38 protein-coding genes and 1 pseudogene are annotated in these 42577 nt (G+C 60.5%); 38 read left to right on the top strand and 1 reads right to left on the bottom strand.

Annotated elements, in window-relative coordinates; translation table 11 throughout:
- Window positions 1-117: 117 nt before the first annotated feature.
- Window positions 118-1713, bottom strand: coding sequence for a beta (1-6) glucans synthase (locus ACQKP4_RS17430; protein ID WP_427634898.1), 1596 nt, complete (start codon window positions 1711-1713; stop codon window positions 118-120).
- Between the two features lie 299 nt (window positions 1714-2012).
- Between ACQKP4_RS17430 and ACQKP4_RS17425 the strand changes: the two genes are divergently transcribed.
- The 38 genes and pseudogenes from ACQKP4_RS17425 to ACQKP4_RS17240 form a co-directional block, all read left to right on the top strand.
- Window positions 2013-2864, top strand: coding sequence for a glycine betaine ABC transporter substrate-binding protein (locus ACQKP4_RS17425; protein WP_427634897.1), 852 nt, complete (start codon window positions 2013-2015; stop codon window positions 2862-2864).
- 294 nt (window positions 2865-3158) lie between these two features.
- Window positions 3159-3470 carry a DUF485 domain-containing protein gene (locus ACQKP4_RS17420; RefSeq protein ID WP_131061562.1) on the top strand — a complete coding sequence of 104 codons (312 nt, stop codon included), beginning with the start codon at window positions 3159-3161 and terminating at the stop codon, window positions 3468-3470.
- A complete protein-coding gene (locus ACQKP4_RS17415; RefSeq protein WP_427634896.1) occupies window positions 3467-5125 on the top strand; it encodes a cation acetate symporter in 1659 nt (552 codons plus the stop codon). Before ACQKP4_RS17420 ends, ACQKP4_RS17415 begins: the two co-directional genes overlap by 4 nt.
- A 1493-nt stretch (window positions 5126-6618) precedes the next feature.
- Window positions 6619-7392, top strand: a complete 774-nt coding sequence (rfbF, locus tag ACQKP4_RS17410; RefSeq protein WP_427634895.1) for a glucose-1-phosphate cytidylyltransferase — start codon at window positions 6619-6621, stop codon at window positions 7390-7392.
- Complete coding sequence (gene rfbG / locus ACQKP4_RS17405) at window positions 7374-8456, top strand: CDP-glucose 4,6-dehydratase (protein ID WP_427634894.1); 1083 nt, start codon at window positions 7374-7376, stop codon at window positions 8454-8456. The genes rfbF and rfbG overlap by 19 nt, the downstream gene beginning before the upstream one ends.
- Window positions 8453-9013, top strand: coding sequence for a dTDP-4-dehydrorhamnose 3,5-epimerase family protein (locus ACQKP4_RS17400; protein ID WP_427634893.1), 561 nt, complete (start codon window positions 8453-8455; stop codon window positions 9011-9013). Before rfbG ends, ACQKP4_RS17400 begins: the two co-directional genes overlap by 4 nt.
- Window positions 9010-10236 (top strand): methyltransferase domain-containing protein, encoded by a 1227-nt coding sequence (locus ACQKP4_RS17395; RefSeq protein WP_427634892.1) that lies wholly within the window; start codon window positions 9010-9012, stop codon window positions 10234-10236. Before ACQKP4_RS17400 ends, ACQKP4_RS17395 begins: the two co-directional genes overlap by 4 nt.
- Window positions 10233-11090, top strand: coding sequence for an NAD-dependent epimerase/dehydratase family protein (locus ACQKP4_RS17390; protein ID WP_427634891.1), 858 nt, complete (start codon window positions 10233-10235; stop codon window positions 11088-11090). The genes ACQKP4_RS17395 and ACQKP4_RS17390 overlap by 4 nt, the downstream gene beginning before the upstream one ends.
- The gene (locus tag ACQKP4_RS17385; RefSeq protein WP_427634890.1) at window positions 11080-12150 is read left to right on the top strand and encodes a class I SAM-dependent methyltransferase; all 1071 of its coding nucleotides are present in this window, start codon (window positions 11080-11082) and stop codon (window positions 12148-12150) included. The genes ACQKP4_RS17390 and ACQKP4_RS17385 overlap by 11 nt, the downstream gene beginning before the upstream one ends.
- Before the next feature lie 17 nt (window positions 12151-12167).
- Window positions 12168-12905 (top strand): cephalosporin hydroxylase family protein, encoded by a 738-nt coding sequence (locus ACQKP4_RS17380; RefSeq protein ID WP_427634889.1) that lies wholly within the window; start codon window positions 12168-12170, stop codon window positions 12903-12905.
- A 51-nt stretch (window positions 12906-12956) separates the two neighbouring features.
- On the top strand, window positions 12957-15890 hold the full coding sequence (locus ACQKP4_RS17375; RefSeq protein WP_427634888.1) for a TIGR00180 family glycosyltransferase: 2934 nt from the start codon (window positions 12957-12959) through the stop codon (window positions 15888-15890).
- A gap of 103 nt (window positions 15891-15993) precedes the next feature.
- Entirely contained in the window at window positions 15994-17163 is a 1170-nt protein-coding gene (pseC, locus tag ACQKP4_RS17370; RefSeq protein ID WP_427634887.1) for a UDP-4-amino-4,6-dideoxy-N-acetyl-beta-L-altrosamine transaminase, read from the top strand.
- A gap of 37 nt (window positions 17164-17200) precedes the next feature.
- Window positions 17201-17896 carry a pseudaminic acid cytidylyltransferase gene (pseF, locus tag ACQKP4_RS17365; protein WP_427634886.1) on the top strand — a complete coding sequence of 232 codons (696 nt, stop codon included), beginning with the start codon at window positions 17201-17203 and terminating at the stop codon, window positions 17894-17896.
- Entirely contained in the window at window positions 17893-19398 is a 1506-nt protein-coding gene (pseG, locus tag ACQKP4_RS17360; protein ID WP_427634885.1) for a UDP-2,4-diacetamido-2,4,6-trideoxy-beta-L-altropyranose hydrolase, read from the top strand. The genes pseF and pseG overlap by 4 nt, the downstream gene beginning before the upstream one ends.
- Window positions 19391-20443: a pseudaminic acid synthase gene (pseI, locus tag ACQKP4_RS17355; RefSeq protein WP_427634884.1), complete on the top strand. Its 1053-nt coding sequence runs from the start codon at window positions 19391-19393 to the stop codon at window positions 20441-20443. Before pseG ends, pseI begins: the two co-directional genes overlap by 8 nt.
- Window positions 20444-20671: 228 nt before the next feature.
- On the top strand, window positions 20672-21598 hold the full coding sequence (locus ACQKP4_RS17350) for a ketoacyl-ACP synthase III (RefSeq protein WP_427634883.1): 927 nt from the start codon (window positions 20672-20674) through the stop codon (window positions 21596-21598).
- A 96-nt stretch (window positions 21599-21694) separates the two neighbouring features.
- Window positions 21695-22987, top strand: a complete 1293-nt coding sequence (locus ACQKP4_RS17345; protein ID WP_427634882.1) for a motility associated factor glycosyltransferase family protein — start codon at window positions 21695-21697, stop codon at window positions 22985-22987.
- Entirely contained in the window at window positions 22984-23253 is a 270-nt protein-coding gene (locus ACQKP4_RS17340; protein ID WP_427634881.1) for a hypothetical protein, read from the top strand. Before ACQKP4_RS17345 ends, ACQKP4_RS17340 begins: the two co-directional genes overlap by 4 nt.
- Window positions 23254-23506: 253 nt before the next feature.
- Complete coding sequence (locus tag ACQKP4_RS17335) at window positions 23507-24358, top strand: flagellin domain-containing protein (RefSeq protein ID WP_427634880.1); 852 nt, start codon at window positions 23507-23509, stop codon at window positions 24356-24358.
- Window positions 24359-24432: 74 nt separating this feature from the next.
- Complete coding sequence (locus ACQKP4_RS17330) at window positions 24433-24798, top strand: flagellar protein FlaG (RefSeq protein WP_427634879.1); 366 nt, start codon at window positions 24433-24435, stop codon at window positions 24796-24798.
- An 82-nt stretch (window positions 24799-24880) separates the two neighbouring features.
- Complete coding sequence (gene fliD / locus ACQKP4_RS17325; protein WP_427634878.1) at window positions 24881-26284, top strand: flagellar filament capping protein FliD; 1404 nt, start codon at window positions 24881-24883, stop codon at window positions 26282-26284.
- A gap of 128 nt (window positions 26285-26412) precedes the next feature.
- Entirely contained in the window at window positions 26413-26808 is a 396-nt protein-coding gene (gene fliS / locus ACQKP4_RS17320; protein ID WP_427634877.1) for a flagellar export chaperone FliS, read from the top strand.
- 10 nt (window positions 26809-26818) lie between these two features.
- A complete protein-coding gene (locus ACQKP4_RS17315; RefSeq protein ID WP_046032823.1) occupies window positions 26819-27115 on the top strand; it encodes a hypothetical protein in 297 nt (98 codons plus the stop codon).
- Between the two features lie 172 nt (window positions 27116-27287).
- Window positions 27288-28763, top strand: coding sequence for a sigma-54 dependent transcriptional regulator (locus ACQKP4_RS17310; RefSeq protein WP_427634876.1), 1476 nt, complete (start codon window positions 27288-27290; stop codon window positions 28761-28763).
- Window positions 28764-28891: 128 nt separating this feature from the next.
- Complete coding sequence (locus ACQKP4_RS17305; RefSeq protein WP_427634900.1) at window positions 28892-30097, top strand: sensor histidine kinase; 1206 nt, start codon at window positions 28892-28894, stop codon at window positions 30095-30097.
- Window positions 30098-30102: 5 nt separating this feature from the next.
- Window positions 30103-31488, top strand: a complete 1386-nt coding sequence (gene fleR, locus ACQKP4_RS17300) for a sigma-54-dependent response regulator transcription factor FleR (protein ID WP_427634875.1) — start codon at window positions 30103-30105, stop codon at window positions 31486-31488.
- Window positions 31489-31765: 277 nt separating this feature from the next.
- Window positions 31766-32095: a flagellar hook-basal body complex protein FliE gene (gene fliE, locus ACQKP4_RS17295; RefSeq protein ID WP_010456962.1), complete on the top strand. Its 330-nt coding sequence runs from the start codon at window positions 31766-31768 to the stop codon at window positions 32093-32095.
- Between the two features lie 14 nt (window positions 32096-32109).
- Complete coding sequence (gene fliF / locus ACQKP4_RS17290; RefSeq protein WP_427634874.1) at window positions 32110-33897, top strand: flagellar basal-body MS-ring/collar protein FliF; 1788 nt, start codon at window positions 32110-32112, stop codon at window positions 33895-33897.
- Window positions 33890-34909 (top strand): flagellar motor switch protein FliG, encoded by a 1020-nt coding sequence (gene fliG, locus ACQKP4_RS17285; protein ID WP_427634873.1) that lies wholly within the window; start codon window positions 33890-33892, stop codon window positions 34907-34909. The genes fliF and fliG overlap by 8 nt, the downstream gene beginning before the upstream one ends.
- A gap of 7 nt (window positions 34910-34916) precedes the next feature.
- Window positions 34917-35729 carry a flagellar assembly protein FliH gene (fliH, locus tag ACQKP4_RS17280; RefSeq protein ID WP_427634872.1) on the top strand — a complete coding sequence of 271 codons (813 nt, stop codon included), beginning with the start codon at window positions 34917-34919 and terminating at the stop codon, window positions 35727-35729.
- Complete coding sequence (gene fliI / locus ACQKP4_RS17275; RefSeq protein WP_427634871.1) at window positions 35719-37077, top strand: flagellar protein export ATPase FliI; 1359 nt, start codon at window positions 35719-35721, stop codon at window positions 37075-37077. Before fliH ends, fliI begins: the two co-directional genes overlap by 11 nt.
- 6 nt (window positions 37078-37083) lie before the next feature.
- Window positions 37084-37533: a flagellar export protein FliJ gene (fliJ, locus tag ACQKP4_RS17270; RefSeq protein WP_427634870.1), complete on the top strand. Its 450-nt coding sequence runs from the start codon at window positions 37084-37086 to the stop codon at window positions 37531-37533.
- A 128-nt stretch (window positions 37534-37661) separates the two neighbouring features.
- Window positions 37662-37967, top strand: coding sequence for an STAS domain-containing protein (locus tag ACQKP4_RS17265; protein WP_427634869.1), 306 nt, complete (start codon window positions 37662-37664; stop codon window positions 37965-37967).
- A 5-nt stretch (window positions 37968-37972) separates the two neighbouring features.
- Window positions 37973-39676 (top strand): ATP-binding SpoIIE family protein phosphatase, encoded by a 1704-nt coding sequence (locus ACQKP4_RS17260; RefSeq protein ID WP_427634899.1) that lies wholly within the window; start codon window positions 37973-37975, stop codon window positions 39674-39676.
- Window positions 39677-39706: 30 nt separating this feature from the next.
- Window positions 39707-40054 (top strand): Hpt domain-containing protein, encoded by a 348-nt coding sequence (locus ACQKP4_RS17255; protein ID WP_427634868.1) that lies wholly within the window; start codon window positions 39707-39709, stop codon window positions 40052-40054.
- Window positions 40055-40159: 105 nt separating this feature from the next.
- On the top strand, window positions 40160-41548 hold the full coding sequence (locus ACQKP4_RS17250) for a flagellar hook-length control protein FliK (RefSeq protein ID WP_427634867.1): 1389 nt from the start codon (window positions 40160-40162) through the stop codon (window positions 41546-41548).
- A gap of 210 nt (window positions 41549-41758) precedes the next feature.
- Window positions 41759-42259, top strand: a complete 501-nt coding sequence (fliL, locus tag ACQKP4_RS17245; RefSeq protein ID WP_427634866.1) for a flagellar basal body-associated protein FliL — start codon at window positions 41759-41761, stop codon at window positions 42257-42259.
- 9 nt (window positions 42260-42268) lie between these two features.
- Window positions 42269-42577 (top strand): annotated as a pseudogene (locus tag ACQKP4_RS17240) (hypothetical protein); the annotation flags it as partial.

Genomic DNA, 42577 nt, shown 5'->3' with positions numbered 1-42577 from the left:
GTGCTTCAAGCACCGCGGACTCACAGCTTGCCATCCACCCCTCTCACCCCAAAGTTTATCCCCTGCCCAAGACACAAGCGGGCTTGCTCGCGAAGAGGCCAGCCGCCGCGCCGAAGCCTAGGCCTTGCGAACCCGCAAACTGCGCCACAACGCTGCAACCATCAACACACTCACCAGCGCCCAGCCCCAGGCCTGCTGGTTCTGCAAACCTTCACGGAATAGTTGCGGCGCGATGCCGGCGCCGATGATGAAGGTCAGCAGCGCGATCTCGCGACGCGGCACACTCACCGGCCGGCACAGGTACACCAGCGCCGGCAGCAGGAACGCGACGCTCGGGAAGCTGCGATAACGCGGGTCAAACACCAGCTCCAGCATCATTACCGCCGCCGCGAACCCCGTCGTCGCGACCAGCCAGCCCGCCCGCCGCTCCAGCGCATTGAACGCCCGCTCACGCCATCCCGTGCGAGCGCTCAACGTCAACGCGGCATGCGCCAGCACCAGCAGATTCAACACGGTCAGCAAACCGACCCACAGCCATTCACTGGCAAAACGCGTGGTGACGCGCGCCAGATCACCCCAGGCGCCAATCGAGCAAGCGGCCAGCGCCCCCAGCAGCGGCAGAATCAACGCCGCCCGCGTCGTGCGCACTCGCCCGCCAAGCAGCAGCGTGCCGACAAAGATCAAGCCGCCCACCGCCAGCCATTGCGACCAATACGGCACGTTCGATACCGGACCGGCCAATACGCCCTTGTCCTGACGATCGGCATCGAACAACCCCCAGTAACCACCCACTGCACCTTCGCTCGCGCGTTTCCATGGCTGGTCGAACGCTTCGATCAGGTTGTAATGCCAACCCTGCTGTTCGGCCATGAGGACAAAGCCGCGAATGAACTTGGCCTCATTGACCCGACTCGGCAGGGCGGTTTCGCGCTGACGGCCTTCGCTCGGCCAGCCGGTTTCGCCGATCATCACGTCCTTGGGCGCGAATTTGTTGCCGAACACCTGGCGCACCTCGGCGACGTGTTGCAGTGCGGCGTCGATGTTCGACGGATCGTCTTCCCAGTACGGCAGCAAATGGATAGTCAGGAAATCCACGGCCGGGGCGACTTCCGGGTGCTTGAGCCAGAACTCCCAGACGTCGGCGTAGGTGACCGGCTGTTTGACCTGGCTTTTAACCTTGTTAATAAGCTTCGCCAGTTGCGCGCCGGTGATTTCCTTGCGCAGCAGGGCTTCGTTGCCGACGATCACCGAGGTGACCACGTCCGGGTTGGCGTTGGCCGACGCGATCAGCAGGTCGACTTCTTTATCGGTGTCGACCGGATTGCTGTTGACCCAGGCGCCGATCATCAGCTTAAGACCATGCTTGCGCGCCAGATCGGGCAGGGCTTCGAGGCCGGTCATCGAGTACGTGCGGATGCATTCGAAGTTTTTCGCCAGCAGCGCGAGGTCGGCGTCCATGCGCTCGGGGCGCAACTTGAACGGGACGTCGAACGGCGACTGGTCTTTATCGAACGGGGTATAGGAAGCGCATTGCAGCTTGTGCGTCGCGCTGGCGACGTCCGGCAGGATCACCGGTTTGCCCAATCCGTACCAGAAGCCGCCGAGGGCAAACAGACCCAGCAGGCAAGCAAAGAAATAAGGCAAAAAAGGAAAGCGAGAGGTCGCGGGCATGGTCAGGCCGTCTGGGAGCAAAGCCGCGCATGTTACCTGCATTTATCCCGCGCTTGGTGGCTTGCGGTGTTTTGACATGCAATGTTCGGGCGGATTGGCCGGCGGGTTTGAGGTATGCGTGGTTAATGGCGATCTGATGTCGTTTCTCGATGCTTTGAGGTCGCTGACAGCACAGGTCGTTGAGGGCGCGAGGTTGATTATCGAGGCGTCAGTGTTCTCATTAGTAAACCGCGCTGATGATTGAGCGAGCTTGCGGTGGGCGTGATGGGGCGCTGTGCACCATAACAAAACGTTGAAGCGACTCGACACCCGTCGAGCGCAGCACTTTCGGGGAAGTAACGATGAAGATGCGACGACTTTTAGGCGCAGGTGCCGCTCTGGTGCTTGCGATCGGCTCGACCATGGCCAGCGCCGAGAGCAAAACCCTGAGCATCGGTTACGTTGACGGTTGGTCCGACAGCGTCGCGACCACGCATGTGGCCGCCGAAGTGATCAAGCAGAAACTGGGTTATGACGTAAAACTGCAAGCCGTCGCGACCGGGATCATGTGGCAGGGTGTGGCCACCGGCAAACTCGACGCCATGCTCTCCGCCTGGCTGCCAGTGACTCACGGTGAATATTGGGCGAAGAACAAGGATCAGGTCGTCGATTACGGCCCGAACTTCAAGGATGCGAAAATCGGCCTGATCGTGCCGGAGTACGTCAAAGCCAAGTCCATCGAAGACCTGAAAACCGACGACAGCTTCAAAGGTCGTATCGTCGGCATCGACGCCGGTTCAGGCGTGATGCTCAAAACCGATCAGGCAATCAAGGATTACGGCCTGACCAACTACACCCTCAAAGCCAGTTCCGGCGCCGGCATGATTGCCGAGCTGACCCGTGCCGAGAAGAAAAACGAATCCATCGCGGTCACCGGTTGGGTGCCGCACTGGATGTTCGCCAAGTGGAAACTGCGTTTCCTGGACGACCCGAAAGGCGTTTATGGCGCGGCTGAAACCGTGAACAACATCGGCAGCAAAGAACTGGCAACCAAAGCACCGGAAGTGGCCAAGTTCCTGAAGAACTTCCAGTGGGCGTCGAAAGACGAAATCGGCGAAGTCATGCTGGCCATCCAGGACGGTGCCAAGCCTGACGCCGCGGCGAAGGATTGGGTTGCCAAGCACCCTGAGCGCGTTGCCGAATGGATCAAGTGATCTGACTGCAAGCGTCTAGTCCGCAACTTTGAAGGCCCCTTGGCATTTATGCCAAGGGGCTTTTTCATTTCCGTGCGGGAGCGGGCTTGCTCGCGAAGGCGGTGTATCAACCACTATCAACGCTGGATGACACGCAGCCTTCGCGAGCAACCCCGCTGCCACATTTATTTATTACGTGCTTGAAACTGGCAAAACTGTCATGTCGTTCTAATACTAAGGTCGTCTGGAACCAGTTCCGCAGCCGCATAAAGTGGATACGTTCTAACAATAATCTGTGCTGCGAGGATAAAAACAATGAACGACAGCATTTACCTCTCGATTCAAAACAGCCCGCGCTTCAAGGAGCTGGTTAGTAAGCGAGAAAAGTTCGCCTGGATTCTTTCGGCGATCATGCTTGGGCTTTACTCCGGATTCATCCTTTTGATTGCTTACGGGCCGCATATTCTGGGGGCAAAAATCAGCCCGGAATCTTCGATTACCTGGGGGATACCGATTGGTGTCGGGCTGATTCTGTCGGCCTTTGTCCTGACTGCAATCTACGTACGACGCGCCAATGGCGAATTCGACGACCTGAACAATCTGATTCTCAAGGAGGCTCAGCAATGATCCGGCGTCTAATGGCTCTATTGAGCATCGCAGCGTTCGCGCCGGGTGCCTGGGCGGCTGAAGCCCTGACCGGCGAAGTGCACAAACAACCGCTTAACGTTGCCGCGATCCTGATGTTCATCGCATTCGTCGGCGCAACGCTGTGCATTACGTACTGGGCTTCCAAGCGTAATAACTCGGCGGCCGATTACTATGCGGCAGGCGGCAAGATCACCGGCTTCCAGAACGGTCTGGCGATTGCCGGTGACTACATGTCTGCGGCGTCCTTCCTGGGTATTTCCGCGCTGGTGTTCACCTCCGGCTACGACGGCCTGATCTACTCGATCGGCTTCCTGGTGGGCTGGCCGATCATTCTGTTCCTGATCGCCGAGCGCCTGCGCAACCTGGGTAAATACACATTTGCCGACGTGGCGTCCTATCGCCTCGGGCAAACCCAGATCCGCACGCTCTCCGCTTGCGGTTCGCTGGTGGTGGTGGCGTTCTACCTGATCGCGCAAATGGTCGGTGCCGGCAAGCTGATTCAGTTGCTGTTCGGCCTCGATTACTACGTCGCGGTCATTCTGGTCGGCATCCTGATGTGCATGTACGTGCTGTTCGGCGGCATGCTGGCGACCACATGGGTGCAGATCATCAAGGCAGTGCTGTTGCTGTCCGGTGCCTCGTTCATGGCGCTGATGGTCATGAAGCACGTCAACTTCGACTTCAACATGCTGTTTTCCGAGGCGATCAAGGTTCACCCTAAAGGTGAGGCGATCATGAGCCCGGGCGGTCTGGTGAAAGACCCGATTTCGGCATTCTCCCTTGGCCTGGCACTGATGTTCGGTACCGCTGGTCTGCCGCACATCCTGATGCGCTTCTTCACCGTGAGTGACGCGAAGGAAGCTCGCAAGAGCGTGCTGTACGCAACCGGCTTCATTGGCTACTTCTACATCCTGACCTTCATCATCGGCTTCGGCGCGATTCTGCTGGTCAGCACCAATCCGGCCTTCAAAGACGCGGCTGGCGCGCTGTTGGGCGGTAACAACATGGCGGCGGTGCATCTGGCTGACGCAGTGGGCGGCAGTATTTTCCTGGGCTTCATCTCGGCGGTAGCGTTCGCGACCATCCTCGCGGTTGTGGCGGGCCTGACGCTGGCCGGTGCTTCGGCGGTGTCTCACGACTTGTATGCCAGCGTGATCAAGAAGGGCAAGGCCAACGACAAGGATGAGATCCGCGTGTCGAAAATCACCACGATCGCTCTGGCGGTATTGGCGATTGGCCTGGGCATCCTGTTCGAAAGCCAGAACATCGCGTTCATGGTGGGCCTGGCGTTCTCCATCGCGGCGAGCTGTAACTTCCCGGTGCTGCTGCTTTCCATGTACTGGAAGAAGCTGACCACTCGTGGGGCGATGATTGGCGGTTGGTTGGGGTTGGTCAGTGCCGTGGGCCTGATGATCCTTGGCCCAACCATCTGGGTGCAGATTCTGCATCACGAGAAGGCTATCTTCCCGTATGAGTACCCGGCGCTGTTCTCGATGGTGATTGCGTTTGTCGGGATCTGGTTCTTCTCGATCACTGACAAATCGGCTGCGGCTGATAAAGAGCGGGCGTTGTTCTTCCCTCAGTTTGTGCGTTCGCAAACCGGGTTGGGGGCGAGTGGGGCGGTTTCTCACTAAGGCTTCAGGCTTGCCTATATAAGCTTTGTTAAACAGAAATGCCCCGGTTGAGAGATCGGGGCATTTTTTTGCTTTGACTTTGGATGTTGCTTTCGTAGGAGCGAGGCTTGCTCGCGAAGACGGCTGATAGCCGACTTATTCTCTTGCAGGTGGACACGATCAAATTGTGGGAGCGGGCTTGCTCGCGAAGACGGCCTGATAGCCGACCAGTCTCTTGCTGTTGTACACCGATCGAATTGTGGGAGCGAGCTTGCTCGCGATGGGTGTTTCGCGGCTGGCCTGTTTTTTTGATGGTGTGCATATCCGTTGCTGGGGTAATGGCCACTTGGGGTTTCGCCCTTACGGCGACTCACTTTTTTTCAAACGCCAAAAAAAGTAAGCAAAAAAGGCTCGCCCCTGGCGTTCGGCCCCTCGCTGGGGCTTGGGGTTCCTTCGTTCCGGTATTCATCTGGGGACATCGCCTACGGTTTGCTTCGCTGCACCTCCTCTCGATGTGTGCGGCTCCGCCGCACGGCGCTACGCGCCTGATCCCCAGATGAACACCTCCACTCAGCCTCCCGAAGGGGCGGGCAGATCAAAAGCTGAAGGCGAGCTAACGCTCGGCCTGATGAGTGGTGAAGGTCAACAGCGGGTGTGCGGCGTTTGATTTTTGTGGGAGCGGGCTTGTTCGTGAAGGCGGCCTGGCAGCCGACCAATCACTCCCAGCCGCACCCCATCCCACTGTGGGAGCTGGCTTGCCTGCGAAGACGGCCTGCCAGCCGACCAATCACTCCTAGCCGCACCCCATTCCCACTGTGGGAGCTGGCTTGCCAGCGAAGACGGCCTGCCAACCGACCAATCACTCCCAGATACACCCCATTCCCACTGTGGGAGCGAGCTTGCTCGCGAAAGCGGCCTACCCGCCAACCAGCCTTCCGCGCCCGCGCGCGATCCTCAATCCCCCCACTCCAGATTTGCTGTTGCTGTGGCTCTGGCTTCTGATCTTGATCCTGCTTTTGATCTCTCGCCCCTTCGGCAGGCCGAGCGGAGGTGTTCATCAGGGGGTTAGGCGCGCAGCGCCGTGCGGCGAAGCCGCACACATCGAGAGGAGGTGCAGCGAAGCAAACCGTAGGCGATGCCCCCTGATGGACACCGTAGCGAGGGAACATCGAGCGAAGCGAGATGCCGTACGCCGGGGCGAAGCCTTTTGGTTCCTTTTTGGCGTTTGAAAAAGGGACTCGCTGTAAGAGCGAAACCGCCAGCCGCCATCACCAAAAAAACGGATATGCCCCCAATCCCAATCCCAATCCCAAAACCATCTCCCACCGCTAACCCCCACCAGTCGCCAACCCAAAAAACTGGCTCACTTCCTGCAAGTCCCCCATATATCGCCATAAATCCTTCACCTCAAACAGCGTGAAGGCCCCAGTGGCTGCGGGTAAATGATGTGCATCTGACGGTTCGCCAACCCTCGCGGGGGGTGGCCAAGCCGCGCGAAGAGCAAGAGGACAGCGATGAAGGCAGTAATTCTGGCGGGTGGTCTCGGTACGCGGATCAGCGAAGAGTCGCACCTCAAGCCAAAGCCAATGATCGAAATCGGCGGCAAGCCAATTCTTTGGCACATCATGAAACAGTACTCGGCCCACGGAATTCATGACTTCGTGATCTGCCTTGGCTACAAGGGCTACGCGATCAAGGACTTCTTCGCCAACTACTTCCTGCACACCTCCGACGTCACGTTCGACATGTCCAACAACCGCATGGACGTTCACCAGAACTACAGCGAACCATGGCGCGTGACCCTGATCGACACCGGCGAAGACACCATGACCGGTGGCCGACTGCGCCGTGCCGCACGCTATGTGGAAGGCGAGCAAGCGTTCTGCTTCACCTACGGCGACGGCGTCTCGGACCTGAACATCGGTGCCCTGGTGGACTTCCACCTGGCCCACGGCAAACTCGCCACCGTCACCGCCGTGCAGCCACCGGGCCGCTACGGCGCGCTGGAACGCGACGGTGACAGCGTCAAAGGCTTCATTGAAAAACCGCGCGGTGACGGCGGCTGGATCAATGGCGGTTTCTTTGTGCTGTCGCCCAAAGTGCTGCCGTACATCGAAGACGATCAGATGTCCTGGGAGGCCGAGCCGCTTGCCGCACTGGCCAGCGAACAGCAACTGCAAGCCTTCCAGCACGATGGCTTCTGGCATCCGATGGACACCCTGCGCGACAAAAACCACCTGGAGCAGTTGTGGCTGAGCGGGGAGGCCCCATGGAAACAATGGGACTGAGCCCGGAGTTCTGGCGCGGCAAGCGCGTATTGCTCACCGGCCACACCGGTTTCAAAGGCAGTTGGCTGACGTTGTGGCTGCAAAGCCTTGGCGCCGAGGTCAGCGGTTTTTCGCTGGACCCGTCGACCGAGCCGAACCTGTTCGACCTGGCGCGGGTGCACGAAGGCATCAACGATCAGCGCGGCGACTTGCGTGACCTGGGCGCGTTGCTCGAGCTGATCGCCGAGACCCAGCCGGAAATCGTCCTGCACCTGGCGGCCCAGCCGCTGGTGCGCGAAGGGTATCGCGACCCGTTGGGGACTTACTCCAGCAACGTCATGGGCACGCTCAATCTGCTGGAAGCGATCCGTCAGGTCGGCGGCGTGCGCGCCTGCGTCCTGGTGACCACCGACAAGGTCTACGCCAATCAGGAATGGCTGTGGCCGTACCGCGAAAACGAAGCCCTCGGCGGCCACGACCCTTACAGCAGCAGCAAAGCCTGTTGCGAGTTGCTCGCGCAGTCTTACGCGGCGTCGTTCTTTGCGGCCGATAAATATGCCGAACACGGCTTGGCCCTGGCCACGGCCCGCGCCGGCAACGTCTTGGGCGGCGGCGATTTTGCCCCCGAACGGTTGATCCCCGATGTATTGAAAGCCTGGTCCGCCGACGAGCCGGTGACCCTGCGCTATCCACACGCCGTGCGTCCCTGGCAGCACGCGCTGGAGCCGCTGGCCGGTTACCTGCAACTGGCCGCCGGCCTGTATGAACAAGGTCCGGAGTTTGCCGGCGCGTGGAACTTCGGCCCGAGTGAAGCGGACATGTGCAGCGTCGGCGAAGTCGTCGAATTGCTGGCCAGCCGCTGGCCGCAAGCGCGTGGCTTGCGCATCGAACCGAGTGATTTGCATGAAGCGGGGCTGTTGCGCCTGGACAGCAGCCGCGCCCGTCAACTGTTGGCCTGGCAACCGCGCTGGTCGTTGCAGCAGTGCCTGACCCAGACCCTCGACTGGCACCTGGCGTGGCAAAACGGTGACGACATGCGCGCCATCACCCTGGGCCAGTTGAACCTGTACCGAGGCGCGTTGTGAGCGAGTTCCAATTGCTGGCGCTGCCGTTCGCCGGTTTGTTCAGCGTGCAACACAAACGCTTCGAAGATGAGCGCGGCCACTTCGCGCGGCTGTTTTGCGAAGGCAGCCTGAGCGCCTTCGGCGAGCCGTTTCATATCCGCCAGATCAACCATTCCTGCACCCGCGAGCGCGGCAGTGTGCGTGGCCTGCATTACCAGAACGCCAGCGCGCCGGAGGCCAAACTGATCACCTGCCTGCGCGGTGAAGTCTGGGACGTGGCGGTGGACTTGCGCCCCGACTCCGAGACCTTCCTGCACTGGCACGCCGAGCACCTGCGTGCCGGCGACGGTCGCAGCCTGCTGATCCCGGCCGGGTTCGCCCACGGGTTCCAGACCCTGAGCGATGACGCCGAATTGCTCTACCTGCACAGCGCGGATTACACGCCGGTGCACGAAGGCGGTTTGAGTGTGAATGATCCACGGCTGGCGATTGCCTGGCCGTTGCCTGTCAATAATCTGTCGGTACGGGATTCCAGCCATCCCTTGCTCGATGAACACTTCGCTGGAGTGCGTGTATGAACTGCCGTGGTTGCGGGACTTCCCTGGCCTTGCCGCTGATCGATCTCGGCACTTCGCCGCCGTCCAATGCCTATGTGCGCGCCGATCAACTGGAACAGGCCGAGCAATGGGTGCCACTCAAGGTCGCGGTGTGTCAGCACTGCTGGCTGGTGCAGACCGAGGATTACACCAGCGCCGATAGCCTGTTCGACGCCGAATATGCGTATTTCAGTTCGTTCTCCAGCACCTGGCTGGCCCATGCCGAACAGTATGTGGCCGAGATGGCCGAGCGCTTCGGCCTGAGCGCCGACAGCCGGGTAGTGGAAATTGCCGCCAACGACGGTTACCTGTTGCAGTACGTGGCCAAGCGCGGCATTCCGTGCCTGGGCGTCGAGCCGACCCGCAGCACCGCGCAAGCGGCACGGGATAAAGGCCTGGAGATTCGTGAACTGTTCTTCGGTCGCAACACCGCGGCGCAACTGGTCAGCGAAGGCTGGGCGGCGGACTTGATGGCCGCCAACAACGTGCTGGCTCACGTGCCGGACATCAACGATTTCCTCGGTGGTTTCGCGACCTTGCTCAAGCCGACTGGCGTGGCGACGTTCGAATTTCCGCAACTGCTGACACTGATGGCCGGCCAGCAATTCGACACGCTGTATCACGAGCATTATTCCTACCTGTCGCTGACGGCCGTGCAGACCTTGTGCGAGCGCAATGGTCTTGAAGTATTCGACGTCAGTCAGCTGACGACGCACGGCGGCTCGCTGCGGGTGTTCGTGCAGCGCGCCGACGGTGAGCGTCGCGAGGTGCAGCCTGCGGTTGCCGAGCAACTGCACGCCGAACTCGCCGCCGGGGTGAAAACCCCCGAGTACTACGCGACCCTCGCGCCCGCCGCCGAGCGCATCAAGTACGCACTGCTGCGCTTTCTGTTGCAGGCCAAGGCCGACGGCAAACGGGTGGTCGGCTACGGCGCCGCCGCCAAGGGCAACACCTTGCTCAACTACGCCGGGGTTAAACCGGACTTGCTGGCCTGGGTCGCCGACGCCAACCCGCACAAGCAGGGCAAGTACCTGCCGGGCAGTCGCATCCCGATTGTGTCGCCGGCACAGATCGACATTGAACAACCGGATTACGTGCTGGTCCTGCCATGGAACCTGTTGCACGAAGTCAGTCAGCAACTGGCGCAGGTGCGTCAGTGGGATGGCCGTTTCGTGATCGCCGTGCCTGAGTTGACCGTCCTGTGAAAGTGCTCGTGACCGGCGCCACCGGGTTCGTCGGCCGTCATCTGGTCGATGCGTTGCTGGCCCGTGGCTGTGAGGTTCGCGCGGTGGCGCGCAACGCCGAAACCGCCGCGAGCCTGCCGTGGATCAATGCGGTGGAATTCGTCGCGGCGGATATTCACGCCGACGAGTTGAACAGCGCCGCGCTGACCGATGGCATCGACGCGCTGGTGCACCTGGCCTGGCCCGGTTTGCCGAACTATCAGGCGCTGTTTCACATCGAGCGCAACTTGATGGCCGATTACCGGTTCATCAAAAGCGCGGTCGAGGCGGGCGTGTCGCAAGTGCTGGTCACCGGCACCTGTTTCGAATACGGCCAGCAGAGTGGGCCGCTCAGTGAGCAGACCGCGCCGCAGCCGAGCAATCCGTATGGCTTGGCGAAGAACACCCTGCGGCTGTTTCTGGAAAATCTGCAGCAGGTGCAACCGTTCACCTTGCAATGGGCACGGCTGTTTTACCTGCACGGCGAGGGGCAAAACCCCAACAGTTTGCTGGCCGCGCTGGACCGGGCCATCGATGCCGGCGACGACAGTTTCAACATGTCCGGCGGCGAGCAGTTGCGCGATTACCTGGCGATTGAAACAGCCGCCGGTTACCTCGCGGCGATCCTGCATCAGCGCGACTTCGACGGCGTGGTCAATTGCGCCAGCGGCCAGCCGATTTCGGTGCGGGCGCTGGTCGAACGGCGCGTGCGTGAACGCGGCGCGTCGATCAAGTTGAACCTGGGTCATTACCCTTACGCGACCCACGAACCGATGGCGTTCTGGGCCGTGGCGGACCGCTTGCAACAGCTACTGGGAGCAGAGCATGAAGCATGAGTTGTATCGGGTCGCCGACCTGCCGGTGTTGCAGAACCGCACCTTTGCCGACCCCGCGTCGGCCAAGGCTTCGGCGAGCGCCGACATGCTGTTGGTGCAGGACGAAAAGAGCGGGTTGATCTTCAACCAGGCCTTTGATGCCAACAAGCTCAGCTACGACGCCGACTACCAGAACGAGCAGGCGCATTCCGGCCAGTTCCAGAAGCACTTGAGCGATGTCGAAGGCATCATTGCCCGCCACTTCAAGGGCCGGGAACTGATCGAAGTCGGCTGCGGCAAAGGCTATTTCCTTGAACTGCTCAAAGGCCTGGGCTACGCCATCACCGGCATCGACCCGGCCTACGAAGGCAGCAACGCCGACGTGATCAAGGCGCCGTTCACGCGCGGCCTCGGGCTGGCGGCAGACGCCATCGTGCTGCGCCATGTGCTGGAACATATCCAGGCCCCGGTGAGTTTCCTCGCCGAGATGGCCGACGCCAATCAGGGCGGGCAGATCTACATCGAAGTGCCGTGCTTCGACTGGATTCTTGAACACCGCGCCTGGTTCGACCTGTTCTACGAGCATGTCAATTATTTCCGCCTCGATGACCTGCGCCGGATGTTCGGCACCGTGCACGAGGCCGGTCACCTGTTCGGTGGCCAATACCTGTACATCGTCGCCGACCTTGCGACCTTGCGCCTGACCCCGGAACAACCGGTGCCACGCCTCGAACTGCCGCCAGGTTTCACCAGCAGCCTCGAACGCGCGGTGCAGATTATCCAGGCGGCGCCCGAGCAAGGTTCGGCGATCTGGGGCGCGTCGTCCAAAGGCGTGATCTATTCGCTGTTCCTGCAACGGGCCGGCGTGGCGGTGGATCGCGTGGTGGATATCAACCCGGCCAAACAGGGCCGGTATCTGCCGCTCAGTGGCGTGCGTGTGTCCTCGCCGCAAGAGGCCATGGATGCGCTGCCCGAAGGCGCCAACCTGTTTGTGATGAACTCCAACTACCTCGAAGAAATCAAGCGGATGACCGGTGGACGCTACGTCTACCACGCCGTCGACAGCGCTTCGTTCCAGTGACTATTGAGACTGCAAAAATGACCGACAACACCATCAATAAAGCCTTCGAAGCCGAATGTGCGGCAGAAATCGCAGCTCAGGGCGACGACCAGAAACTCACCGGCCTGGCCCAGGATTTCTTTAATCAATCGGCGCGTCACAAGTACAGCTACCACTTCTCGTGGATGGGCCGTCCGATCATCCAGTTGCCACAAGACATGATGGCGATGCAGGAAATCATCTGGAACGTCAAACCGGACCTGGTGATTGAATGCGGCATCGCCCACGGCGGTTCGATCATCTACTACGCTTCGTTGCTGGAGCTGCAAGGCCACGGTGAAGTGCTGGGCATCGACCTCGATATTCGCCCGCACAACCGCGAAGCCATCGAAAGCCACCCGATGAGCAAGCGCATCAAAATGATCGAAGGTTCGAGCATCGACGCCGGCATCGCCGCGCAAGTGCGCGCAGCGGCCGAAGGCAAAAAAGTGATTCTGGTGCTCGATTCCAACCACACCCACGACCACGTACTCGAAGAGCTGCGCCTCTACGCACCACTGGTGTCGGTGGACAGCTACTGCGTGGTGATGGACACCGTGGTCGAAGACATGCCGGCCGATTTCTTCCCGGACCGTCCATGGGGCCCGGGCGACAACCCGAAGACCGCCGTGTGGAAATACCTGGAAGAAAACGCCGACTTCGAAATCGACCGTCAGTTGCAGAACAAGCTGCTGATCACCGTGGCGCCGGACGGCTATCTGCGTCGCGTTCGTTAATCACTTTTGACTGTAGGTTTTCGGCGTCTGGCCGGTTGTGGGGATAGAAATATGCACGTTCAAAACACGGCTCGAAACAATGTGGCACCGCTGGCCGAACGGTTGACGGTGGTGGTGATTTCCCACAACCGCAACGCCTACCTGCGGCGCACCTTGCAGTACTACAGCAGCTATCCCTGCACGATCCTGGTTCTGGATTCTTCGCTGAAGATCGACGAGCAGATTGCCCGCGATTACCCGATGGTCGATTACCGGCACCTGCCGCAATTCACCTACACCGGGTTGCAGGAAAAACTCGCCTACGGCGTGAATCAGGTGACCACGCCGTACATGGTGCTGGCCGCCGATGACGATTTCCTGATTCACGGTGCGATCACTGAGTCGCTGGAGTTTCTCGAAGACCACGCCGATTACGGCATGTGCCACGGTTACGGGATCATGTACCTGGCCCGCGCCACCGAAGTGAATTACTTCCGCCGCGATCGCAAGGGGCCGGAAGATTACTGCTCGGATCGGGTCGAAGATCGCCTGATGCAATTCATGGGGCACTTCCTGCCGCCGTTCTATGCCGTCAGCCGTACCGAACTGCTGCAGGACTGGCACAACGCGCTGCTGCCGGGCACCAGTTTCGAGTGGCAGGAAATTGGCCACGCCTATTACATGCTGGCGCGGGCCAAGGCGCGGATTTTGCCGATCCCGTTCGCCGTGCGGGAAATCCCTTACGGTGCCTCCGAGCACAACACCAACGTGCTGACGGTGCTGACGCTCCAGGACGCCAAAACCGTGGCCGACCGCGAGCGCTTTGCTGAGTTTCTAGCCTCGCTGCCGACAGGCCTGAGCCACAAGACGCCGGCCGAGGGCAAACAGGTGGCGCTGGACAGTTTCGCCACCATGGCCGACTGCCTGAACAACATGCGTTCGCTCAAAGGCACGCTGATTTTCACGTCGGCCTGGCTTGAAGCCGGCAAAGAGCCGGTGCGCACGTTCAACACCGAGCAGTTTGTCGAGATGCCGTTCTACAACCAGCCGGTGTTCGATCTGCTGACCGAATTCGAATTCCTGCTGCACACCATGCCGGCCGGCAAGTTGCAGTTGCAGGAACTGGAAGGCCTGTTGCTCAAGCAACATGAGCTGATGCGCGTTCACCCCAACGACAACGAGCGCACCCTGCGCAGCCGTTTGTGGGAAGCCCTGAGCCTGTATGCCTTCAACCGCACCGTCGTGACACGCCTGGCCGAGTCGTTGCAGGGCACTGAAGAAGAGGAAGAAGGCGTCAAACTGCAAGCCTGGGTCAAGCGCCTGGGCTCGGTGCCGGCGCAGGACGAGCAGTCGTTGTTCGAGAACATGCCGTCCGGGCGCCTGTTGAACTGGCTGGAGGCGCGCAACCCCGATGCCAAACAGCTCAAGGTCATTGCGGCGCAGCTGCGCAAACACAATGGCGGCCCGCAGTTCGGCATCATGCTGCTCGACCTCGACGCTGACATGGTCAAGTTGCAGCGCACTTTCGACAGCCTGGTCGGTGGTCACTGCAAAACGTTCAAACTGGTGGTGTTCACCACCGGTGATCTGCCGGCGACCACCTCGCCGCAAGACACCGTGCATTTCGTCAAAGTCACGGCGACCAACTACGTCGAACGCCTCAACCAGAGCGTGAACCAGTCCACCGCCGACTGGCTGGTGCTGGCCGAGGCCGGTGATCAGTTCACCGCCAGCGGCCTGCTGCGCGCCAGCCTCGAATTGATCGGTGCCGACGGTGTGCGTGCCGTGGCCATGGACGAAATCCAGCGTCAGGCCAACGGTTCGCTGAGCGACGTGTTCCGTCCGGGCGTCAATCTCGATCTGCTGCAAACCGTGCCGTCGCTGATGGCCCGCCATTGGCTGATTCAGCGCGAGGTGTTGGTCGAGGCCGGTGGTTACTCGAACGAATACGCGTCGGCACTGGAATTCGATTTGCTGCTGCGCCTGATCGAAAACGGTGGCCTCGGCGGCCTGGCGCATCTGGCGGAGCCGTTGCTGATTTGCGAAGCGCCATCTACCGAAGAAAACGCTCACGAACGCCAGACGCTGACCCGTCACCTCAAGGTGCGCGGTTATCGCGGCCAGGTCAGCACCGAGCTGCCGCAAACCTGGCAGATCGACTACCAGCACGCCGAACGGCCGAAGGTCTCGATCATCCTGCACAGCCAGGACAATTTCGAGTCGCTGCAACAAGCCGTGGTCAGCGTGTTGCAACGCACCCGTTATCAGCAGCATGAAATTCTGATCGCCGACAACCACAGCCAGTCCGAAGAACTCGCGGCCTGGCTGGCAAGCCTGGACGGCAAGAGCGATCGCCTGCGCGTGTTGCGCACCGGCCAGCGCCTGAGCGCCTCGGCGCTGCACAACTTTGCGGTGCGCGAAGCCAAGGGCTCCTACGTGGTGCTGATGTCGGCGCAGGCCGTGGTGGTCAACGCCAACTGGCTCGACAGCCTGCTGAACCAGGCCCAGCGTCCGGAAGTCGGGATTGTCGGCGCCAAACTGATGGACTTCCGTGGCGTCACCACCCAGGCCGGCCTGGTGCTGGGCCTGAATGGCGTGCTGGGCTCGGTGTTTGTCGATGAGCGCAAAGACGCCAAAGGCTACATGAACGGGCACCAGGTCGAGCAGAACTACTCGGCGGTGTCCGGCGCTTGCATGATGGTGCGCAAAGAGCTGTACGAAGCGGTTGGCGGTCTCGACGAAGAGCATTTCGACGAAGCCTTTGCCGACATCGACCTGTGCCTGAAAGTCGCCGACGCCGGTTACCTGATCGTCTGGTGCCCTCAGGCGCAGTTGCTGCACCCGGGCCTGCTGCCGGACGCGCCGCAAACCGCTGCCGCCCTGCAAGACAAGTGGCAAGCGCGCTTCGCCCACGATTCGGCGTACAACCAGAACCTGGCCTTGACCGGCAAGGGCTTTACCCTCGGCAATGCGTCCAGTGTGAACTGGGCGCAGTTGCTTGCTTAAGCGGTCTGATCAATAAAAGGACTCGGCACATGTGCAACGGCAAAACGCTTCTCAAGGACGCTCGTTCCCGCCTGCTGGTTGGGCACTGTGTTGAGTCACGGTCATGATGCCGTACCGGATTCCTTATGGCCGGCAAAACATTGATCAGACGGATATCGACGCGGTCATGGAAGTGCTCAATTCGCCTTGGCTGACTCAGGGGCCGACGATTGAGCGCTTTGAAAAAGCCCTCGCCGAACACTGTCAGGCTGAATACGCCGTCGCCGTGTGTAACGCCACGGCGGCGTTGCACATCGCATGTCTGGTTGCGGGGCTTGGGCCGGGCGATACCCTCTGGACTAGTCCGAATACCTTCGTCGCGTCGGCCAACTGTGGGCGCTATTGCGGCGCCAACGTTGACTTCGTCGACATCGACCCGCACACGTTGAACATGGATGCACGGTTGCTGGCAGAGAAACTCGAAATTGCCGAAGCCGCCGGCAAACTGCCCAAAGTGGTCATAGCCGTCGCGTTCGCCGGGCAAAGCTGCGACATGCGTGCGATTTCGCAATTATCCGAGCGCTACGGTTTTACCCTGATCGAAGACGCCTCTCATGCGGTAGGCGCCGAGTACCTCGGGCGACCTGTCGGGTGCGGCCAATACGCTGCCATGACGATTTTCAGCTTTCACCCGGTCAAGATCATCACCAGTGCCGAGGGCGGTATGGTGCTGACTAACCGCCCGGAATTCGCCGACCGCTTGCGACGTCTGCGCAGTCACGGGATTACCGGCGACCCGGCACAGATGAACGTTCCGGATACAGGCTTGTGGTACTACCAGCAGCTTGAGCTGGGGTTCAATTACCGCATGACCGATCTGCACGCCGCATTGGGGTTGTCGCAAATGGCGCGGCTCGATGCGTTTATCGCCAAGCGTCGTGAACTGGCAGCCCGTTATGCAACCCTGCTGGAGGGTATCGCTGTGACGTTGCCCGTGGCTCAGTCGGGTGCCGAATCGGCGTGGCATCTCTACGTGGTCAGGTTGCAACTGCCTTCGATCAAGCTTACCCAGACGCAGGTGTTCGATGCGTTGAGAGCCGCCGGGTTGGGCGTCAATCTGCATTACATTCCAGTGCATTTGCAGCCGTATTACCGTGAGCAAGGTTTCAAGGACGGTGATTTTCCTGAGGCCGAGCGGTATTTTTCCGAAGCCATCAGCTTGCCGTTGTATCCGGACCTGACAGATGCAGAACAAGAAGAAGTGGTGGGGCATTTGAGGCGAATTCTAGGTTGAACAGCATGATCAAGCGTCGGGCATCAGGATATTGGCTGTGAACAACGTTGCGATCATCCCGGCCCGAGGCGGCAGCAAGCGGATACCGCGCAAGAACCTCAAGCCGTTCGACGGCGTGCCGATGATCGTTCGTTCGATCCGCACGGCGCTGGATTCGGCGCTGTTCGATCAAGTAATCGTCAGCACCGACGATGAAGAAATTGCTGACGTGGCACGGGCCCACGGCGCGCAGGTGCCGTTCATGCGTCCGGCGTCGTTGGCCGATGATTTCACCGGCACGGCGGCGGTGATGGTTCACGCCTTGAACCAACTTCCGGCCTTCGAATTCGCGTGCTGCATCTACGCCACCGCGCCGCTGTTGCAGGCACGTTATCTGCGCCAGGGGCTTGAAGTGTTGGCGCAGCATCCGGACAAATCGTTTGCCTTCTCGGTGACCGGTTTCGGCTTCCCGGTGCAGCGCGCCTTGACCCTTGACGAGCAGGGCGCGCTGACGTCGCTCTACCCCGAATTTCGCAACACCCGCTCGCAGGACCTGGCGGTCGCCTTTCAGGACGCCGGCCAGTTCTATTGGGGCCGCCGCGAGGCCTGGCTGCGCGGCGAGGTGTTGTTTTCCCCGGCGAGCCTGCCGGTGATCCTGCCGCGCCATCTGGTGCAGGACATCGACACCCTCGAAGACTGGACGCGGGCCGAATACCTGTACGCCGCGCTCAAGGCCGGCGGTGAGTTGCAATGAGAGTGCTGATCCGCTCCGACGCCTCGCCGACCATCGGCAGCGGGCACATCGCACGCTTGCTGCCGCTGGCCAGAACCTTGCGCCAGCAGGGCTCGCACGTTGCGTTCGCCTGTCGTCTGCTGCCGGGGCATCGGCTGGAGGCGTTGGCGGCCGAAGGTTTCGAAACCTTCGCGCTGCCGGGGCGTTATCCCGCTGAAGATCCGCAGCAAGCCATCGAGTCCCTGCTGCCGTGGCAGGCCGACATCGACGCACTGGCGCAAGCGCTGGCCAACCATCCGGGGTTCGACTGGATCGTCGTCGACCATTACGGCCTCGACCATCACTGGCAGCGCGCAGCCCGACGCTGGGCGCCACGGATTGCCGCGGTGGATGACCTTGCGACGCGCCGTTACGACGTCGACCTGCTGCTCAATCAAAACCTCTCCGGCACGCCAGAGGCCTACGCTGCGCTGCTGCCGGCTGATTGCCAGACGTTGTTCGGCCCGCGTTTCGCGATGCTGCGCGATGAGTTTTGCTGCCCGGCCATCGAGATCAAACCTCAGGCCAAACGGGTGCTGGTGAACTTCGGCGGCTTCGATGCGGCGATGCAGACCCATCACGCGATGCTGGCGCTGGCGGATTTTCCTGAGCTGGACGTCGATTTTGTGGCAGGGGCTGCCAATCCGGCCTGGGCGCAAATGCAGGCCTTGGCCGCGAGTCGCCCGAAGTGGCGCTTGCACAGTTTTGTCAGCGACTTCTACCGCTTGATGACCGAGGCCGACCTGTTTGTCGGTGCCGGTGGCGGCACCAGTTGGGAGCGGGCTGCGCTGGGGCTGCCGACGATTTGCATTGCGGTGTCGAATAATCAGCAGGCCAACGGCGAGGTCATGGCCAACTCGGGTGCTCATGTGTTTCTGGGGCCGCGCGAGCAGGTCAGCGTTGAGCAACTGCGGCTGGCCATCGGTTTTGTGGCGGGCAATCAAGGGCTGCGAAAGAGCATGGCCGAGCGTTCTCGACAATTGGTCGACGGTCGGGGCGCGCAGCGAGTGGCGGCAGCCCTGGCCGGTGCGCTGCTGCAGATTCGCCCGGCAACCGCCGACGATGCGCAGTTGTTGTTCGACGGACGCAATGCCGAGGCGGTACGGCGCTGGTCACTGGAGACCGCCGTGATTGAATGGCCGGCGCACCAGCAGTGGCTGACCGCCAATTTGCGCAATTCGCAGCGCTTGTTGTTGATCGCCGAGGCCGACGACGGCCCGGTGGGCGTGTTGCGTTATGACTTGCGCGGCGTTGAAGCCGAAGTCTCGATTTATCTGTTCGAAGGCCGGCTCGGCCTGGGCTGGGGCAGGGCGTTGCTGGCCCGGGGCGAAGCGTTCGTCACGGCCCGTTGGCCCCAACTGACCGCCATCACCGCCCAGGTATTGCCGGCCAACCAGCCGTCGCTGAAAGTCTTTCGCGAAGCCGGTTTCACTCAGCATGCTTGCGCGTTTACGCGTGTATTAAAGGATCATCGCAATGACTAGCTTCAAGATCGGCAACCGCCTGATCGGTGCCGACGCGCCGCCGTTCATCATTGCCGAGATGAGCGGCAACCATAACCAGTCACTGGACATGGCCCTGCAAATCGTTGAAGCCGCGGCCAAGGCCGGCGCGCATGCCTTGAAGCTGCAAACCTACACCGCGGACACCATGACGCTGGACTTGGCCGAAGGCGAGTTCTTCATCAAAGACCCCAACAGCCTGTGGGCCGGAACCTCGTTGTACGCGTTGTACGAGAAGGCGCATACGCCGTGGGAATGGCATGCGCCGATTTTCGCTCGGGCCAGGGAACTGGGGATGCTCGCGTTCTCGACGCCGTTCGATGACAGTGCGGTCGACTTCCTCGAAAGCCTCGATGTGCCGGCCTACAAGATCGCCAGTTTCGAGAACACCGACCTGCCGTTGATCCGCCGGGTGGCGGCCACCGGCAAGCCGTTGATCATCTCCACCGGGATGGCCAGCATCGCCGAGCTCGACGAAACCGTGCGCGCCGCCCGCGAAGCCGGTTGCAAGGACCTGATCCTGCTCAAGTGCACCAGCACTTATCCGGCGACCCCGGCCAACAGCAACGTGCGCACGATCCCTCATCTGCGTGAATTGTTTGGCTGTGAAGTCGGGCTGTCCGACCACTCCATGGGCGTTGGCGTGTCCGTGGCTGCCGTGGCGCTGGGCGCGACCGTGGTGGAGAAGCATTTCACCCTCGACCGTGCGGCGGGCGGCGTGGACGCCAGTTTCTCCCTGGAGCCGGCCGAACTCGCCAGCCTGGTGGTCGAAACCGAGCGCGCCTGGCAAGCCATGGGCCAGGTGCATTACGGCGTGACGGAGGCCGAGCGCAAGTCGCTGGTGTACCGGCGCTCGCTGTACGTGACGCAGGACATGGCCGCCGGTGAGACGTTCACCGCCGCCAATCTGCGCGCCATTCGGCCTGGTCTGGGCCTGGCGCCCAAACACGCTGAAACCCTCCTGGGCCGCCGCGCCCGCCATGCGATCAAGCGTGGCACCCCGCTGGACTGGTCATTGGTCGAATAACGCCTTATCGGGCTGATTCGGCAAAATAGCGTGACCTGCGAGTCATAACGCGCATCTTCACTGTATTGTATTGATCGGGAAGGTGGCGCCTGGCCTGCTTTTAGCCCAGTGATAGCCCTTTATTCTTCCCGTTGTCGCCTCGTTGAGGCGACGAATTCCTCTGTTTGTCGGCGCCCCTCGAATCATTACGAGCGGTGGTATTGGGCTGTTTATTATTGGGAAGCCGTAATGATTGGCATAAAAAGCATTGCGAGCTACGTGCCTGTAGCCGGCGTGGACAATTACGCACAAGGTGCAAAATTCGAGAAGGATGAAGAATTCATCCTCGGCAAAATCGGTTCGGCCTTCCTGCCACGCAAAGACGCTGAGCAAGAAACCTCCGACCTGTGTGTCGAAGCAGCCAACGCGCTGTTCGCCAATAACCCTGATTTGAAACGCGAAGCCGTCGACGTGTTGATCGTCGTCACCCAGAACGGCGACGAAGAAGGCTTGCCCCACACCGCCGCCATCGTTCAGGACAAACTGGGCCTGCCGACCACCGTGGCCGCGTTCGATATTTCCCTGGGCTGCTCCGGCTACGTCTATGGCATCTACGCGATCAAGGGCTTCATGGAAGCCGCGGGCCTGAAGAATGGCTTGTTGATCACCGCTGACCCGTATTCGAAGATCGTCGACCCGGAAGATCGTAATACCACCATGCTGTTCGGCGACGCCGCCACCGCCACCTGGATGGGCGAAAACGCGCCTTGGCAGTTGGGCAAGGCCAAGTTCGGCACCGACGGTTCCGGTGCACCGCACCTGAAAGTCACTGACGGGGTGTTTTTCATGAACGGTCGTCAGGTGTTCAACTTTGCATTGCTCAAAGTCCCGGCGCATTTGCATGAACTGCTGGTTGACTCGCAACTGACGGCTGACGATGTCGACGCCTTCTGCATTCACCAGGGCAGCGCAGCGATTGTCGATGCCGTGGCGCGCCGCTTCGAAGGCGAACCGGAGAAGTTCATCAAGGACATGGTCGAGACCGGCAACACCGTGTCGTCGAGCATTCCGCTGTTGCTGGAAAAGCACGTGCTGGACTCCAGTTGGAAGCGCGTTGCGTTGAGTGGTTTCGGCGTGGGGCTGTCCTGGGGCTCGGCGATCATCTATCGCCCTTGATTCAGGCGTCGCGGCCAAAGAAAGCCAGACACAAAAATAGCGCTCAAGGTGTAATCTTGAGCGCTATTTTTTTGCCCGAACGAAAAGTGAGGCTGCATGAGCGAGTTCTTTGCGCAAAACGTCGACGTCATCCAGCAGCGCTGGCCGGCGTTGGCTGCGCGTTTGCTGGCGCAGGACACGAGCCAGTTGCAGGCCGATCTGGTGGAAGGCCTGGGTTCGACGCTGAGCATCAACGGCATTCAGTTGACCAGCCGCCACGACCGCACCCGCGAAGCAAAATTTCAGGCCGACAGCCTGCCGGTCGACAGCCCGGTGTTGCATGTCTACGGCACCGGCCTGGGCGACCTGCAAATGCAGTTGCTGGAGCGCGCCGGGGTTGAACGGTTGGTTGTGCATATCCTCAACGGCGCGGTGTTTGCGCTGGTACTGCAACTGGTCGATCAGCAGCCGTGGCTGAGCGATCCTCGCGTCGAATTGTTATTCGCCGGTGACAGGCCGGAAATTCAGTTGCCGTATTTTGCCTTGCCGTCCGAACTGGTCCTGGCGGATGACTTCAATGCGAAGATCCGCGATCGGTTGATCAGCGAAACCCACCTGACCTTCAATAATCGTGAATTCGACCCACAGTCGCCCGAGATCGTCGAGCGCTTGCAGGCCAGCCTTGCGCTGGTGCGGACCGATGCTGACGTGGCCAGGTTGTTCGGTTCTCGGCCCGATCAGGAGGTGTTCGTCATTGCCACGGGGCCGAGTCTGGAGCAGCACTTCGAGACCTTGCGCAAGATTCGCAATCAGTCTGAACGACCGTTGTTCATCTGCGTGGATACGGCTTTTCGCCCGTTGCTGCAGAATGGCATCCGTCCCGATGTGGTGGTCAGCATTGACCAGCGCATTTCGGCCCGGCACCTGCCGCCGGAAGACACGGCCGATATCACGCTGGTGTACATGCCGATGCTTGATCCTGTGGTGCTGAAAGCCTGGCAGGGCCCACGATATGCCGGTTACTCCGCGAGCCCGATCTATCAGCTGTTGCGGTCGCAATTGCCCAGGGGCGAGTTGTATGTCGGCGGCAGCGTGATTCATCCGGCGGCAGACCTGGCGGTGAAGATGGGCGCAACGCAGGTCACGCTGTTTGGCGCCGACTTCGCCTTTCCCGGCGACAAGACCCACGCCGGCTGGAACGATGGCGATTTGGGGCCGCAACTGGGCGCCGCCAAACACTGGGTGCTGGATGGTCACGGCCAGCGCATCAAGACCCAGCTCAACTTTCGCAGTTACCTGTGTGAACTGGAGCGTTTTATCGCTGGCCATCCACAGGTGCGCTTCTATAACAGCAGTCGGGCAGGCGCGATGATCGCCGGCAGCGTTTTCCATCCGGAGTTTGCGTCATGAGCGGGCTTGAGTTTTTCGTCGGCGACGCACAGCGATGCGCCGAACTGTTCCGGCTGGGGCGGGATGTGGAAGCCGGGCTGGTGATGATCGATCTGATCGGCGCGGTGCATCCTCATTTCGAGTCGACGTCGCAGCCATCACAGCAGCAGTGGGCCTTTTTGCTCGGCGAAATGTTCGCGTGTCAGGAGGCGCAAAACTGGATTGCGCTGGCCGATTATCTGGAATATGAACTGGTCGAGGTGCTGACCGACAGCCTGTCCGTTTAAGCAATTCCCCTTCTGCCGGTGCAAGCGAACTCTCGCTGAACAGTCACCGGCATTTCCCTGACGTCATTTTTTCGCTGCTGGATCACCGCCAAGCCCTTGATTTACAGGGGGTGGCAACGTGATGGCAAATAATTTTGAAAATCCCCTAAAGCAAGTTGCATTGGCGACGATAACTATTACGAAGGTTCTCTAGGCCATACCCGGCGGTTGCCAGGGCCGGAAGCCGCAGTACCCAACCAACGAGGAATTCGTCATGGCTTTAACAGTAAACACTAACGTTACATCGTTGAACGTTCAGAAAAACCTGAACCGCGCTTCCGACGCTCTGTCGACTTCGATGTCTCGTCTGTCTTCCGGCCTGAAAATCAACAGCGCTAAAGACGACGCCGCCGGCCTGCAGATCACCACTCGTATGACCTCGCAAATCCGCGGTCAGACCATGGCTATCAAAAACGCCAACGACGGTATCTCGATCGCTCAGACCGCTGAAGGCGCGATGCAGGAAACCACCAACATTCTGCAGCGTATGCGTGAACTGGCTGTTCAGGCTCGAAACGACTCGAACGGTACTCAAGACCGTATCGCCCTGAACAAAGAATTCGCGGCAATGTCGGACGAGATCACTCGTATCGCCAACTCCACCAACCTGAACGGCAAGAACCTGCTGGACGGTACCGCTGGCACCATGACCTTCCAGGTTGGTTCCAACACCGGTTCGGCTAACCAGATCACTCTGACTCTGTCTTCCGGTTTCGGCGCTGCAACTCTGTCGGTTGACTCGGCTACTACCCAGATCACTGGTAACAGCTCGGCTACCGCTCAGGCTTCGTTCTCGGCTGCAATCACTCGTATCGATGCTGCTCTGCAGACCATCAACAGTGCACGTGCTGACCTCGGTGCTGCACAAAACCGTCTGACCAGCACCATCTCCAACCTGCAAAACATCAACGAAAACGCCGAAGCAGCACGTGGCCGCGTACAAGATACTGACTTCGCTGCTGAAACTGCACAGCTGACCAAGCAACAAACTCTGCAACAAGCTTCCACCGCAGTTCTGGCTCAGGCCAACCAACTGCCATCCGCTGTACTGAAACTGCTTCAGTAATAGCTGATTGAGTTTTGGCGAGGGGTGCGCGCTGGTCGTGCCCTCTCGCTTTTTTACTTTTAGAGGTGATGGACATGGATATGAGCGTGAAGCTGAGCTTGTCTTATCCGGCGGCCAAACACGTGACCCCGGTTGCGGACCAGTCTTCCGAAAAGCCTCGAGCGGAGCCCGCGAAAGTGGTCGACGTCAAGGAAGTGCGCAAGACTGCCCAGGCTGAGCAGGACAAGCTGAAAATGGCTGTCCAGGAAATTGAAAAGTTCGTTCAGTCGGTCAAGCGTAACCTGGAGTTCTCGATCGATGAGCCTTCAGGGCAAGTGGTTGTAAAAGTGATTGCCAGTGAGTCGGGTGAGGTGGTTCGCCAGATCCCCAACGAAGAAGTTCTTAAACTGGCCAATAGTTTGAATGATGCAAGCAGCCTGTTGTTCAGCGCTAAAGCCTGATAGCTGGCACGAATTTTGTTGTTTTGTTCTTTTGGGCGTTGTAGTGGTCAAAAGACCGGCGACACACTGAAGGGAGTTCCACATGGCAAGTCCAATTTTACCGGGCACAGGTCTAGGCTCTGGCCTCGATACCGGCGCTATCGTCAAAGCCTTGGTAGCTGCTGATAAAGCGGCCAAGCAAGGTCAGATCGACCGTGGGACCACCACCAACACGGCGAGTATTTCCGGGATCGGCACTTTGAAGTCGCTGCTGGCCACGTTCCAGGCGGCGCTCAAGGACCTGGGCAGCACGACCACCCCTCAGTTCACCGGTTTTGCGTCCACCACCTCCGACGCCAAGATTGTCAGCGCCACCGCGAGCAACTCCGCGGTCGCCGGCACCTACACGGTTGTTGTCGACAAACTGGCGACCAGTTCGAAAGTGGCCAGTGCCGCGTTCGCCGGTGGTGCGACCAGCCCGATCGCGCAGGGCACCTTGACCATCAGTCAGGGCGGTAAAAACTACACCGTTGATGTTCCAGCCGGCGCCACTTTGCAGTCGGTCCGCGACTCCATCAACAGCCAATATCAAGCCAGCGGCTTCAGTGCCAACATCGTGTCCGACAGTTTCGGTTCGCGTCTGGTGCTGGGTTCGAGCACCACTGGTGCCGGTTCCGAAATCAAGCTCAGCGGTATTGCGGAATTGGCGATTGACGGAACGCAGCCGATGCCAGGCACGCCAACGGCGACGTCTGCGGGCGCAATCGGGGCGTTGCCTCAGGACGCGAGCTACACCGTTGATGGCATGAAGATGAGCGGTCCTTCCAACACCGTCAGCAACGTTTCCGGGCTGTCGATGAACCTGGTTGCCACAGGCACGGCGACCATTACCGTCGCAGGCAACAACGACGGTTTGAAAGCTTCGATTCAGAAATTTGTCGACGCGTACAACGCCGTCGCCAACGCGGTGACGTCCCTGACCAAACCGTCCCTGGACGACGATGGCAATCCGACCGTCGCTGCCGCGCTGACCGGTGACCCGTTGCCGCGTTCGTTGCTGGCCGCCATTCGTGGTCCGCTGTCGCAGACCGGTGCCGGTGACAAGCTGACTGTGCTGTCGCAGTTGGGGATCACCACTGACCAGAAAACCGGTGCGCTGAACTTTGATTCCGTCAAGTTCACCGCCGCGATGAACGACAAGAAGCTCGGTGGCGAGGTTCAGACCCTGTTCACGGGTACCAACGGTCTGATCGAGCGCATGAACAATGTGATCAAGCCGTATACCGACACCGGCGGCATCCTGGATACGCGTACCACCAACCTGAACGTCACCAAAACCAGGTTGGCCGCCGATCAGGAAGCGCTGGATCGCCGGGTTCAGACCCTGACTGATGTACTGACCAAAAAGTACAACGACATGGACACGCTCGTCGGTAAATTGAAAGCCACGGCCAGCAACATCACCTCGATGTTCGAGGCCATGAGCGCGCAGCAGAAGAACTCGTAACACGCAGAGCGCCAAAAGCCCGGCAGCGTTTTCAAGCGCTCCGGGCTTTTTGCATTTGAATCTAAAGTTTTTTGACGCGTCGTCGATACACTGGTTAGACGAACTGAAAAATTTTGATGAGGTACAACATGAATCCAATGTTAGCCCTTCGCCAATACCAGAAGATTGGCGCTCAGGCGCAAACTTCCGAAGCCAGCCCGCATCGCCTCGTGCAGATGCTGATGGAAGGTGGTCTGGACCGTATCGCTCAGGCCAAAGGCGCGATCGAGCGTAAAGACATTCCGAACAAAGGTGTTCTGATCGGCAAGGCCATTGGCATCATTGGTGGTTTGCGTGAAGGTCTGGACCTCGAAAACTCTATCGAAACGGTCGGTGAACTGGACAACCTGTACACCTACATGATGAAGCGTCTGGCCGAGGCCAACATCAAGACCGATCCTGCGATTCTCGACGAAGTCTCTGATTTGCTTAGAACAGTCAAAGACGGTTGGGATGCTATTGCCGCTCCGGGTCCGCAGTTTTAAGGAGATCACCATGAGTCTTGTATTGCAGCGAATCGAACACACCCGCGAAGCCCTGGTCGGTGCATTGGCCGAGCGAAATTGGGAGGCCATCGGTGAGTTGGACCTGGCGTGCCGTTCCTGCATGGAAGACGTCTTGAGTGAAGCTTCGGTGGATGAGGCGGCGCTGCGCGATAACCTTGAGGAGTTGCTGGGGGTGTATAAGCAGCTTCTGGAGGCCGCGACAGGGGAGAGGCAAGCGATAGTCGACGAGATGTCGCAGATCCATCAAGCACAGAACGCGGCAAAGGTTTACCATCTGTTTGGTTAATTAATCCTCAGTTAATCCGAACGTAGTGCGCCATAAATTTGACTGTGCACGGTTTTTTGACTTAACTAGTGGCTGATTCCAGATTTCAGGCGTCTACAGGCTGTACTTGTCTGCAAGCGTCTAGCTTGCCCCCTATTTTGGGCATTGAGTTGACTAGGGAAGTTGCTATTGCATGTGGCGTGAAACCAAAATTCTGCTGATTGATGACGATAGCGTCCGTCGCCGCGATTTGGCGGTGATTTTAAATTTTCTCGGCGAAGAAAATTTACCCTGCGGTAGCCATGACTGGCAGCAGGCGGTCGGCTCTTTGTCGTCAAGTCGTGAAGTGATCTGTGTCCTGATCGGGACGGTCAATGCTCCTGGCGCGCTTCAAGGCTTGCTAAAGACACTCGCAACCTGGGATGAGTTCCTTCCGGTTTTGTTAATGGGCGATAATTCTTCCGTTGACCTGCCTGAAGACCAGCGTCGCCGCGTGCTGTCGACCCTGGAAATGCCACCCAGCTACAGCAAGTTGCTCGACTCGCTGCACCGCGCCCAGGTCTATCGCGAGATGTACGACCAGGCGCGCGAGCGCGGTCGTCATCGTGAACCCAATCTTTTCCGTAGCCTTGTCGGCACCAGCCGGGCGATTCAACACGTCCGTCAGATGATGCAGCAAGTAGCCGACACCGACGCCAGCGTGCTGATCCTTGGCGAGTCCGGCACCGGCAAGGAAGTGGTTGCGCGCAACCTGCACTATCACTCCAAGCGTCGTGACGCGCCGTTCGTTCCGGTCAACTGCGGGGCGATCCCGGCCGAGTTGCTGGAAAGCGAACTGTTCGGACACGAGAAGGGCGCGTTCACCGGGGCGATCACCAGCCGCGCCGGGCGTTTCGAACTGGCCAACGGCGGCACCCTGTTCCTCGACGAAATCGGCGACATGCCGCTGCCGATGCAGGTCAAGTTGTTGCGCGTGTTGCAAGAGCGCACCTTCGAGCGCGTGGGCAGCAACAAGACCCAAAGCGTCGACGTGCGCATCATTGCTGCGACCCACAAGAATCTCGAAAGCATGATCGAGATCGGCACCTTCCGCGAAGATTTGTACTATCGCCTGAACGTGTTCCCGATCGAGATGGCGCCACTGCGCGAACGTGTCGAAGACATTCCGCTGCTGATGAACGAATTGATCTCGCGCATGGAGCATGAGAAGCGCGGTTCGATCCGTTTCAACTCGGCAGCGATCATGTCGCTGTGCCGTCACGGCTGGCCGGGCAACGTGCGTGAACTCGCCAACCTGGTCGAGCGCATGGCGATCATGCACCCGTACGGGGTGATCGGCGTGGTCGAGCTGCCGAAGAAATTCCGCTACGTCGACGACGAAGACGAACAACTGGTCGACAGCTTGCGCAGTGATCTGGAAGAGCGTGTGGCCATCAACGGGCACACTCCGGATTTCAGCGCCAATGCCATGCTGCCGCCGGAAGGCCTGGACCTCAAAGACTACCTCGGTGGTCTGGAGCAAGGGCTGATCCAGCAGGCGCTGGATGATGCCAATGGCATCGTTGCGCGCGCTGCCGAGCGGTTGCGGATCCGTCGCACCACGCTGGTGGAAAAGATGCGCAAGTACGGCATGAGCCGTCGCGATGGTGATGAACAGGCGGATGATTGACGCCTGTTTTCCAAGTCGTTCATTTATAGCTGGTTTTTTTTAGGCACGGGTATTGCTACATCCCTCGCAACGTTCCGTTTAACTGACGGTCAGCCAAGCGAGAGAGCACGATGCCCCAAGCCGCCCAGATGTCTCCTGTCCCTGACGCTTCGGGGCAATCATCGTCCGTAGAGCAGGCGAGCCGGCTTGGCCTGGAGCAGGCGTTCGCGCTGTTCAGTCAGATGTCGAGCCAGCTCACCGACTCCTACAGCATGCTTGAAGCCCGGGTTACCGAGCTCAAGGGTGAGTTGGCGGTGGTCAGCGCCCAGCGCATGCAAGAGCTGGCGGAAAAAGAACGCCTGGCCAACCGTCTGCAAAATCTCCTCGATCTGTTGCCGGGCGGCGTCATCGTCATCGACGCACAAGGCATCGTGCGTGAAGCCAATCCGGCGGCGTGCGAGCTGCTCGGCCTGCCGCTTGAAGGTGAGCTGTGGCGTCAGGTGATTGCCCGTTGCTTTGCGCCCCGCGAAGACGACGGTCACGAAATTTCCCTCAAGGACGGTCGGCGCCTGTCGATTGCCACGCGCTCGCTGGATGCCGAGCCGGGGCAGTTGGTGCTGCTCAACGACCTGACTGAAACCCGTCACCTGCAAGACCAGTTGGCCCGCCATGAACGCTTGTCGTCCCTCGGTCGAATGGTCGCCTCGCTGGCGCACCAGATCCGCACGCCATTGTCCGCCGCCTTGCTGTACGCCAGCCATTTGACTGAGCAGGAGTTGCCGGTCGCTACCCAGCAACGTTTTGCCGGTCGCTTGAAGGAGCGTCTGCATGAACTGGAGCATCAGGTGCGCGACATGTTGGTGTTCGCACGCGGTGAATTGCCGCTGACGGATCGCGTGACGCCCAAAGTCTTGATGCAATCGCTGCAAGCCGCCGCACTCACCCATGTGCAAGACCTGCCGATTCGCTGGCAGTGCGACAGCCATGCCGGCGAGTTGCTGTGCAACCGCGACACGCTGGTCGGCGCGATTCTGAACCTGATCGAGAACGCGATTCAGGCCAGTGCCGGCGCTGTGCGGCTGAAGGTGCATTTCTACGCCCGTGAAAACAACTTGCGCGTGTGCGTCAGCGACAGCGGCAGTGGCATCGACAGCCAAGTACTGGCGCGTCTGGGCGAACCTTTTTTTACCACTAAAACCACCGGCACCGGCCTCGGGCTCACCGTGGTCAAGGCCGTGGCACGGGCGCATCAGGGTGAATTGCAGTTGCGCTCGCGACCGGGGCGCGGCACGTGTGCGCAAGTGATTCTGCCGCTGTTTTCGGGTGAAATGCCCAGCGCTCAGAGAGCGAAGTGAAGGCCATGGCAATCAAGGTTCTACTGGTTGAAGACGACCGCGCGCTGCGCGAAGCCCTGGCCGATACGCTATTGCTCGCGGGGCACGATTACACGGCGGTCGGCTCGGCTGAAGACGCGTTGACGGCGGTCGATAGTGAGGCGTTCAGCCTGGTGATCAGCGACGTCAATATGCCCGGTATGGACGGCCATCAACTGCTCGGTCTGCTGCGTGCGCGCCAGCCGCAGTTGCCGGTGCTGCTGATGACGGCGCATGGGGCGGTTGAGCGTGCCGTCGATGCGATGCGTCAAGGCGCGGCAGATTATCTGGTCAAGCCGTTCGAGCCTAAAGCCTTGCTCGATCTGGTGGCGCGGCACGCCTTGGGCAATCTCGGCGCGACTGACAGCGAAGGGCCGATTGCTTTCGAGCCGGCCAGTGCGCAACTGCTGGAACTGGCGGCGCGGGTCGCACGCAGTGACTCCACGGTGCTGATCTCCGGCGAGTCCGGCACCGGTAAAGAAGTGTTGGCGCGCTACATTCATCAACAGTCCCGTCGCGCCAGTCAGCCGTTCATCGCGATCAACTGCGCGGCGATCCCGGACAACATGCTCGAAGCCACGTTGTTCGGTCATGAAAAAGGTTCGTTCACCGGCGCCATTTCGGCCCAGGCTGGCAAGTTCGAACAGGCTGACGGCGGCACCATCCTGCTCGACGAAATTTCCGAAATGCCCCTCGGGCTCCAGGCCAAGTTGCTGCGCGTATTGCAGGAGCGCGAAGTCGAACGGGTTGGCGCCCGCAAACCGATCATCCTGGACATTCGGGTGGTCGCGACCACCAACCGGGACCTGGCGGGTGAAGTGGCGGCGGGGCGGTTTCGTGAAGACCTTTATTATCGGCTGTCGGTGTTTCCGCTGGCCTGGCGTCCGCTGCGCGAGCGCACCGCCGACATCCTGCCGCTGGCCGAGCGCCTGCTGGCCAAGCACGTCAATAAAATGAAGCATGCCGCGGCGCGCCTGTCGCCCGAGGCGCAGGCGTGCCTGATCGGTTATCCATGGCCGGGCAATGTGCGCGAGCTGGACAACGCGATTCAGCGCGCGCTGATTCTGCAGCAGGGTGGTTTGATCCAGCCGCAGGATTTCTGCCTGTCCGGGCCGATTGCCTGCGCGCCGTTGCCAGCATTGGTTGCAGCGCCGGTGCGGGCAGTCGAAGTCGACGCCGAATCGGCCGGCGCGCTGGGCGATGACCTGCGTCGGCGTGAATTCCAGATGATCATCGACACCTTGCGCGCCGAGCGTGGCCGGCGCAAAGAGGCCGCCGAACGCCTGGGCATCAGCCCGCGCACCTTGCGCTACAAGCTGGCGCAGATGCGCGATGCCGGCATGGACGTCGAAGCCTACTTGTTCGCCACCTGAAAGTTGACGCAAGCAACAACGATCTACAGGTGGGGGCGGGCTTGCCCGCGAAGACGGAGTGTCAGCCGACACTTAAGTGACTGTTACACCGCCTTCGTGAGCAAGCCCGCTCCCATAATGGTTTGTGATGATTCACGATTCAGGAAAGCCTGTGCAGGCTTTTGTGAAGCGAGGCCACGGAGCTGGCACCCTTGTTGCTAACACCTCACTACCCGCCGAGTGAGTGTCAAAAAAATTGCGGGTCGCCAACGACGTAGCTTCGTCAAAGAGAGAAATCATGAGCCAAGGTATTGAATTCAATCGGTTGATGCTGGATATGCGTTCCATGCAAATGGATGCCATGTCTGCGCCTAAATCGACTGCCGCCGTCCCTGAACTGGGTGGCAGCAGCTTTTCCGACATGCTCGGTCAAGCCGTCAATAAAGTGAACGACACTCAGCAAGCGTCGAGTCAGTTGGCCAGCGCCTTCGAGATCGGCAAAAGCGGCGTCGACCTGACGGACGTGATGATTTCCTCGCAGAAGGCCAGCGTGTCTTTCCAGGCGTTGACCCAAGTGCGCAACAAGCTGGTTCAGGCATACCAAGACATCATGCAGATGCCGGTTTAAGGACGAATTGAGTCATGGCAGAAGCAGTCGCTGATAACGTTCCGGCCAAGGCCACCCCGATCGACGGCAAACCGCCGCTGTTCGGCTTGTCCTTCCTGGAAAACCTCTCCGAGATGACCGTGCTGCGTCAGGTAGGCCTGTTGGTCGGCCTGGCCGCCAGTGTGGCGATTGGTTTTGCCGTGGTGTTGTGGTCCCAGCAGCCGGACTACCGGCCTCTGTACGGCAGCCTTGCCGGGATGGACGCCAAGCAGGTCATGGAAACCCTGGCCAGTGCCGATATTCCGTACACCGTTGAACCGAATTCCGGCGCCTTGCTGGTCAAGGCCGATGACCTGTCCCGTGCGCGGCTCAAGCTCGCGGCAGCTGGTGTCACTCCCACTGACGGCAACATCGGTTTTGAAATTCTCGACAAGGACCAGGGCCTCGGGACCAGCCAGTTCATGGAAGCGACGCGTTATCGTCGCGGCCTCGAAGGTGAGCTGGCGCGGACCATTTCCAGCCTGAACAACGTCAAGGGTGCCCGCGTGCACCTGGCCATTCCGAAAAGCTCGGTGTTCGTGCGTGACGAACGCAAGCCAAGCGCTTCGGTGTTGGTCGAGTTGTACTCGGGCCGCTCGCTGGAGCCAGGTCAGGTCGTCGCGATCATCAACCTGGTGGCCACCAGCGTTCCTGAACTGAGCAAATCCCAGATCACCGTGGTTGACCAGAAGGGCAACCTGCTGTCGGATCAGGCGGAAAATTCCGAACTGACCATGGCCGGCAAGCAATTCGATTACAGCCGTCGCATGGAAACCATGTTGACCCAGCGCGTGCACAACATCCTGCAACCGGTGCTGGGCAACGACCGCTATAAAGCCGAAGTCTCGGCCGATGTGGATTTCAGTGCCGTCGAGTCGACGTCCGAGCAGTTCAACCCGGATCAACCGGCGTTGCGCAGCGAGCAGTCGGTCAACGAACAACGCACCGCCAGCAATGGCCCGCAAGGTGTGCCAGGTGCCCTGAGCAACCAGCCGCCGTCGCCGGCCTCCGCGCCGCAAACCACCGGTGGCACCACCGCGGCGGCCGGCATGGTGCAGCCAGGCCAACCATTGGTCGATGCCAACGGTCAGCAAATCATGGACCCGGCCACCGGTCAGCCGATGCTGGCGCCGTACCCGGCCGACAAGCGTCAACAATCCACCAAGAACTTCGAACTCGACCGTTCGATCAGCCACACCAAACAACAGCAGGGCCGTTTGAATCGCCTGTCGGTGTCGGTGGTCGTGGACGATCAGGTCAAGGTCAATGCCGCCAACGGCGAAACCACCCGCGCGCCGTGGAGCGCCGACGAATTGGCGCGGTTCACTCGCCTGGTTCAGGACGCGGTCGGTTTCGACGCCAGCCGTGGTGACAGCGTCAGTGTGATCAACATGCCGTTCTCCGCCGAACGCGGTGAAGTGATTGCCGACATTCCGTTCTACTCCCAGCCCTGGTTCTGGGACATCGTCAAACAAGTGCTGGGTGTGTTGTTCATCCTGGTGCTGGTGTTCGGCGTGCTGCGCCCGGTGCTCAACAACATCACCGGTGGCGGCAAGGGCAAACAACTGGCCGGCATAGGCAGCGACGTCGAGTTGGGTGGCATGGGCGGCCTGGACGGCGAACTGGCCAACGACCGCGTCAGCCTCGGCGGGCCAACCAGCATCCTGCTGCCGAGCCCGAGCGAAGGCTATGACGCACAGCTGAATGCAATCAAGAGTCTGGTGGCAGAAGATCCGGGTCGCGTGGCCCAGGTCGTGAAAGAGTGGATTAACGCAGATGAGTGATAACCGAGCCGTTGCCGCCAAACTGACCAAGGTCGACAAAGCCGCGATTCTGCTGCTGTCCCTGGGTTCCACCGATGCTGCCCAGGTTTTGCGCCACATGGGGCCTAAAGAGGTCCAGCGTGTGGGCGTGGCGATGGCCCAGATGGGCAACGTGCACCGCGAGCAAGTCGAACAGGTCATGAGCGAGTTCGTCGATATCGTCGGCGACCAGACCAGCCTGGGCGTCGGCTCCGACGACTACGTGCGCAAGATGCTCACCCAGGCCCTGGGCGAAGACAAGGCCAACGGCCTGATCGACCGCATCCTGCTTGGTGGCAACACCAGTGGCCTCGACAGCCTGAAGTGGATGGAGCCACGCGCCGTCGCCGACGTCATCCGTTTCGAGCACCCGCAGATCCAGGCGATCGTCGTGGCGTACCTCGACCCGGACCAGGCCGGTGAAGTGCTTGGCAACTTCGACCACAAGGTGCGCCTGGACATTATCCTGCGCGTCTCGTCGTTGAACACCGTGCAACCTGCGGCCCTGAAAGAACTCAACCAGATTCTCGAGAAGCAGTTCTCCGGCAACTCGAATGCCTCGCGCACCACCCTGGGTGGCATCAAGCGCGCGGCCGACATCATGAACTTCCTCGACAGCTCGATCGAAGGTCAATTGATGGACTCGATCCGCGAAGTCGACGAAGACCTGTCCGGTCAGATCGAAGACCTCATGTTCGTGTTCAACAACCTGTCCGATGTCGACGACCGTGGCATTCAGGCTTTGCTGCGCGAAGTGTCCTCCGACGTGCTGGTGCTGGCCCTCAAGGGTTCGGACGAAGGCGTCAAGGAAAAGATCTTCAAGAACATGTCCAAACGGGCGGCCGAACTGTTGCGCGACGACCTCGAGGCCAAAGGCCCGGTGCGCGTCAGCGACGTGGAAACCGCGCAGAAAGAAATCCTCACCATTGCCCGCCGTATGGCCGAAGCCGGAGAAATCGTTCTCGGCGGGAAGGGCGGCGAAGAGATGATCTAAGGTCACTATGTCGTCCAAACATGATGAGTCCCAGACCGACCTGATTCGCGGCAAGAACGTTGCCGGGTTCGACGTCTGGGCGCTGCCCAGTTTCGATCCGTTTGTGCCGGAGCCCGAGCCGGAGCCCGAACCCGAGCCACCGGAAATGGAGGAAGTGCCGCTGGACGAAGTCCAGCCACTGACCCTCGAAGAACTCGAAAGCATCCGTCAGGAGGCTTACAACGAAGGCTTCGCCATCGGCGAGAAAGAAGGTTTTCACAGCACCTCGCTCAAGGTTCGTCAGGAAGCCGAAGCGGCGCTGGCGCCGAAGATTGCCGGCCTTGAGCAACTGATGGTCAACCTGTTCGAGCCCATCGCCGAGCAGGACACCCAGATTGAAAAATCCCTGGTCGACCTCGTGCAGCACATCACCCGACAGGTGATTCAGCGCGAGCTCGCCATCGATTCGACGCAGATCGAACACGTCATGCGCGAAGCCCTCAAGCTGCTGCCACTGGGCGTGGGCAATGTGCGGCTGTACATCAATCCGCAGGATTTCGAACAGGTCAAAGCCCTGCGCGAGCGCCATGAAGAAACTTGGCGCATCGTCGAAGACGAATCGTTGCTGCCGGGCGGTTGCCGGGTCGAGACGGAGCACAGTCGCATTGACGCCACGGTTGAAACCCGAGTTGCCCAGGTCATGGCCAAGCTGTTCGATCAGTTGCACGATCAGGCGCTGCACCCAGCCGCGCCGGACCTGAGCCTGGAACTTCCAGTCGACGCCAAACCGGCGGCCGAACCGCTGGCAGAACCTGCACTGGACGTCCCTGATGCGCCTTGACCGCACCAGTTTCGCCAAGCGCTTGGGCAGCTATGTCGAAGTCACGGAACTGGCCGGCGCACCGATCCTCGAAGGCCGCCTGCTGCGCATGGTCGGTCTGACCCTCGAAGCCGAAGGTTTGCGCGCCGCCATGGGCAGCCGCTGCATGGTCATCAACGACGACAGCTATCACCCGGTGCAGGTCGAAGCCGAGGTCATGGGGTTCTCCGGCAGCAAAGTATTCCTGATGCCGGTTGGCAGCGTTGCCGGTATTGCGCCCGGCGCCCGTGTGGTGCCGATGGCCGACACCGGCCGCTTGCCGATGGGCATGAGCATGCTCGGCCGAGTGCTCGATGGCGCCGGGCGCGCGCTCGACGGCAAGGGCGGGATGAAGGCCGAAGACTGGGTGCCGATGGACGGCCCGACGATCAACCCGCTCAAGCGCGAACCGATCAGCGAGCCGCTGGACGTGGGCATCCGCACCATCAACGGTTTGTTGACGGTCGGTCGCGGCCAGCGTCTGGGCCTGTTTGCCGGTACTGGCGTCGGTAAATCGGTGCTGCTGGGCATGATGACTCGCTTCACCGAGGCCGACATCATCGTGGTCGGGCTGATCGGTGAGCGGGGTCGTGAAGTTAAAGAATTCATCGAGCACATCCTCGGTGAAGAAGGGCTCAAGCGTTCGGTCGTCGTGGCGTCGCCGGCGGACGATGCGCCGCTGATGCGTTTGCGCGCCGCGATGTATTGCACGCGGATCGCCGAGTATTTCCGCGACAAGGGCAAGAACGTCCTGTTGCTGATGGATTCCCTGACCCGTTTCGCCCAGGCCCAGCGAGAGATCGCCTTGGCCATCGGCGAACCGCCAGCGACCAAGGGTTATCCGCCGTCGGTGTTCGCCAAGTTGCCGAAACTGGTGGAGCGCGCCGGTAATGCGGAGAAGGGCGGTGGTTCGATCACCGCGTTCTACACCGTTCTGTCCGAAGGCGATGACCAGCAGGATCCGATTGCCGATGCCGCCCGAGGCGTGCTCGACGGGCACATCGTGTTGTCCCGGCGTCTGGCGGAGGAAGGGCATTACCCGGCCATCGACATCGAAGCATCGATCAGTCGGGTCATGCCGTCGGTGGTCAGCCCCGCGCACATGGCGCGCGCGCAGATGTTCAAGCAGTACTGGTCGCGTTATCAGCAGAGCCGTGACTTGATCAGCGTCGGTGCGTACGTACCCGGTGGCGATCGTGAAACCGACACCGCCATTACGTTGCAGCCGGCCATGACCACCTACCTGCGTCAGGGCTTGAACGACAACATCGGCATGGGCGCCAGCGAAAACCATCTTGCTTCCATCTTCGCCCCGGCACCGGGCGGCTAACCGGCCATGGCCCTGAGCCGAGCCGCACGCCTGGCGCCCGTGGTGGAAATGGCCGAAAAGGCCGAAAAAACCGCAGTCATGCGTCTCGGCCACTTCCAGGGCCAGGTCCGTGTGGCGGAAAGCAAACTTGCCGACCTTGAAAACTTTCGCCTCGAATACCAGGAGCAATGGATCGTACGCGGCAGCAGCGGCGTGTCCGGCCAGTGGTTGCTGGGTTATCAGGGCTTCCTGGCGCAGCTGGGCACGGCCATCGATCAGCAACGCCAGAGCCTCAACTGGCACCAAAACAACCTGAACAAGGCTCGCGATTCGTGGCAACAGGCGTTTGCCCGGGTCGAAGGCTTGCGCAAACTGGTGCAACGCTACATGGACGAGGCGCGAAAGCTGGAAGACAAGCGCGAGCAGAAGTTGCTGGATGAATTATCCCAGCGGCTGCCCAGGCATGACCCGTATTGAGTCAGGTCGAGCGCGTTGTCGTTCTTCGCCGGGTTTGGCGAACCGCTGATACCTCCCGCCTTGCCGCCGCCCCCGGCAGGTGCTAAACCTTGTACAAGCACGTTACCCAAAGACAAGGAAGCCGCTCAATGTCAGTCGTTACAGAAGTCTCCCAGGATGGGCAAAAGCTGACGATCTCGATCAAGGGACGATTCGATTTCGCCAAGCATCAGGAATTTCGTGAATCCTACGAAGGACTTTCGCGAAAACCCGAGTCCATCGAAGTGAATTTGAAAGACGCCACCTACCTCGACAGTTCGGCGCTCGGCATGTTGCTGCTGCTGCGCGACCACGCGGGAGGCGACAATTCCGATATACGCGTCGTCAATAGCAGCTCGGACGTGCGCAAGATCCTCGCCATCTCCAACTTCGACAAACTGTTCGATATCAGTTGACTGCCATGCAGTCGGCCGAGCCGTTAACCATCCTCATTGCCGAAGACAGCGCGGCCGATCGTATGCTGCTGTCGAGTATCGTCCGTCGTCAGGGGCACCAGGTGCTCACGGCCGCCAACGGTGCCGAGGCGGTCGAAGCGTTCCGGCAGCAGCGACCGCACCTGGTGCTGATGGACGCGATGATGCCGGTGATGGACGGCTTCGAGGCGGCGCGCCAGATCAAGGTGCTGGCCGGTGAAACCCTGGTGCCGATCATCTTCCTGACTTCGCTGACCGAAAGCGAAGCGCTGGCCCGCTGCCTGGAAGCGGGGGGTGACGATTTTCTGGCCAAGCCATACAACCAGGTGATCCTCGCCGCCAAAATCAAGGCGATGGATCGTCTACGACGGTTGCAGGCCACGGTATTGCAGCAGCGCGACTTGATCGCCAAACACCACGATTACTTGCTCAACGAGCAGCGGGTGGCCAAGGCGGTGTTCGACAAGGTGGCGCACTCCGGCTGCCTGAATGCGCCCAACATTCGCTACCTGCAATCGCCTTACGCGCTGTTCAACGGTGACCTGCTGCTGGCCGCGTTCACCCCGGCGGGCGACATGCATGTGTTGCTGGGCGATTTCACCGGCCACGGGCTGCCGGCGGCCGTCGGAGCGATGCCGCTGGCGGAGGTGTTCTACGGCATGACCGCCAAGGGCTACGGCCTGTCGGAAACCCTGCGCGAAATGAATGCCAAGCTCAAGCGCATCCTGCCGGTGGACATGTTCTGCTGCGCGACGTTGCTGTGTTTGAGCTTTCAGCGCCGTTCGGTGGAAGTGTGGAACGGCGGGATGCCGGACGGTTACCTGCACCGCATTGCCAACGGTGAGCGCACGCCGTTGCCGTCGCGGCATCTGCCACTGGGCGTCCTGAGCCCGCACGCCTTCGACGATTGCACGGAGGTGTTGCCGATGGCCGTGGGCGACCGGGTGTTCCTGCTGTCCGACGGGGTGATCGACACCTGCGACGCCAATGAACAGTTGTTTGGCGTGGAGCGCTTGCAGCGAGTGTTCGCGGCCAATCAGCAGCCGGAAAAACTGTTCGAGGACATCGAGCAGGCGTTGCGCGACTTCCGTGGTGAAACGCGCGATGACGTGAGCATGCTCGAGATCAGTCTGCTGGACGCGGCGCAATTGACGCCACCGGCCGTGATGTACTCCGACAGCGGTCAGTCTTGCCCGCTGGACTGGTCGGTCAGCTTCGAGTTTCGCGCCGATACGCTCAAGCGCTTCAATCCGCTGCCTTACCTGTTGCAGTTGCTGCTGGAGGTGCACGGTCTGCGGGCTCGCAGCGGTGCGCTCTACAGTGTGCTGGCGGAACTGTATTCCAATGCCCTGGAGCACGGCGTGCTTGGGCTGGACTCAAGCCTCAAGCGCGATGTTGCGGGTTTTGCGCGTTATTATCAGCAGCGCAATGAGCGACTCGACGCGCTGCACGACGGTTATGTGCGGGTGCATCTGCAGGTCACGCCCAAGGCCGAGGGCGGCAGCCTGACCATACGGGTCGAGGACAGTGGCAAGGGCTTCGATGTGGCGCGAGTCATGGAGCGGCCACTTGATGGCATCCGTCTGTCGGGACGCGGCGTCAGCCTGATCCGACAGTTGAGCGATCACGCCAGCTGGTCCGACGATGGTCGCAGTGCTCGCGTGGAGTTTTCGTGGGAGGCTCTGGCATAATTCACGCGTTCTTGATCAAGGAGTGAGCAAGTGGCTGACACACATCTGGACCGAAACGTGCTGAGCGCGTTGCAGGAAGTGATGGAGGATGAATATCCGACGTTGCTGGATACTTTTCTGGCCGATTCCGAAGAGCGATTGCGTCTGCTGCGAAAAGCCGACGATGCGGCTCAACTCATGAATGCTGCCCATAGTTTCAAGGGCAGCAGCAGCAATATGGGCGCCATTCGCCTGGCCGAGTTGTGCAATGAGCTTGAGCAGCGCGCCAAGCAACAAAGGCTTGCCGGAATCGAAGCACTGGTAGGCGAAATCGATGGCGAATTTGCCATAGTCAAACCGCTTTACGAAGCCGAGCGTCAACGCTCGCTGGCCGGCTAGAGTGACCGCCCGGCGCTTTTAACGCTTGCCGGGCAAACCTGGCCCAACCCTTGCACTCAACTTGCTCACCTGTACCTACGATCCCAGTGCAGCGGAGACCGTTTTATGCCCGTTACCCCCAATTCACTTCTTCAGGCCAGCCCAGCGGCCAAGACGCTTGCCGCCCCCGCCAATACCCCGGCGCCGGCCGCCGAGCCAGGGGACAAGGCGTCCAGCTTCGCTGATGTTTACGCTAACCAGGCGCAGAACAAGCCTGCTGTCGCCGCCGATAAGCCGGCCGCCTCTGATGCTGACAATGCCACGCAGGGCGCGGTTAAACCAGACGCCGCCAGCGACAAGGCTGCCGCCCCGGAACCTGCGGTTGCCGATAGCGGCAATTCCTTGCCCGCCGATAAACCGGCGCCGGTCGATGATTTAACGGCCAGCGACGACACGCCGCAGATTACCGACACGCCGTTGGCCGATGCGCCGCCAGTCGATCCGAGTATCGACCCGTCGCTGGATCCTGCCTTGATGCAGGCTGCACAGCCGATGGTCCTCGTGCCGGTTGTGGAAACCACCCCACCGGTTGCCCCGACTGTGCAAGCGCAGGTTGCCGCTCCGGTTGCCGCCGCCGTCGTTGCCGCACCAGTGCCAGCGGCCGTCGCTACCACCACGCCTCCCGCCAGCGACTTCGATCCCGAAGCCGATCCGCTCGACGCGTTGCCAGCCGTGCGCCTGGCCATGGAGCAGGGCGGTCACGTGTCTGCTGCCAGTCAGGCTCAACCGAAAGCAACGCCGGTGCAAACCCAGGCCGACGGTGAACTGACCTCGGCGCAGAACTTTGCCGCCGGCATGGCCAGCATGCTTGACGTGCAAGCGGACAAGGACAGCACCAGTCAGAACGGCGAGAAAACCTTCAGCGGGCTGATCGATGACGGCCTCAAGGATCTGAAATCCGCCAGCAGCGACACCCGCGTCGATGATTTCGCCAACCGTCTGGCGGCACTGACTCAGGCTGCAACGCCGAAAACCGCGAATGCGCTACCGGTGAATCAGCCGATCGCCATGCACCAGAGCGGCTGGACCGAAGAAGTGGTCAATCGGGTCATGTACCTGTCCAGCGCCAACCTGAAAGCGGCGGACATTCAACTGCAACCGGCCGAACTGGGGCGCCTTGATATTCGGGTCAACATGGTTCCGGACCAGCAGACCCAGGTCACCTTCATAAGCGCCCATCCGAGCGTTCGCGAAGCGCTGGACAGCCAGATGCATCGCTTGCGTGACATGTTCACGCAGCAGGGCATGGGCCAGGTCGATGTCAACGTGTCCGACCAGTCCCGTGGCTGGCAAGGCCAGGGTCAGGAACAGGCCCAGCAGGGGCAGGGCGGTCGCACCAGCGCCAATGGCGGCCGACTTGACGCCATGGATGACGAGATCGAGCCGAGTATTGCTGAAGCGGCCGCCACCACCACCAGCGTCATCGGCTCCAGCGCCGTCGACTACTACGCCTGATTCAACACATACCCTGTGGGAGCGGGCTTGCTCGCGAAGACGCAGTGTCAGTCAATAGAGATGTCGACTGATACACCGCCTTCGCGAGCGAGCCCGCTCCCACATTGGTTTGTGGTGCCCACACTAAAGCCCTCCCGACACTTCTGGCATAACACTTGCTCTTGCCTTGCCGTGCGACTGTGAAAACCCGAATAGTGACGGATTATTGGCATGGCGAAGAGCGACGCAGCAGTAAAAGACCCCGCAACCAAAGGCAAGATCAAGCTGATCATTTTGATCGTGGTGGCCCTGCTGCTGGCGATCGGCACGTCCGTGGGGGCGACATGGTTCTTCATGCATGGCGCCCAGAGCAAGCCTGAGCCCACCGCCGAAACCGCCGTTTCCGGCAAGCAGCCGGCGGTGTTCGAACCGATGGCGCCGGCGTTCGTGGCCAACTACAACCAGAACGGTCGTCAGCGTTACATGCAGGTGAGCATCACCATGCTGGGGCGCAACCAGGCTGATCTGGAAGCCCTCAAAGTGCACATGCCGGTCATCCGCAATAACCTGGTCATGCTGTTCTCCGGCCAGGATTTTGCCACGCTGGCGACCCCGGTCGGCCAGGAGATGTTGCGTCAGAAGGCCACGGCCAGCGTCCAGGAAGTGGCGCAGAAAGAGCTGGGCAAAGTGGTGATCGAACAGTTGCTTTTCACTAATTTCGTACTGCAGTAGGAACACGACATGGCCGTGCAGGACCTGCTGTCCCAGGATGAGATCGATGCGCTGTTGCATGGCGTCGACGATGGTCTGGTACAGACCGATAACGTTGCTGAACCCGGCAGCGTCAAAAGCTACGACCTGACCAGTCAGGATCGCATCGTCCGCGGACGCATGCCGACCCTGGAAATGATCAACGAGCGTTTCGCTCGTTACACCCGCATCAGCATGTTCAACATGCTGCGCCGCTCGGCGGACGTTGCCGTCGGTGGTCTACCTCCTCCACAGGTGTTGCATGAAGATCGCTGTGCTGTCGCGGAATCCGCGTCTGTA

This window comes from Pseudomonas sp. NPDC086278, assembly GCF_050280905.1.
Classification (GTDB): Bacteria; Pseudomonadota; Gammaproteobacteria; order Pseudomonadales; family Pseudomonadaceae; genus Aquipseudomonas.
This window is presented reverse-complemented; position numbering and strand designations above follow the sequence as displayed.

Excerpts from the sequence above, each read along its gene's own strand:
- ACQKP4_RS17310 (WP_427634876.1), top strand. The coding sequence starts at position 27,288 with ATGTGGCGTGAAACCAAAATTCTGCTGATTGATGACGATAGCGTCCGT.
- fliH (WP_427634872.1), top strand. The coding sequence starts at position 34,917 with ATGTCGTCCAAACATGATGAGTCCCAGACCGACCTGATTCGCGGCAAG.
- ACQKP4_RS17260 (WP_427634899.1), top strand. The coding sequence starts at position 37,973 with ATGCAGTCGGCCGAGCCGTTAACCATCCTCATTGCCGAAGACAGCGCG.
- fliJ (WP_427634870.1), top strand. The coding sequence starts at position 37,084 with ATGGCCCTGAGCCGAGCCGCACGCCTGGCGCCCGTGGTGGAAATGGCC.
- fliD (WP_427634878.1), top strand. The coding sequence starts at position 24,881 with ATGGCAAGTCCAATTTTACCGGGCACAGGTCTAGGCTCTGGCCTCGAT.
- ACQKP4_RS17375 (WP_427634888.1), top strand. The coding sequence starts at position 12,957 with ATGCACGTTCAAAACACGGCTCGAAACAATGTGGCACCGCTGGCCGAA.
- ACQKP4_RS17265 (WP_427634869.1), top strand. The coding sequence starts at position 37,662 with ATGTCAGTCGTTACAGAAGTCTCCCAGGATGGGCAAAAGCTGACGATC.
- fliG (WP_427634873.1), top strand. The coding sequence starts at position 33,890 with ATGAGTGATAACCGAGCCGTTGCCGCCAAACTGACCAAGGTCGACAAA.
- ACQKP4_RS17330 (WP_427634879.1), top strand. The coding sequence starts at position 24,433 with ATGGATATGAGCGTGAAGCTGAGCTTGTCTTATCCGGCGGCCAAACAC.
- ACQKP4_RS17425 (WP_427634897.1), top strand. The coding sequence starts at position 2,013 with ATGAAGATGCGACGACTTTTAGGCGCAGGTGCCGCTCTGGTGCTTGCG.
- fliL (WP_427634866.1), top strand. The coding sequence starts at position 41,759 with ATGGCGAAGAGCGACGCAGCAGTAAAAGACCCCGCAACCAAAGGCAAG.
- pseI (WP_427634884.1), top strand. The coding sequence starts at position 19,391 with ATGACTAGCTTCAAGATCGGCAACCGCCTGATCGGTGCCGACGCGCCG.
- ACQKP4_RS17350 (WP_427634883.1), top strand. The coding sequence starts at position 20,672 with ATGATTGGCATAAAAAGCATTGCGAGCTACGTGCCTGTAGCCGGCGTG.
- rfbF (WP_427634895.1), top strand. The coding sequence starts at position 6,619 with ATGAAGGCAGTAATTCTGGCGGGTGGTCTCGGTACGCGGATCAGCGAA.
- fleR (WP_427634875.1), top strand. The coding sequence starts at position 30,103 with ATGGCAATCAAGGTTCTACTGGTTGAAGACGACCGCGCGCTGCGCGAA.
- ACQKP4_RS17335 (WP_427634880.1), top strand. The coding sequence starts at position 23,507 with ATGGCTTTAACAGTAAACACTAACGTTACATCGTTGAACGTTCAGAAA.
- ACQKP4_RS17250 (WP_427634867.1), top strand. The coding sequence starts at position 40,160 with ATGCCCGTTACCCCCAATTCACTTCTTCAGGCCAGCCCAGCGGCCAAG.
- ACQKP4_RS17395 (WP_427634892.1), top strand. The coding sequence starts at position 9,010 with ATGAACTGCCGTGGTTGCGGGACTTCCCTGGCCTTGCCGCTGATCGAT.
- fliS (WP_427634877.1), top strand. The coding sequence starts at position 26,413 with ATGAATCCAATGTTAGCCCTTCGCCAATACCAGAAGATTGGCGCTCAG.
- ACQKP4_RS17430 (WP_427634898.1), bottom strand. The coding sequence starts at position 1,713 with ATGCAGGTAACATGCGCGGCTTTGCTCCCAGACGGCCTGACCATGCCC.
- ACQKP4_RS17345 (WP_427634882.1), top strand. The coding sequence starts at position 21,695 with ATGAGCGAGTTCTTTGCGCAAAACGTCGACGTCATCCAGCAGCGCTGG.
- fliF (WP_427634874.1), top strand. The coding sequence starts at position 32,110 with ATGGCAGAAGCAGTCGCTGATAACGTTCCGGCCAAGGCCACCCCGATC.
- ACQKP4_RS17315 (WP_046032823.1), top strand. The coding sequence starts at position 26,819 with ATGAGTCTTGTATTGCAGCGAATCGAACACACCCGCGAAGCCCTGGTC.
- fliE (WP_010456962.1), top strand. The coding sequence starts at position 31,766 with ATGAGCCAAGGTATTGAATTCAATCGGTTGATGCTGGATATGCGTTCC.
- ACQKP4_RS17380 (WP_427634889.1), top strand. The coding sequence starts at position 12,168 with ATGACCGACAACACCATCAATAAAGCCTTCGAAGCCGAATGTGCGGCA.
- ACQKP4_RS17340 (WP_427634881.1), top strand. The coding sequence starts at position 22,984 with ATGAGCGGGCTTGAGTTTTTCGTCGGCGACGCACAGCGATGCGCCGAA.
- rfbG (WP_427634894.1), top strand. The coding sequence starts at position 7,374 with ATGGAAACAATGGGACTGAGCCCGGAGTTCTGGCGCGGCAAGCGCGTA.
- fliI (WP_427634871.1), top strand. The coding sequence starts at position 35,719 with ATGCGCCTTGACCGCACCAGTTTCGCCAAGCGCTTGGGCAGCTATGTC.
- ACQKP4_RS17305 (WP_427634900.1), top strand. The coding sequence starts at position 28,892 with ATGTCTCCTGTCCCTGACGCTTCGGGGCAATCATCGTCCGTAGAGCAG.
- ACQKP4_RS17385 (WP_427634890.1), top strand. The coding sequence starts at position 11,080 with ATGAAGCATGAGTTGTATCGGGTCGCCGACCTGCCGGTGTTGCAGAAC.
- pseC (WP_427634887.1), top strand. The coding sequence starts at position 15,994 with ATGATGCCGTACCGGATTCCTTATGGCCGGCAAAACATTGATCAGACG.
- ACQKP4_RS17420 (WP_131061562.1), top strand. The coding sequence starts at position 3,159 with ATGAACGACAGCATTTACCTCTCGATTCAAAACAGCCCGCGCTTCAAG.
- ACQKP4_RS17415 (WP_427634896.1), top strand. The coding sequence starts at position 3,467 with ATGATCCGGCGTCTAATGGCTCTATTGAGCATCGCAGCGTTCGCGCCG.
- pseG (WP_427634885.1), top strand. The coding sequence starts at position 17,893 with ATGAGAGTGCTGATCCGCTCCGACGCCTCGCCGACCATCGGCAGCGGG.